Origin of the sequence: Actinospineispora spinosispora DSM 44797 (assembly GCF_000429025.1) — a bacterium.
Lineage (GTDB): Bacteria > Actinomycetota > Actinomycetes > Mycobacteriales > Pseudonocardiaceae > Pseudonocardia > Pseudonocardia spinosispora.
In genome coordinates, this window is the sequence record NZ_AUBB01000026.1 from 109,416 (window position 1) to 167,086 (window position 57,671).

Here is a 57,671-nt window from a genome sequence, read left to right on the forward strand (position 1 = left end):
GCCTCTTTGCCTCTGACATGACGAAGGCCCAGGGCAGTCGCTCTGTTTCTGAGCTTCTGACCTGGGCCTTTAACCCTGTCGGGGTGGCGGGATTCGAACCCACGACCTCTTCGTCCCGAACGAAGCGCGCTACCAAGCTGCGCCACACCCCGATGGCCTTGCGGCCTGTGCATGAGTCTAGCGGACGTCCGCGGCGGCCGATGACACGGCTCTCCCATGTCCGTTGTGGCTGGCAGCGGGCTTGACCGGACGAGGGACGAGAGTCAGCAGGCTCGCCTCCGGCGGACAGGCGAAACGGACCGGCGCGTACGGCGAGGTGCCCAGTCCGGCCGACACGTGCAGCCAGGTGTGCGAGCCCCAGCGCGACGCCCCTCGCGCGCGAGAGCGGTCTAGCCCGCAGTTGGTGACGAGCGCGCCGTAGCCGGGCACCCGGAGCTGGCCACCGTGCGTGTGGCCGGCCATGATCAGGTCGTACTCGTCGTCGGCGAAGGCGTCCAGCACGCGGGGCTCCGGCGAGTGGGTCAGGCCGAGCCGCAGTGCGACCGGTGCCGTGACCGGGCCGGAGATCCGGTCGTAGTGGTCGCGGCGGATGTGCGGGTCGTCGACCCCGGCGACGGCGACCGGCTGGCCCGCCACGTCCATGATCAGGCGCTGATGGGTGGCGTCCTGCCAGCCGCGTTCCAGCATCGCCGCGCGCAGGTCGCGCCAGGGCAGCTTCGCGCCCTTGACCCATGTGCGGTTGCGCTTCTTACGCAGGTACATGGCCGGGTTCTTCGGGGTCGGTCCGTAGTAGTCGTTGCTGCCGAACACGAACAGCCCGGGCAGTCCCAGCAGCGGTTCCAGCGCGCGCAGCACACCGGGCACGGCCTTCGGGTGCGCGAGGTTGTCGCCGGTGTTGACCACGAGGTCCGGCGCCAGGTCGGCCAGCCCGGCGACCCAGCGCTGCTTGCTCTTCTGGTCGGGCATCATGTGCAGGTCGGAGATGTGCAGCACCCGCAGACTCGACCGGCCCTCGGGTAACACCGGTAGCGTCGCGGTGCGCAGCGTCCAGTGGCGGCGTTCGATCAGCGCCGCGTATCCCGTGGTGGCGAGGCCGAGCCCGACCGCGCCGACAGTGCCTCGAACCAGACCGTGCAACAGCGTGCTCACGCCGACCAGCCTACGGACAGCCACACATTCGTTATCAGTAAGCTCGATCGTCATGGGTCTGAAAGCTCAGCTGCGTGACGATTTGACCGCCGCGATCAAGGGTCGCGACGAGTTGACCAAGGGCACCCTCCGGATGACGTTGAGTGCGATCACCTCCGCCGAGGTCGCCGGTGATGTCGCACGCGAGCTCGACGAGGACGAAGTGCTGAAGGTGCTGGCCAAGGAGGCCAAGAAGCGCGCCGAGTCCGCCGAGGCGTTCGACGCCGCCGGCCGTCAGGAACTCGCCGACAAGGAGCGCGCCGAGGCCGAGGTCCTGGCTCGCTACCTTCCGACGCAGCTGTCCGACGCCGAGGTGGACGCGATCGCCGAGCAGGCCGTCGCCACGGTCGCCGAGGAGAGCGGCGCCGCTCCGGGGCCTCGGCAGATGGGCCAGGTCATGAAGGTCGCCTCCGCCGCGGCCGCCGGTCGCGCCGAGGGTTCCCGCGTCGCCGCCGCCGTCAAGTCCCGGCTCGTTTCCTAGGGCCTGTTCCGCGCGGAGTTCTTCTGGGACCACCCCGGCTCGCTATCGCTCGCTGGGGTGCTCCCAGAAAAACAAGCTCCTTCGTCGCCGAGCGCGCGCTTGTGCCCACCTTGGGAGCCGCCCTGGTAGCCGGGGAGGTTGGTTGCGGACATTCACTCCGCCGGCCTTCGCCGGAACTCCTTCGGAGACTCGCGGAGCCGGCTTTGCTGTTGCTCGTTGCGGTGTGACCGCTCCCCGCGAGTCGGGGGTTACAGCACAGTGAGTTGAGGGTTTCGGCATTCTGCGGTGGGTAGGCGGAGTAATCAGCGGGGGGTCGAGTTCACGCCCGGGATGCCGGGCTGCACCGTGGGTGGCGTGGCGCCGGTCGAACTGTCGTCGCCGGGGTTGGGAACGGGCTCCTCGCCCGACTCGTCCTCGCCGGGTGGCGGCGGGGGCGGCGGAACCTTGCCGCTGCTCACCTGCAGGGTGATGACCTCGCCGGGCAGCGCGGCGCCGTGCTGCGACTGGCCGACCACGGTGCCCTCCTCGGCACGGTTGTCGACGTCCTGCAGCTCGGTCTTCCAGCCGGCCTTGGTCAGGATCCCCTCGGCCTCGTCGGAGCTCTTCCCGATCACCTCGGGCACCCGGGACGCCTCGCCGCCCTCCAGGTAGCGGTCGTCGGTCGGTGGGAGCGGCAGGATCGGCTGGCCCGCCAGGTAGCCGTTCATGGCCCGGAAGAACGTCCTCGCGGGTGCCTTACCGCCGTAGATGTTGCCGCTGCCGCAGGCGACCGGGGGGCTCTCGCCACCCGGGTCGCACAGCTGGCGCGGCGAGCGCGAGTTGTCGAAGGTGATCACCGCTCCGGCGACCTGCGGCAGCACCCCGAAGAACCCGGCGGACTTGTACTCCTGCGTGGTGCCGGTCTTGCCGCCCATCGGACGGTTCCAGCCGAGCGACTTGGCCGCGGTGGCCGACGTACCCACGAGGTCGTCGTGGCTCAGGCCGTTGACCAGCGTGTTCGCCAGGCCCTGGTCGAGCACCCGCTCACAGGGCAGCTCGCTGAACGGCACCGGCTTGCCCTTGGCGTCGGTGACCTGCTCGACCGGGCTCGGCGGGCACCACATGCCGCCGCTCTGCAGTGTCGCCCCGACGTTCGCCAGCTCCAGGATGCTGGTCGGCGTCACACCGAGGGTGAACGAGGCCAGGTGCTGCGCCTTGGTGACCTCGGCGATCGACCGGTTGGTGCGCTTTCCGGTCCGGGGGTCGACGAACGCGGTGGTCGCCAGCGAGCGCATGCCCATCCGGACCGCCATGTCGACGACCGGCGGCACTCCGGTGAACTCCTCGAGCTTGACGAACGCCGTGTTGGGCGACAGCGCGAGCGCCTGCCACATCGGCATCCGGCCCGCGTAGCTGCCGTCGTTGCGCACCGGGATCGCCCGCCCGGCGCCGTCACGGTAGATCGGTGAGGCGTAGCCACTGGGCGGGACGGCCATCACGTAGTTGATGCCGAGCCCCTTCTCCAGCGCCGTCGCGGCGGTGAAGATCTTGTAGATCGAGCCCGCGCCCAGGTTGACCGGCTCGTAGGGCAGCCCGTAGCTCGTCTCTTCCTGGTCGGCGTGCAGCCCGAACGTCCGGTTCGCCGCCATCGCCAGCACCCGGTGCTTCTCGGTGCCTGGCTGCACCAGCGAGATCACGTTCGCCACGTGCGGCTGCTTGGGCGGCACCTCGGCGTCGACCGCGAGCTTCGCCTGCTGCAGGGCTTTCGAGTCGAGCGTCGTACGGATCGTGTAGCCGCCGCGGTTGAGCTGCTCGGTGGTGAACCCGGCCTGGGTGAGGTACTCGACGACGTACTTGCAGAAGTACCCGGCGTCGTGGGCGCCGATGCAGCCGTTCTGCCGGGTGTTCAGCGGGTTGACCACACCCAGCGGTGCGGCCTCCTGTTCCTTCGCCTGCTCCGGGGTGATCATGCCCTGCTCGGCCATGGCCCTGATCACGAGGTTTCGCCGGTCGATGGCTGCCTGCGGGTGCGCGACCGGGTCGTAGGCGCTGGTGCTGCGCACCATGCCGGCCAGCAGCGCCGCCTGCGGCACGGTCAGCTTGTCCGGCGTGGTGTTGAAGTAGGTCTGGGCGGCTGCGGACACGCCGTAGGAGTTGTTGCCGAGGAACACGATGTTGAGGTAGCCGGCCAGGATCTGTTCCTTGGTCAGCTGCTTCTCCAGCTGCAGCGCGATGCGGATCTCGCGCAGCTTGCGCGCGGGCGTCTGCTCGGTCGCCTTGAGCCGGTCCGACTCGGTCTTGGCCGCGACGTAGAGCTGGTAGTTCTTGACGTACTGCTGGGTCAGCGTGGACGCACCCTGCCGGACGTCTCCGGACGCCGAGTTGGCGATCATGGCCCGGATGGTGCCCTGCCAGTCCACGCCCTGGTGGTCGTAGAACCGCCGGTCCTCGATGGCCACGATCGCGGCCTTCATCGCGGGCGAGATCTGCTGGGCGTCGACCATGCTGCGGTTCTGGTCGTACAGATAGGCGATCGGAGCGCCCGCCGAGTCGGTGACCGTCGTGGCCGAGGGCAGCGGCTGGTCGGCGAGATCGCTGGAGGCGTTGACGACGGTGTCGGCCGCCTTGTTCGACGCGGAGCCGAAACCGGCGGCCGCCGGGAACAGCATCCCGGCGAGCAGGATGCCGCCGACCAGACACAGCCCGAGCAGCTTGAACACCAGCTGTGTCGTCGACTTTTCCCCCACGTTGCTCACGCCGAGCACCTTACCTCCGGAGGAAGATCACACTGCGTAGCTAAGTCGTGTGGCCTGCCGATCCGCTGCCGATCGGAGGGAACCGAGGGCCTTCGGGCCGCGTCCTAGTGCGGGACGGGGGTTCATCACTTCGAAGCGGGGAGATCATCATGGTTGCGACGGGAGCCTGGTCGGTGTCGGCGAACTGTCGGGGTATCGAGCCGGACCGGCTGTTCGTGGCCGGTTCGCGGCAGCACACGGCCAAGTCGATCTGCCGGGGCTGCCCGGTGCTCACCACGTGCCTGGCGCAGGCTCTCGACGAGCGGCTGGAGTACGGCGTGTGGGGCGGGATGACGGAGCGCGAGCGTCGCGCGCTGCTGAGACGCAGGCCCGACATCACGTGCTGGGCCACCTTTCTCACCACCGGCTCCACGGGGCTCGCCGCCTGACCCAGCTCGTGAGTGGTATGGGCGCCTATAGGCGCCCATACCACTCACGAGCTTTTACATAGGAAACGGGCAACGGGGTTGCAAACTTGTTACTGCATCTATTGTTTGCGTCCGCAAATGCAGTCACGGGTCGGCGAAAATGTCACTCAATGTAACGATCATGAGTGCACTGGCTCGGAGTAATATCCTTCTGAGCTGGTGCGATGCTCGCCAGGTAGGTACTCAGGCTATCTAGGTAGGTCACCCTGAGTTAATGAGTAGTTTCACAGGCTAGTCGCGGATGGCGCTCTCCGGTTGACTCATCCCCAACAGCGGGACAGAAGTTCTACAGCGAGACGCGGGAGTGCGAAATGGTTGCGAACACGAACTGGCGCCTGTCGGCCAACTGTCGGAATGTCGACCCGGACAGCCTTTTCGTGAAGGGTGCCAAGCAGCGCGACGCCCGGTCGATCTGCCGGGGCTGCCCGGTCCTCACCCAGTGCCTCGCCCAGGCACTGGACGAGAAGCTCGAGTACGGCGTGTGGGGTGGCCTGACGGAGCGCGAGCGGCGCGCGATGCTGAAGCAGCGCCCCGACGTCACGTGCTGGTCGACCTTCCTGACGAAGGCCGTCGCCGCCCAGCGGGCAGCGAAGGCGCGACCCACCCAGACCCCGGCCGCCCCCACCCGCCACCTGGAACTCGTCGCTAGGGGCGACCGGCAGGCCGTCATCGTGACTGCGCAGGCGCCCGCGATTGAAGCCGCGTGATCGCCAGTAGGTAGACCTGATCCCTTTGAAGTTTCAGAGTGAGAGAGTTCGATGGGTTCGAAGAGAGCTTCTATTATTGCGCTTATGGTGGTCAGTGTAGCCGCATTGGTGCCGACTAGTGCGTCGGCTGCGGAGCCAGTCGCACGTCCGAATATGGGCAGAGATGTAAAGGTGGAGCTAGTCCTTGGCCAGGGTTTGACCGGACTGACCGACACCTTGGCGTGTGGTCAGGAAACGACTAAGAATGATCACGCGACTGGTGTATTGAACCTTCGATTCCAGTGTCTGGGAAACAGAGGCGTCGTGAATTGGGCGTTCAGTATCTCTTCTCAGGTTAGAGCGCTGATCGGCCCTGAGAACGAGCCAGTATCAGAGACCGGCATGCGATGGTTCAGAAACGGAAAGTATCAAGGTAAGAACGCTGATCATCGCGTGGCCAGCACGTATCAGCTGCATGGCACGCTCAACCCGGTGAGTGTCGGTGAGACCGTCAATTACCAGGACTCTATCAACTTCACTACGACCGATGGGCGTGCTGGTACGCTCGTCATCGCTGGAACATTGATTCTGAAACCGTAAGGGTTCGGTTATGGACGACGACATTGACTTCGCTCGTTTGCTGGCTTCAGGAATAGTCTCGCAACTGGGCGAACAAGGGCCAGACTGGGAAATCGGCAGCGTCGAGCATCAAGAAGACGACTTCAGCGGGACGGGAGATTTCTCCTGGTCTCCGACAGTTCGGGTCGAGTTCAGGTCGATCTCAGGCGAGTATGAGTCCGTCGGTGTCTACTTCGTTTACAACGGTGTCAGTCTGGGGGACTCGGTAATCGCTACCGCTGACGGAATCCAAGACCACGCTGTTGAGATGATTCCGGGTGCGGCACTGCCTCCCTGTCCTGGTCATCATCACCCGGCCGTTGCCCGGGTGGTCGATGACGTGCCGAAATGGGTGTGCATGAAAGACGGCGCAGCACACTTTTCGGAGGATATCGTGCCTGGACTCCAGCCGGGCATGACATTGGCGGAGTACATGCGGCGGCATCGCGTCAGGACGAGCTAGCGCGACGCGGTCAGGCGGTCGCCGATCTCGCGGAGGCCGTCGAGGTCGGTGATGTCGCCCGCGACGGCGGGCACCGGGACCACCGCGACGCTCGGATGCGCGTTGGTGAACCGGGTCAGCAGCCGTCGCTCCCGGTCGGAGCGGTCGACTCGGTCCGCGTGCAGCCGCAGTACCGCTGAGGCCAGCTTGGCGCTGCCGGTCTTGTCGACCTGATCGGCCAGGTCCCGCGCTCGCGCCGCGGGGATGTCGGCGAGCACCGGGTGGGTGCGGTTCAGTACCAGCCCGGCCAGCGGCATCTTCTCGCTCGCCAGCCGGTCGACGAAGTACGCGGCCTCGCGCAGCGCGTCCGGCTCGGGCGCGGCGACCACCACGAACGCCGTGCCGGGGGAGCGCAGCAGCTCGTAGGTCGACGCGGCGCGTTCCCGGAAGCCGCCGAACATCGTGTCGAAGGCCTGGACGAACGCCGACGCGTCGGCCAGCATCTGACCGCCCAGGATCGTGCCGACCGCCTTGGCGAACAGCCCGAAACCCGCGCCGACGATGCGGCGCAACCCGCGGCCGCCCGCGCGGGCTGGGGCCGACAGCAGCCGGATCATGCGGCCGTCCAGGAACGACGACATCCGCTGCGGCGCGTCCAGGAAGTCCAGCGCGGACCGCGACGGCGGGGTGTCGACGACGATCAGGTCCCAGTTGCCGGTCGCGACGAGCTGGCCGAGCTTCTCCATGGCCATGTACTCCTGCGTTCCGGAGAACGACGAGGAGATGGTCTGGTAGAAGGGGTTGGCCAGGATCTTCTCCGCGCGGTCCGGAGTGGAGTGCGTGTAGACCATCTCGTCGAAGGTCCGGCGCATGTCCAGCATCATCGCGTGCAGCTCGCCGTTCTCGACCGCGGAACCGTTGCGCCCGGACGCGGAGACGTCCGAGGTGATGTTCTCGACGCGCTTCGGCTCGTTGCTCAGGTTGCTCAGCCCGAGCGCCTCGGCGAGCCGTCGCGCCGGGTCGATCGTGAGCACCACGGTGTTGCGGCCGCGTTCCGCCGCGCGCAGCGCCAGCGCGGCCGCGGTCGTCGTCTTGCCCACCCCGCCCGAGCCGCAACACACGATGACCTTCGTCTTCGGGTCGTCGACCAGCGCCTCGAGCTCCAGGGTCGGGGCCGTCCTGCTCGGACTCATCGGACCTTCCTCACCGGCTCGCCGAACGGACCACCGAGTGGGCGCGGACACCCTGCTCGGCCAGCTGTTCGGCCAACTCGTAGATCGCGCCGAGCTCGACGCCGTCGACCACCTCGGGCAGGGTCAGCCGGGGCAGGGGCTCGGTCGGGCCGGTCGGCGGACCGGCGTCCAGCCTGGCCAACGCCGCCGCCTCGGCGCGGATGCGCACCGCGTGCTCGACGGTCTCCGCGATCAGGCCGTCCAGCTGCTCGTCGGTCAGCTCCAGGCCCGCCGCGGTCAGGCCGGACCGCACGCGCTCGCGGTCCACCTTGCCGTTCGCCGCGCTGCCCACCGAGCGGCTCGGCAACCGGCGCGGATCGGAACGGTTGACGATCACCGCGCCGGGACGCAGCTGCGCCGCCTGCAGCTCGGCGACCGTCTCCAGGGTCTCGGTCACCGGCAGGTCCTCCAGCAGGGTGACCAGGTGGACGACCGTGTCCGCCGAGTGCAGCAGCCGGACGACGCCCTCGCTCTGCCGGTGGATCGGTCCGGTCTTGGCGAGGTCGGCCATCGCCTTGGTGACGTCGAGGAAGGTCACCACCCGGCCGGTCGGCGGCGCGTCGAGCACCACCGCGTCGTAGTAGTAGCGGCCGTCGTCGCCGGTGCGGGTCACGCACTCCTTGACCTTGCCGGTCAGCAGGACGTCCCGCAGTCCCGGCGCGAGCGTCGTGGCGAACTCGACGGCCCCCATCCTGCGCAGCGCCGTACCGGCCAGGCCCAGGTTGTAGAACATGGCCAGGTAGTCCAGCAGCGCCGCCTCGGCGTCCACCGCCAGCGCGCGGACCTCGCCGCCGCCGGGCGCGACGGCGATCCGGCGCTCCTCGTAGGGCAGCGGGCTGGTGTCGAACAGCTGCGCGATGCCCTGGCGTCCCTCGATCTCCACCAGCAGGGTCCGCCGACCCTCGGTGGCGAGCGCCAACGCGAGTGCGGCGGCGACCGTCGTCTTGCCGGTCCCGCCCTTCCCGGTGACGACGTGCAACCGGGCACGCTCCAGCTCTTCTGGCCACATAGTTGTGCACGATACGAGGACAGTGCACGTGAGGGCAGCACCGGCGGGTCGCGGAGGGTGCCGCGCAACGGCGTGTGGGCAGCGTGAACTGCCCGATCAAGCCCGACGTGAAGCGCGTCGCATCGATCGGGTTAGCATTCCGATATGAGTGCCTCGGTCGCCACCTGGGAGTACGCAACCGTTCCGTTGCTTACCCACGCCACCAAGCAAATCTTGGACCAATGGGGAGCCGATGGGTGGGATCTTGTGACCGTGTTGCCCGGCCCGACCGGTGAACAGCACGTTGCGTACCTCAAGCGGCAGACCTCGAGCGGAGCCGCGAACTGATGTCGGCGAGCGAGCGTCTCCGTGAGCTGGGTATCGAGCTGCCCTCGGTGTCCGCCCCCGCCGGTGCCTACCTGCCGGCCGTGCAGTCCGGTTCGATGGTCTACACGGCGGGGCAGGTCCCGTTCGTGGACGGCAAGCTCGCCGCCGTCGGCAAGGTCGGCGCGGAGATCGACCCGCTCGAGGGAACCAAGCTGGCCCGCATCTGCGCGCTCAACGCTCTCGCTGCCGTGCACGACCTGGTCGGGATCGACTCGATCGTGCGCGTGGTGAAGGTCACCGGCTTCGTGGCGTCCGCGCCCGGCTTCGGTGGCCAGCCCGGTGTGGTCGACGGCGCCTCCGCGCTGTTCGGCGAAGTCTTCGGTGATGCCGGCAAGCACGCGCGATCAGCGGTCGGGGTCGCGGAGCTGCCGATCAACTCACCGGTCGAGGTCGAGATCATCTGTGAAGTCCGGACCCCATGAGGGTGGTGTCGTCATGACGGATGCTGTGCTTGACGCCGAGCGTGCCTGCCACGACCTGCTCGTCAGGTTGGCCGGTCGGGTGCCGGACCGGTTGCTGTGGAGACTGCGCGACTGGCTGGCCGCAGGCGGGCACTCCGCACTGGCCCGCAGCTTGCCCAAGACGCTGCTGCGGCACCGAATCGGTCTGACGGAGGCGGAGCGCAGCCTGCTCGAGGCCTGCCTGCCCGAGTGGGGTGTGCCACAGCGCCAGCTCGACGCGGTGCTGCCGGCCGCCGAGCAGGTCGACACACCCGCCCGGTTCCGCGCCGAGCTCGCCCCCGAGGACCTGTGCACCGACGTGCCCGGGGTCAGCGGCTGGCGCGACGGCGTCGACCTCATGCTGGCCGCCGTGGTCAGGGGGCATCCCGGCGCGAAGGAGCTGCGCCGCAGCTGGCGGGTCGATCGCGGCCGCCCGCAGCGGGTCGTGCTCGCTCACGTGACGGAGAACATGCCAGCCCTCACCGGCACGCTGCAGCGGCTGCTGCGCGCGCACGGTGACCTCACGCCGTGCGTCGAGATCGTGTCGCCGCCGCTGGCTCTGCCGCCGTACCACCGCATGGCGTTGCGCGATTCGGTGTCGCTGTGGCGTGCCGCGGACCGGGAACCGCCAACCAGAGCGCGTCGGGACTCCGGTTCACTCGTTGATGCCTGAGACAGACCTGCACACGCACGCCGCTGTTGCCTGACCAACCGAGCTGAGGAGGCGAGATGTCCGAAGGCCTGGAAGACACCGACGTCGCCGTCGAGATGCACAGCCTGCTGCTGTCCTTGGCCGGTTTCGTCGACGACGAACTGCTCGGCTGGTGCCGCGAGCTCGTCGCGGTCGGCGAGAGCGACTACGCGATGGAGCTGGTCGTCGCGACCGTGCAGGCCGACCGGGTGCGGTTGCCCGGGCCGCTGCACGACGAACTGCACGACTCGGCGGTGCGGCGCAGGGCGCTCAGCCGCTCGGAGGCGCTTCCGCCGCCGGACCACGCCCCCCGCATGCGGCACCGTTTCATCGCGGACCCTGCCGAGCACGGTTTCCCCGAGCGGGACGAGGAGCAGTCGCCCGAGCACGCGCTGCAGTCGGTCCCGCACCGGTTGCTCCGCGACTGCCAGCTCTGGCTGACCTGGCGCATCACTCCCGCCGGTGGCGCGTCCGGCCCGGTTCCGCACCCGGTGGTGCTGATCGAGGTCCTGGACAACGCGGGTGCGGACGTCCTGGCGTACCAGGTGGCCGAGGTGCTGTCCCGCGCCGGCGTGTTCGCCTCCGTCGAGGTGTTCACCGCGGGCGCCGACCTGAACGAGTACCACCGTGCGGCGCTCGCCGATGCGCAGCTGATCGTGAGCCAGGAAGGTCACGACGAACATCCTTTCGGTGAGCCGTCCGGCCCGGGTGGTTCCGGCCCGGGCGGAGCGCCGACCAACGGGCGCAACGGCACGCCGCCGGGTCGCCCCGCGACCGCACCACTGCCGACCAGGGATCCGGGACGCCGTCCCAGCCCTTCCGCGGTGTCGCCGACCTCCGAAACCGGCGGCCTGCCCATCACGCCGCCGTCGCCGGACAGCCCTCGACGCACCCCGCTGCACCCGGTCGACCGGGTGATCACCGCGCGCGGTTCCGCTCCGCGCCGCCCACGTCCGGACAACGCCGAGCGCCAGCCCGGCAGCCTCGACGACGTGGTGGCAGGTCTGAGCTTCGAACGCGGCCGCGACGGTGCCGCACCCGAAGACCCATTCCTGTCAGCGGAAACAGAAACTTCGAACGGGGAGACGCCGGTCGAGTCACCTCCGGTCGAACCGCCTGCCGAAAGGCGGGCACCGTCCCGTGACGCGCTGTGGGGCCCGTCACGGGACGGCGAAAGCCAACCGTCTGCTGAAGGACCGCAGCAGGCACGCGAGGAACGCCCGAGGCCACGCCCGAGGGGCTTCCCGACGGTCGGCGGGCGGGGCAACCAGACCAGCTCAGGTCTGCCCAAGCGCACTCCGCCCGGCAGCGATCCCGCGGAAACAGCCGAATCCGGCCTCTCCGACGTCGAACAACGCCTGCTGCGTCAGCTGCACGAAGAGCTGGCGGCACGGGAGGACGACGAAGAGCCGAAGGAAACCGAGGCACCGCCGCCCCCGCGCATGTTCAGGGGCAACGGCACCAACGGCGGCAGAAAGCGCCGCCCGTCCTGAGCCCACCGGCACGTCGCAGACCGTCGCGTCACGTCGCAGACGCTGCAGTGTCTGCGACACGACACGAAGCTCTGCGAAGTGTGACTGGTGGTTCTGACGGGGCGCAAGGAGCGACCGCACCCCAGCGTGCATGATCACCACCGTCTGAGGGCTGTTTTTCGGCCGCAAAACAGCCACCAGACGGTGGTGATCATGGGAACAGCCCGCTCCCGCCCGGGACGCGGCGCAGCCGTGGCCGCTCTTGGCGCCGCAGAGCTCCCCTTTCGCCGCGATCATGGCCTGCACTTGGCGTGGTCGGGCGGGGTCAACCCGGAACCCTCGACCCTGCTGCGGCCGCACCAGGAGCGACTGTCGAGGCCGGCGTCAGCCGGGGGTTGAGGCCGCCCGACCACGCCAAGACACTTGATGGCCAGCGGGGACAGTGACCCGCACCCCAGGGCAGGAATCGGACCCAGAGTTTAGAGTCCTGAGATGACCTCTGAGATGCCTCCTGTCCCTCGCGCTGCCGCTACTGTCATGTTGCTGCGGAACACCGAGGCGGGCCCTGAGGTCTTCTTACAGCGTCGGGTGAAGGCGATGGCCTTCGCGCCGAACGTCACGGTCTTCCCCGGCGGCGGGGTCGACGAGAGGGACCGCGTCACGGACCCGGCACGGTGGCTCGGTCCGTCTCCTGACTGGTGGGCCAAGCGCCTCGGCTGTGACGTCGAGCTTGCGGCCGCTCTCGTCTGCGCCGCCGTGCGCGAGACGTTCGAGGAGTGCGGTGTCCTGCTGGCCGGTGCCGGCCGGGACGGTGCCCAGCTGGACGGCGCGACCGTGAGCACCGAGCAGCTCACCGCGGCGCGCGCCGAGCTGGTGGACCGGCGCGTCTCACTGCCCGACGTGCTGGCCGCCAACGACTGGGTCCTGCGTACCGACCTGCTGCGCCCTTGGTCGAACTGGATCACCCCGGAAGCTGAGCCGCGCCGCTACGACACCCGCTTCTTCGTCGCGGAGCTGCCCGAGGGGCAGCACGCCGACGACAGCACCACCGAGGTCACCGGGGCCTACTGGCGCCGTCCGGTCGATGCGTTGGACGACTGGCACGCGGACCGCATCGAGCTGCTTCCGCCGACCTGGGTCTCCCTCGAACAGCTGCAGGACCTGCCGGACACCTCCGCGGCGCTGCGCGCGGGAGACGAACGGATCATCACGCCACTGATCCCCAAGGTGCGCCGGGACGGCGACAAGATCCTGCTGACCATGCCGGGTGACCTCGGCTACGACAGCGCCCCGCTGCACCTGCGGCCCCGCTTGCTGCCGACGCTGAAGGGGCCGGCGACGCTGTCCGGTCTGCTACCGGGGCGCACCGAGCACCCCCGGTACGAGACGTTGCGTCAGGTGACCGCCACCGCGTCGGTCGTGCTCGCGGACAACCCCGGGCAGATGACCCTGGACGGCACCAACACGTGGTTGCTGCGCGGTGTGGACTCCGAGTCGGTGATCGTGGTCGACCCCGGCCCGGAGGACGCCAGGCACCTGTCCCGGATCGCGGAGAACGGTCCGGTCGCGCTGATCCTGCTGACCCACCGGCATTCCGACCACACCGAGGGCGCCCGCCGGCTCGCCGAGCTGACCCAGGCGCCGATCCGTGCGCTCGACCCGTCGCTCACCCACGGCGGCGAGGCGCTGAGCGACGGTGAGGTGATCTCGGCCGCCGGGCTGGAGATCCGGGTGATGACGACGCCCGGCCACACGTCCGACTCGCTGTCCTTCGTCATGGAGGACGCCGTACTCACCGGTGACACGATCCTCGGCAGGGGCACCACGGTCATCGACCACCCGGACGGCACCATCGCCGACTACCTCGCGTCGCTGCGCAGGCTCATCGAGCTGCCGGACGGGATGGCGGTGCTCCCGGGCCACGGCCCCGAGCTGGCGGACGTCGTCGTGGTTGCCAAGCAGTACCTGGTGCACCGGGAGCAGCGTCTCGACCAGGTCCGGGGGGCTTTGCGGACCCTCGGGGCGGACGCGTCGGCGCGGCAGGTCGTGGAGCACGTCTACGCCGACGTGGACGAGTCGCTGTGGCCGGTCGCGGAGTGGTCGGTGGAGGCCCAGCTCACCTACCTGCGTCGCCCGTGAGCGCGGGCGTGCGGGGTTCCGCCGCGATGATCAGATGACGGCGCAGCAGCCACAGCAGCGCCGCCAGCAGCAGACCTGAGGCCCCGCCGGCGAAGAAGGCCGTGTCGGGGCCGTAGGCCTGCACCAGCGGCCCGCCGAGCGCATAGCCGGACCCGATGCCCAGGGTCGTCGCCGTGACGACCCAGCCGAACGCCTCGGTGCCGGTGCCCGGCGGGGCGACCAGCTCGACGGTCAGCGACTGCGCGGTCACCTGTGGGGTGATGAGACACCCGGCGAGCAGCATGGCCACGATCAGCCCGGCGAGACCCGGCAGCAGCCCCATCGCGACGACCGTGAGCGAGAAACCGACGAGCAGCACCGGCAGCCGATGGCGCAGCTGCGTCGGCCACGGATGCAGCCCGTACAGCAGGCCGGCCACCACCGAGGCCACCGACCACGCGCTGAGCAGCACGCCGGCCAGCGCCGGATGGCCCTCGGCCGAGGTGACCGCGGGAACACCGACCTCGACGACGCCCACGACACACCCGAAACCGAGCGCGGCCAATGGCATGACCCGCATCCCCGGGCTCGCCAGAGCACCCCAGCCGGAGCGCACGCCCTCGCGGACCGGGCGATACCGGCGGACCGTCGAGGTCAGGGCGAAGCAGATGGCGCCGACGAACATCATCGTGACGGCCACGGCCAGCCCGGTGCCGGGCCACGGCGCGAGCAGCAGCAGACCGGCCGCGCCCGGCCCGAGGATGAAGAACGTCTCCAGGCTGATCGCCTCGTAGGTGAGCGCCGCCTCCCGCTGCGAACCGGGCGGTACGAGCTGGCTCCACAGCGAACGAGAGGCTCCGGGTAGCGCGGGGCTGGTGACGCCGAGCACCAGTGACAACGCAACCAGCACCGGGACCGCGAGATGACGCTCGACGGCAAGGATCAGACCGAGGCCGGCGAGCAGGTAGAGACCGCTGATCACCAACAGCGGTCGCGTCGGACCGAGCCGGTCCATGATGCGACCCTGAAGGATCGAGGCGATCGCTTCACCGGTCAGCGCGGCGGCGGAGACGAAACCGGCCGCCGCGAACGAGTCGTAGGCGCGCTCGACGTACAGCAGTGAGGCAAGACCGAGCATCGCGATCGGGAAACGCCCGACCGCCGACGCGATCAGTGGCGCCAGTGCACCGGGAGCTCGTAGGGCCGCGCGGTAGTCGGACAGTGAAGCGGACACCGTCCGAGCTTCACATCTTTCCGCCCCGCGCGGCCACCGAGTTCCGCGTGATCTCGGCCGGGATCGCACGGAGCAGCCTCGGGCCTACCGGCCGAAGCTGCTCAGCACTCTCCTAGCGCGCGCGACGTGCGAGCCGCTCCGGCTCGAGGATCAGCACGCTCTTGCCTTCGAGGCGCAGCCAGCCGCGCTGGGCGAAGTCCGCGAGGGCCTTGTTCACGGTCTCGCGGGAGGCGCCGACCAGCTGGGCGATCTCCTCCTGCGTGAGGTCGTGAGTGACCCGCAGCAACCCGGACTCCTGCGAACCGAACTGGCGTGCCAGCTGCAGCAGCGCCTTCGCCACCCTGCCGGGCACGTCGGTGAAGATCAGGTCGGCCAGCGAGTTGTTCGTCCGGCGCAACCGCCGGGCGATGACCCGCAGCAGCTGCTCGGCGATGTCCGGCCGCTTGGCGATCCAGTCCTTCAACGCGGTCCGGTCCATCGTGTAGGCGCGCACCTCGGTGATGGTGGTCGCCGACGACGTCCGGGGTCCGGGGTCGAAGATCGAGAGTTCGCCGAACATGTCGGAAGGTCCGAACACGGCGAGCAGGTTCTCCCGCCCGTCCGGCGACTTGCGCCCTATCTTCACCTTGCCGTTGGTGATGATGTAGAGCCGGTCACCCTGCTCGCCCTCGTTGAAGATCACGTGGGAGCGCGGGAAGTCGACCGGCTCCAATTCTCCGGCAAGCACTTCAACCGCGCTCGGCTCCACACCTTGGAAAATGCCCGCGCGGAGCAAGACGTCGTCCACAGTCACTCCTCAACTCGCGGTCCCGGCCCCAACTTGGACCAGGGGCATGCGTGGACCGGAACCGATCAATCCGTCGGGAGTCTAGTGGCCGGTGACACCGCTGTTGACCACGGCGTCCCATAAAGGGGCGCAACTGGTCGCTTATAACACCCGACAGGGGGTGAATCGGTACCGTTGTGATGGATCTATCTCTAGATGATCTAGAGTTTCCAGCGCTTTTAGGACGCGATCCGGTCGCGACGTGGGGGGGCGGGCCGCTCAGTGGAGCGGCGTGGGCTGCTTCGCGGCTGACGATCGTCCCTGTTCCGGATCCTGAAGAGCTCGAGAGCGCTCCGGGTACCGGATCGGAACAACGCCTTCACCTCATCCGGGCGGGCACGCTCGAGGAAATCGTCGAGCTCGTCCTGGCGCAAGGCCGAGTCGCGCATACGAGCCTCGAGGCGTTCCATGCCCAGGGCGAAGAACATCACCAGTAGCGGCACGAGTACTGACAACCAGGCAGTCATGGCAAGGGAAATCTTCTCGCACGCCGTCTGGATCGCTCGCAGGGGGGTCGGCGCGGCGCGCGCGATCGCCTGGATGGCCCAGCGTGTCGGCCGATGTCCTGACGCTGTGCTGGTATCCGTACCCTGGACCGGGTGAGGAACCGCGCGCGTAGGGCCCCGCGCCGGAGCAAGACGGGGGACGCACTGTGACGACCCCTCCGGTGAAGGTGACCCGAACCAAACAGTTGGCGGCTCGCATCGCGGCCGGAGAGAGTGACCTCGGTCGCACGAGGCGGGTGAGACGGATGTTGCGGGTGCTCGCCGACGCCTATCCGGACGTCTACTGCGAGCTCGACTTCACGACTCCGCTGGAGCTCGCGGTCGCCACGATCCTGTCCGCGCAGTGCACGGACAAGCGGGTCAACGAGGTCACCCCCTCGCTGTTCGCCCGGTACCGGACGGCGGCCGACTACGCCGGCGCCGAGCGTCCCGAGCTGGAGGAGCTGATCCGGCCGACCGGCTTCTACCGCAACAAGGCCGGCTCGCTCATGGGGCTGGGCGCCGCGGTGGAGGAGAAGCACGGCGGGGTGCTGCCGAACACGCTCGACGAGCTGGTGAAGCTGCCCGGCATCGGGCGTAAGACCGCGAACGTGATCCTGGGCAACGCCTTCGACATCCCGGGGATCACCGTCGACACGCACTTCGGGCGTCTGGTGCGGCGGTGGGGGTGGACCGAGGAGGAGGACCCGGTCAAGGTCGAGCACGCGATCGGCGCGCTGGTGCCGAAGCGGGACTGGACGGTCCTGTCCCATCGGGTGATCTTCCACGGCCGTCGGGAGTGCCACGCCAGGAAGCCGGCCTGCGGGGTGTGCCCGCTCGCCGCGGACTGCCCGTCCTTCGGTGCCGGCCCGACTGAGCCCGAGCAGGCCGCGAAGCTGGTCAAGGGCCCGGAGACGGCACACCTGCTGGCCATGGCCGGCTTCCCCGCAGGTCAACAGCCGTGAGTGTTTTGGGCTGTCATGGCAACCCAAAACACTCACGGGTTGTTCGGTGACGTCTCGGACCGGGTTGACCAGGGGCGAGCTGCTCGGGACGGTCGTCCTCGTGGGGCTCGTCGTGGTCGCGGTGCTCGCGTTGTGGCCGTACGGCGGGTCCTCCTCGGAGCCCAGCGCCTCGCCTACCGCCGAGCAGTGGGACGACGCCGCACTCGCACAGTCACGGCGCGAGGCCGCGCTGCCGCCCTGTCCGCGTAGCGCCGGGCTCGCCGCGCCGGGGCCGTTGGTCGGGGTGCGGGTGCCATGCCTGGGTGAGCCGGGGACGGTCGAGCCCGCCGCCGCATTCGTCGGGAAGGACGTGCTGATCAACGTCTGGGCGTCCTGGTGCGCGCCGTGCCGAGGCGAGCTCCCGGTACTGGCCGAGTACGCGCAGCGCCCCGGATCGGTCACAGTGTTGGGTGTGGACTCGAACGACAAGCCCGGCGCCGCGCTCGCGTTGCTCACCGCACTGAAGGTCAAGCTTCCCGTGGTCGGCGATCCGGACAACGCGTTCACCGCCGCGCTGCGGGTACCGCCCGGCCTGCCGGTGAGCTACCTGCTGCGGGCCGACGGCTCGGTCGCCATGGTGACCCCGCCGGTCCCGTTCCGCTCCGCCGACGAGGTCGCCTCGGCGGTCGAACGGCTCAGGCCGGTGAGCCGGTGAACCCGTGCTCGTCGGATACCTACCCCCGCCTCCGGCCGGAGGCGGCACCGAGCTGGCTGGTCCCGGTGCTGCGTGCCACTCGGGACGCCGACGCGGCGTCGATGAGCGTGCACGACCTGCCACCCCCGGAGACCGTCGGACGCCGGGCCGCCGTGCTGGTGCTGTTCGGCGAGACCGAGGCCGGACCCGACCTGCTGTTGCAGGAACGCGCCGCGAGCCTGCGGGACCACGCCGGTCAGGTGTCGTTCCCCGGCGGCGCGACCGAGCAGACCGACCGCGACCCGGTGCACACCGCGCTGCGTGAGGCCGCCGAGGAAACCGGGCTGCGGCCCGAGGGTGTCGTCCCTCTCGTGGTGCTGCCCGAGCTGTACATTCCCCCGTCGGGCTTCTGCGTGACACCGGTACTGGCACACTGGCCCGATCCTGTGGCGGTGTCCCCGGTCGATCCCGGTGAGACGGCCAGGGTGGTGCGGGTTCCGGTGGCCGAACTGGCCGACCCGGCGAACCGCTTCCTGATTCGGCATTCATCGGGCTTCGTCAGCCCGGCGTTCGAGGTGGCGGGGATGGTGGTGTGGGGATTCACCGGTGGTCTGGTGGACGCGCTGCTGCGGATGGGCGGCTGGGAACGCCCGTGGACCGGCGCCGAGCTCGATCTGGACAGCGCGCTGGCCTCGGCCCGGCGACGGCACAGCGTTGCGGGACCGGACGCGTGAGTGAGGACGCCCGATGAGCTGGGTTGATGTCTTCGTACTGCTGCTCGCGGTGCTGGCCGGTGTGTCCGGCTGGCGTCACGGTCTCGCGGTCGCGTTGCTGTCGTTCGTCGGTGTGCTCGGCGGCGCGATCATCGGGGTGAAGCTCGCGCCGTTGATCGCGCAGAGCGTCGAGGCGCCCACCGCCAGGGTGATGGTCAGCATCGGCATCGTCGTGCTGCTGGTGGCGCTCGGCGAGACCACCGGTGTGTTCTTCGGCCGGCGGATCCGCGATCGCATCACCGGCGAGCAGAGCCTGCGCATCGACTCCACCCTCGGCTCGATCCTGCAGGCGATCACCGTGGTGCTGGCTGCCTGGCTGGTCGCTGTGCCGCTGGCCTCGGCGAGCTTCCCCGGGCTGTCCGCCGGCATCCGTAGCTCGAAGGTCCTGGCCGGGGTCGACTCGATGGTCAGCACGGTGTTCCCCTCGGCCGGCCAGCTGCCCTCGCAGCTGCGCGCGCTGCTCGACTCCTCCGGCTTCCCCGCCGTGCTCAGCCCGTTCGCCCAGACCCCGATCACCGAGGTCGGACCGCCGAACACCGCGCTGGCCAGCAGCCCCGCCATCCAGGACGCGGCGAGCAGCGTGCTGAAGATTCGCGGGAAGGCGACGCGGTGTTCCCGGGCGCTGGAAGGCACCGGGTTCGTGATCGCTCCCGAGCGGGTCGTGACGAACGCGCACGTCGTCGCGGGGACCGCGGAGGTCGCCGTCGAGGTGCCCGGCCGAGGCGGCAAGTCGCGGCTGAAGAACGCGAAGGTCGTCGAGTACGACCCCGAGGTAGACGTGGCGGTGCTCGACGTGCCGGGCCTCGACATCGATCCGCTGAAGTTCGCCTCGCGCACCGCCGCGGTGGCGGCCGACGCGGTCGTGCTCGGCTACCCGCTGGACGGGCCGTTCAAGGCGACACCGGCGCGGATCCGCGACCAGATCGACCTGCGTGGCCCCGACATCTATACGTCCAAGACCGTGGTCCGCGACGTGTACACGGTCCGCGCGGTGGTGCGTTCGGGCAACTCCGGCGGACCGCTGATGGCCCCGGACGGCACCGTCTACGGCATGGTGTTCGGCGCGGCGACCGACGACCAGGAGACCGGCTACGTCCTGACCGCGCAGCAGGTCCTGCCGATCATCCAGAAGGCGGCGAACCGCAGCACCTCGACGTCGACCGGCGCCTGCGCGGCCTGATCACCAGCGCGGCCTGATCACCAGCGCGGCGCCGGTTCGGAGCGGACCGGGATGACCGCGATGGCGAGCAGTGGCGCGAGCGCGGCGACGGCGAAACCGGTCGCGTAGTTGGAGCCGCCGATGACGGCGCCGAGCGTGACCGGAGCCAGCGCGGACAGCACGTTCTGCCCGGTGTTCTGCACCCCCAGCGCACGACCGGACCAGGCTGGGCCGGCGATCTCGGCGGTCGCGGTGTACCCGAGGCCGTTGTCGGCGACGGTGATGACCGCGCCCAGGGCGAGCGCCGCCGGGGCCAGCCAGGCGAGCCACGGCGCGGTGACGGCGTCGCCGAGCGCGAACATCAGCAGGACCAGCATGGCGAGTACGGCCAGCTGACGCATCGGCCGCAACCGGGACCGGACGCGGTCGGACCACCAGCCGGAGCCGATGCGGCCACCGGCTCCGGCGAGCTGGGCGACGGCGGCGAACGTCCCGGCCGCCGCGATGCTCCAGTGCCGCTCGTGGACCAGATATTCGTAGGTGAACGCGGCGACCGCGAACTGCGGGACCACGAGCAGCGCGCTGGAGGCGTGCACCCGGAACAACAGTGGCTCGTGGTACGGCGAGCGGGGCCGTGCGTCGCCGGCCTTGCGGGGTGCCCGGGGCGGGTCCGGCGCGAACGCGGCGATCAGGATCGCGGACAGCAGGCACAGCGTGCCGGGCAGCACCATCGCGGGGAACGGCCCGAGGTGGTGGGCCAGCGTGGGCAGCGTCAGGCCGGCGATGCCGACGCCGAGGGGCTGCGCGGTCTGCCGGATGCCCATCGCCAGTCCGCGCTCGGTGGTCGGGAACCAGCCCATCACCATCCGGCCGCTCGCCGCGTTGACCGAGGCACCGCCCGCGCCGCCGATGGCCAGCAGCACGAGCAGCAGCCACGTCGGCGGATGCTGCGACTGGTGGGTCAGTCCGACCAGTGCCCCGATGCCGATGCTGGCCACCGCCATGCCGGAGGCCATCACGACCCGCTCGCCCCAGCGGTCGGCGGCGGCACCCCAGGCGATGAGCGTGCACAGCAGGCCCACGGTCGGCGCCGCCACGTACACGCCGACCTGCGCCAGCGACAGCCCGAGCGTGTCACGCAGCGTCGGGACCAGGAACGGCACGCCGTAGATGAACGCGCTCGCCGCCGACTGCGCGAGCACGCCGATGGCGAGGATGACCCAGCGCCTGCGGGACAGGGGCTGGGTGGCGGTCTGGCTCGGCTGCGCCGCTGTGGCCATGCGTGGCGTCCTCCTGGTTCCTCCGGATGTTCTTAGCGTAACGAACAGTTCCAAGGCTTAGGAGTGCAATCCCATTATGTGGACGTGAGCTCCAGCTCGGCGATCGTGGCCTCCAGCCAGGCACGGTCCGCGCGGCTGGTCGCGGCGGCGAGCGTGAGCATGGCCCGGCGGAACCGGTCGGCCATGTCGGCGGCACGCAGCGGGGCGCCGTCCCGGTAGAAGTAGCTCGCCGGCCGGTTCATGAACTCCAGACGGCGACGCAGCACCCGGGCCTGGTCGGCCGGGTCGGGGAGCCGGCCGAGGAAGGCCAGCAGCGTCAGGAACGAGTTGCGGTCGGTGATCTCCACGTCCGCCGGATCGCGGAGCCTGCGTTGGAACTCGGCGCGGCCCGCGTCGGTCAACGAGAGCACCTGTCGAGGGGCGGCGCCACGTCCCGGCTCCTCGTGACGCGTCAGGTAGCCGTCCTTGCGCAGCCGGGTCAGTGCCGGGTACAGGGCGCCGTCGCTCACCGGGCGGATGTGCCCTGACAGGCCGGACAGCCGCACGCGCAGCTCGTAGGCGTGCAGTGGTTCCTCGTCGAGGAAACCCAGAATGCTCAAGGTCAACATTTTCTGCCTCCCCGCGCACCGTAACGAGGCGCCTGGAATACCGCTGACTCGGATCGTGTTACCTCTAATCGAGACACTCGATTAGAGGTAGTTAGAGAGGATCTGCGATGACGACCTTCGTTCTGGTTCCCGGCGGATGGCACGGGGCCTGGGCCATCCAAGCCCTGGTCAGAGAGCTGCGCGGTCGCGGCCACGAGGCGTTCCCGGTGACGCTCACCGGCGTCGGCGAGCGCAGGCACCTCGCGTCGGCCTCGGTCAACCTCGACACCCACATCCAGGACGTCCTGGCCGTGCTGGAGACGGAGGAGATCACCGACGCGGTGCTGGTCGGCCACAGCTACGCCGGGATGGTCATCACCGGCGTCGCGGATCGTGCCCCGTCACGCATCAGCAGGCTCGTCTACAGCGATGCGTACGTGCCGGCCGACGGCCAGTCCTGCTTCGAGCTGACCAACGACGTCTTCCGGCAGGTGTTCCTGCAGGTCGGCGCCGACGGGTACTCGGTTCCCGCACCGGCGGGCACCGCGCCCAGGGCGACACCTCATCCGCTCGCGTCCTTCATGCAGCCGATCCGGCTGACCGAGGCGCCGGACAACATCCCGGCCAGGGACTACCTTTACCTGTCCGACTGGGCGGACACCCCGTTCACGCCGTTCTACGAGCGGTTCCGCGACGACCCGGCCTGGCGGGTGCACGTCGTGGCCGCACAGCACAACATGCCGACGGTCATGCCGGAGCTGATGGCCGACGTCCTGACCGGCGAGGCGCCGGCCAGGTGAGTAGCCGTGAAAACACCGTCGGCAGACGCCGGGACTCGGTACCGTGGTGATCTGCGGGATCGGGGGGAACGGTGTCCACAGAGGACGGGACGGGCAGCACGGTCGTCGGCATCGCCGAGTCACGGTGGGGCGTGCGGCTCGAGCCTGAGCTGCAGCGGTTCCGTGAACCCGGTTGGTCCTACGAACGATGCGTCGAGCGTCGATGTCCCACCTGCTCCGGTGAGCTGCACACCATGCGCAGGCCGTACGAGAGCGCCGGCAAGCAGTACCGGTACGTCGCGATCGTGTGCCCGGCGTGCCCCGCCGCCTTCGACCTGGCCGGACTCGGGCTCAAGAAATACGACCACCTGCTCAAGCCGGCCACCACCGGCGGAACCCGGACCCGGCCGAAACCGGGTGTGACCGGCGACGGCGCCGGGCGCCCGTTGCTGCACTGGGTCAAGACGACCGATCCGGCCATGCGGGTTCCGCGCCAGCCTCCGGGTACCGACGCGAGGGTGATCCTGCCGTCGGGAAGCGAGTTCGACGCGCTGCGGACGTCCCTGGCCGACGCTGGTGTCGCGTACCGGCAGGTGCGGCACTGGCTGGAGGACGAGACGATCACGACCGTCGGTGCCCGGGGTCGTCCCGTCCCGTTGCGGGCATCGGCCGGCCGTGACATCGCGACCGGGACCGCGGCCACCTCGGCACGGGACGCGTTCGAGATGATCTGGGACGCGCACGGCGATGCGCTCGCCACCGACTGGACGCCGGTCGAGGCGGCCACGCTCGTGCCGGCCGAGTGGGTGCCGTACCTGCCCTATCCGGGGCTGAACCCGCTGCAGGTCCAGGCCGCGTCCGAGATCGTCGAGCAGGACGGTCACGTGATCGTCACCGCGCCGACCGGTTCGGGCAAGACCGTGATCGGCATGCTCGCCGCGATCAAGGCGCTGCTCGGTCAGGGCCGCAAGGTCGCGTGGCTGGTCCCCCAGCGTTCGCTCACCGATGAGCTCGACCGTGAGCTGGCGTCCTGGCGGGAGCAGGGGGTGCGGGTGGAGCGTCTCTCCGGGGAGCATGCCACCGACATGCGGAAGATCCGTGAGGCGAACGTGTGGGTCGCCACGACGGAGAAGTTCGAGGCGCTCTGCCGGACCGCGTCCCTGACCACGGCGCTGGCCGAGGTGGCGTGTCTCGTGGTCGACGAGATCCATCTCCTCGGCGACCCGGCCCGAGGGCCGTTGCTGGAGGCGCTGCTCGCCAGGGTGGCGGGCAGCGACTCGCGGGTCCGGATCGTCGGGCTGTCCGCCACCGTGTCGAACGCGGCCGAGATCGCCGGCTGGCTTGGCGCGAGGCTGGTGACCAGCGGGTGGCGGCCGAGCAGGCTGACCTGGCAGCTCCTGACGATCCCGGACGGTGCCGATCATCGCGCCCAGCAGCTCGCCAGAACCGAGACCGCGGTCGCCGTCGCCGATCGGATCGTCGACGACGGCGGCAGCGTGCTGGTGTTCTGCGGGAGCAAACGTGCGGTCCGCGCCACCGCGCTGGCGGTCGCCGCCGCACGGGGCGCGAACACCCGGGGGGTGAGTCCCGATGATCTCGCGCGCCTGGAGAAGGTCTGCTCCGGCGCACGGGTCGGCATCCACTACAAGGACTGGGACCACAAGGCCGCCGCCGAACGCGGCTTCCGCACCCGCGACCTCGACGTCCTGGTCGCAACGACCACCGTCGCCGCCGGGGTGAACCTGCCGGCCCGCGCGGTGGTCGTGCAGGACACCCAGCTGGGCATCACGACCATGGGGGTGGCGACCGTCCAGCAGATGTTCGGCCGCGCCGGTCGGATCGGCGCGGGGGAGACCGAAGGCTGGGGTTACCTGATCACCACGCGAGGTGACCGGAGCGGCTGGCAGCAGGACCTCGTCGACGGCTACGTCGTGCGCTCCCGCCTCGACGAGACGCTGCCCGACCATCTTCTCGCGGAGACGGCTCAGGGCCGGATGAACACCGTCACCGAGGCCGAGAACTGGTGGGTGCGCACCCTGGCCAACCATAAGGGCACCCGCGACCTGGAGCCCGTGCACGCGGCGGTCCAGACCCTCCTCGACGGTGGTTTCCTCGCCGCGACGACGCACGAGGACGGTTCGAGCCGGTTCGCGGTCACCGAGCTGGGACGGTTGACGACCCGCCTGATGGTCGGTGTGCAGACCGGGATCCGGCTGCGCACCCACCTCGCCGCACAGCCGGCGCCGAGCACGGCCGAGGACGCCGAGTCGCTGCTCATCCGCGCTGTCGCCACGCAGGTGCCGCAGTTCAGCGAGCTGGTGATCGGGGAGGAACACCGGCAGCAGGTGACGCGGCTGCTCCGCGCGCAGGGCCACGTCGACCGTCTGAGCTCCGAGCTGTCGACGGCCGGCTCGGTACTCGCACCCGGTGATCTTGCCCAGGTGACGTTCCTGCTCGTCGCCAACACACCTCGGGCCTGTGCCGGGCGACCACGGACGATCGCCGGACTGCCGTACTCGGTGCTGTTCTCGATTCTGAGCGAGGCGCCGCACTACTTCGCCTGGCTGGCGGAGCAGGGCGGGCTCGCCACGGTGCAGCCGTGGGTCGCGGTCGTCGCCGCCGACCTGGGCCGTCGGATCCGATGGCGGGTGACGGCCCCGCCGCGTGGTGCCGGGCGGCTGCTCTGGATATGTGAGCAGATGGCCACCCGCGAGCACGCCGATCGGCTCGTGCCTCAGCTGTTCGGCGCCGCACGCAGGGCGGAGATCACGAGTCCCGACTGGCCGGTGGGTGCGCCGCCGCGCGCCTGTCAGCTGACCGAGCCGCTGTACCGGGCGTTGCTGGCCGACCGGGCCGCCGCGGTCGACGACGCCGGTGAACCGGTGGTGTTCGGACGGCGAGGTGACTACCGCTCGCGTGGCTGGCTGGCGAGCTACAACGAGATCGCCCGGTGAGGTCAGCCGCGTAGGAAGTCGCTGATCACCCGGCTGGTCGCGTGTGAGGCCTCCTGGTGCGGGAAGTGCCCGACCTCGGGGAGTACGTGCCAGCGGTGCTCGTCGGCCACCCACCGGGCCGACTCCCGCGCGGTGTGTTCCAGCAGGGTCGGATCGTCCGCGCCGTGAATCTGCAGGACCGGGAGGTCCAGTGGGCGGGACATGGCGTGGGCGAACCGACGCCCGTCCGGACGTCCCTGCGACCGCACCGCCCACCGGTAGTACTCCAGCGCGCTGTGCGGGACGCCGGTGATCAGCATGGCCGCGCGGTTGCGGCGCACCACCTCGTCGAACTCCGGCGTGCTCCGCCAGCCCGCGCCCGACCAGGACCGCAGCAGCCGCTCCACGCGGGCCGCGTCGTGACGCCGCAACGAACGTTCCGGGAGCAGCGGCACCTGGAAACCCAGTGCGTAACGGGCGGTGGCACGGCCCTGTCCGGCGGGGTCGCGCCATACCGCGCGGCGCAGGGCCAACGGGTGCGCGGCGTTCAGCACCACGAGCGAGCGCACCAGCCGGGGATGCAGCGCGGCCAACGCCCAGGCGATCAGCCCGCCCCAGCCGTGCCCGACGACCGTCGCGTCCCGGGCCCCGAGCGCCCTGATCAGCCCGGCGAGGTCACCGGACAGGGTCCACAGGTCGTAGCCGCGCGGCGGTTTGTCCGAGTCGCCGTAGCCGCGCAGATCGACCGCGACCACCCGGAACCCGGCGTCGGCCAGCGCGACCAGCTGATGTCGCCAGGACCACCAGAACTCAGGGAACCCGTGCGCGAGAACGACGAGCGGGCCCTCGCCGCACTCGGCGACGTGCAGCTGGATGCCGTTCGCGGACACCGCGCGGTGCCGCCACGGACCGGGAATCCGTACCGAGGACGGATCCGGCGCCGCGCTCACCTGCGCAGCGCGGCCGCGGTGCCCTTCACACTGGCGATGGTCCGCTCCGGCGCGCGAATCTTCTTCACCTTGAGGTATCCGAGGAACCCGAGCAGACCGGCGACGAGTGCCATCACGCCGAACACGATCAGGAACGACGCCCACCGCTCGAGCCACAGGCTCAGCAGCTCGGCGACGAAGAAAAAGAAGAAGAACGTGCTGAACAGAATGATCGTCAGCGCGGCGATGAAGAAGACGCTGCCGGTGAGGCCCTTCTTGACCTCGGAGGTGAGCTCGGCCTTGGCCAGCTCCATCTCGCCCTTGATGAGCGTCGAGATGTGCCGGGAGGCCTCACCGACCAGGCCGCCGATCGACGCGTCATCCGGGTTGGCCACCTCGGGGGACAGCGGGATGGACGGCAATACCGGCGGAACCTCGGTTCCGCCGCTGCTTCGGGTCGGGCTGGCCACCTCGGTGTCCTTCCTGCCGGTGTCGCGCACTAACTCATCAGCGAAGATCGCCGCGAAGATCGTGGGGCCATCGTGCCACGGCGGCGCCCGCAACGTGCGGTCAGCACCCTCCTCGGGCGTTTCAGGCCCGCTGGGCGGCCCGGTGCGCCCGGCCGCGCAGCACCAGTAATGCGGCTCCGAGCAGCGACGCGACGGCCGAGCTGAGCAGCACGGCGGCTTTCACCCGTTCGACGGCCTCCGCGTGCTGTCCCATCGACAGCTCGGCGAGCAACAGGCTGATCGTGAAGCCGACACCACCGAGCATCGACACGGCGAGCATGTCCCACCACCCCAGCCCGGCGGGGCGGACGGCGGGCGTCAACGTCACGGCGAGCACGCAGGCCCCGAAGATTCCGACGAGCTTGCCGACGAGTAGCCCCAGGATCACTCCCCAGGACACGGCGTCGCCGAAGACGCCGTGCAGCGCCGCGCCGCCGAGCGGCACGCCCGCGGCGAACAGGGCGAACAGCGGCACGCACAGACCGGCCGACCATGGCTGGAGGCGGTGTTCGAGTCGCAGCAGTGGCGCGGCGGTCTCACCGGGGTCGGCCCGCACCCTGGTGAGCAGCCCCAGCGCCACACCGGCGACCGTGGCGTGGATCCCGGCCTGGTGCACCGCGGCCCAGGTGAGCAGCGCGATCGGCACGTACAGCAGCGGCGTGGTGACCCGGCGGCGCTGCAGCCACCAGTACAGGAGACACAGCACGACGGCGGCCAGTACGGCGAGCAGGTGCACGCGGTCGGTGAACAGCCCCGCGATCAGCGCGATCGCGCCGAGGTCGTCCACCACCGCCAGACCGAGCAGGAACACTCTGGCCGTCGCGGGCAGTGAGGTCCCGGCCAACGCCAGGACACCGAGCGCGAAGGCGATGTCGGTGGCCACCGGGATCGCCCAGGCGCGCTCGGCGCCCGGCGTCCCGTGCGAGACGACCAGCGCGATCGCCGCCGGTACCACCATGCCGCCCAGCGCGGCGGCCACCGGGAGCACCGCGCGCCGTACACCGGCAAGCTCACCGATGACCAGCTCGCGCTTGAGCTCCAGGCCCGCGACGAAGAAGAACACCGCGAGCAGCCCGTCGGTCGCCCACTGCGCGACCGTCAGGTTCAGGTGCAGCGCCTGGGGGCCGAGCGTGAAGTCACGCAGCGCCCGGTAGCTGCCGCCGACCGGCGAGTTCGCCCAGATCAGCGCGATGGCGGTGGCGACGAGCAGCACCATGCCGCCGACGGTCTCGGTGCGCAGATAGCGCGCGAACTCACCGGCGGGATGCGCCACCGCGCGGCGGGCGATACGGAACAGACGTGGCACGGGCAGCTCCAGGGGTCGGCGACAAAGCCGCCGACCAGCCTTCCCGGCACACCAAGGTCCATCTTACCCGCTCACCACCCGCAACACCCGTGAGTGGCGAGTGGTCCTATAGGACCACTCGCCACTCACGGCCTCTGACCTGCGGGTTCAGCTCTGTACGTGGGCGGGGTCAGACCGTTTTCAGCAGGCCGGCGTCGACGATGTAGTCGGCGCCCGTCGTGCTGGCCGCGCGGGGGGAGGCGAGCAGCGCCACCACGTCGGCGATCTCCTGAGGCTCGCCGAGACGGCCGGTCGTCAGGTTCATCATCTGCGCGCCCGTCCCGTCCAGCACCGCGTCGCGCTCCATGCCGACCTTCGCGGCGAACACCTCCGCCGCGCCACCCGCGTCGGTCCACCACGGCGTGCGGACCGGTCCCGGGGTCACCGTGTTCACCCGGATACCGCGCGGCCCGAACTCGTCGGACAGTGCCTTGCCGAGGTTGGTCATCGCGGCCTTCGCCGCGCCGTAGTCGACGTTGACCGCCGACGGTTGGCGTGCGTGGGTCGACGAGATGTTGATGATCGAACCGCCGCCCCTGGCCAGCATCGCCGGGATCGCCGCCCGCACCGCGCGGACGGTCGAGAACAGGTTGAACTCGAACACCGACCGCCAGTTCTCGTCATCGAGATCGAAGAAGGAGAACGTGGGCATGGTGATCCCGGGCGGCGGCCCGCCCGCGTTGTTGACCAGGATGTCGAGGCCGCCGAACGTGTCCACCGCGGCCCGCACCACAGAGCCGGGAGCGTCCGGGTCCATCAGGTCGACCGGCACGTGGATCAGGTCGTCCCCGACCAGCTCGGCCAGCTCGGGGCTGAGCTTCCGGGACGCCGCGACCACCCGGGCGCCCTCGGCGCGCAACGTGGCGGCGATGGCCAGCCCGATCCCCTTCGAGGCGCCCGTGACCACCGCGACGCGGCCGGACAGTTGTAGATCCATGCTGGTCTCCCTGGCTGTGTCCCGCCGCCGGGCAGTTTCCGGGCGGCACCGGGAGAACACCGGTGGCCGTGGACCGGTTGCGTGGCACCAGTTGATCCCGCACCGCGCACCGCGCAGTCACGCCGCGCACCGTGTGGTCACACCGCGCTATGTGCACATAGCGCGGTGTGGACTTACGGTGCGCGGTGTCGGCTGCCCACCAGCGCGGACCACGGAACAAATGATCTAGTCATCGGGACGGCCGCGCAGACGTTTGATCTCGCTGCGCCTGCCCTTGGCGTCGAGACGGCGCTGTCGTGCACGTTTCGACGGTTTCGTGGGTCGCCGCTTCGGCGGGTCCGGCGTCATGGCCGTGGTCAGCAGCGCGGCCAGCCGGTCGCGCGCCGCCTCCCGGTTACGCAGCTGTGAACGATGCTCGGCGGCGACGACGGTCAGCACACCGTCGACCAGCCGGGACCGCAACCGGCGGGCCAGCCGCTCGCGCGCCGTGTCCGGCACCGACGGCGAGCGGGCGAGGTCCACCGACAGCTCGACCCGGGAGTCCGTGGTGTTGACACCCTGCCCGCCAGGACCGGACGACCGGGAGAAGCGCCAGCGCAGCTCCCGGTCCGGCAGCAGGAACGGCTCGGGGCCGGACACCGCGATGCCCCTGTCGGCATCGCCGTGTCCGGCCCCGGAACTGTCGGCGGTGGTACTCAGTCCTCGCCCTTGCCTTCCTTCAGACCGCTCGAGATCAGGTCCATCACGGTCGAGTCGGCCAGCGTGGTCACGTCACCGACCTCGCGGTTCTCCGCCACGTCCCGCAGCAACCGACGCATGATCTTGCCGGAGCGGGTCTTGGGCAGCTCGTCCACCACCATGATCTGGCGCGGCTTTGCGATCGGACCGATCTGCTTGGACACGTGGTCGCGCAGCGACTTGATCGCGTCCTCGCCCTTCGCCTCGTCCTTGGCCGCGTTGCCGCGCAGAATCACGAACGCGACGATGCCCTGCCCGGTGGTCGGGTCCGAAGCACCGACGACCGCGGCCTCGGCGACCGTCGGGTGCGACACCAGCGCGGACTCCACCTCGGTCGTCGAGATGTTGTGCCCGGAGACCAACATGATGTCGTCCACCCGGCCCAGCATCCAGATCGCGCCGTCGTCGTCGTACTTCGCGCCATCGCCCGCGAAGTAGTAACCCTGCTTGGCGAAGCGCGACCAGTAGGTCTCCTTGAACCGCTCCTCGTCGCCCCACACGGTGCGCAGCATCGACGGCCACGGCTGGTCCAGCACCAGGAAACCGCCCTGGCCGTTGCCGACCGGGGTGCCCTCGTCGTTCACGATCTTCGCCGAGATACCGGGCAGCGGACGCATCGCCGAACCGGGCTTCGCCTCCGTCACACCGGGCAGCGGCGCGATCATGATGGACCCGGTCTCGGTCTGCCACCAGGTGTCCACGATCGGGCAACGGTCGCCGCCCACGTGCTCCCGGTACCACATCCAGGCCTCGGGGTTGATCGGCTCGCCGACGCTGCCGAGGACCCGCAGGCTGGACAGGTCGAACTTCTCCGGGATCTCCTGGCCCCACTTCATGAAGGTCCGGATCAGCGTCGGGGCGGTGTAGTAGATCGACACCCCGTACTTCTGGACGATCTCCCAGTGCCTGCCCTCGTGCGGGGTGTTCGGCGTGCCCTCGTACATGACCGAGGTAGCGCGGTTGGCCAGCGGTCCGTAGACGATGTACGAGTGCCCGGTGACCCAGCCGATGTCGGCGGTGCACCAGTAGACGTCGGTCTCCGGCTTGAGGTCGAAGACGTTGCGGTGCGTGTACGCGGTCTGGGTCAGGTAGCCGCCGGAGGTGTGCACGACACCCTTGGGCTTACCGGTGGTCCCGGACGTGTACAGGATGAACAGCGGGTGCTCCGAGTCGAACGCCTCGGGCGTGTGCTCGTCGGACTGACGCTCGACCAGGTCGTGCCACCAGAGGTCGCGGCCCTCGGTCATCGGCACGTCTTCCTCGGTGCGCCGCACCACGATGACGTGCTCGACGCTGGGCGTGTCGGTCAGCGCCTCGTCGATGTTCACCTTCATCGGCGCGGGCTTGCCCCTGCGGAACTGCCCGTCGGAGGTGATCACCAGCTTCGCCTCGGCGTCCTGCACCCGGGACCGCAGCGCGCCGGGGGAGAACCCGCCGAACACCACGCTGTGCAGCGCGCCGAGCCGCGCGCAGGCCAGCATCGAGATGGCGGCTTCCGGGATCATCGGCAGCTGGATCGCGACCCGGTCACCGGCCGCGACGCCCAGCTCGGTCAGCGCGTTCGCCGCCTTGCACACCTCGGCCTTGAGATCGGCGTAGGTGATCGTGCGGGTGTCGCCCGGCTCACCCTCCCAGTGGAAGGCGACCTGGTCGCCGTGGCCGTCCTCGACATGCCGGTCGACGCAGTTGTAGGCGACGTTCAGCTTGCCGCCGATGAACCACTTCGCGAAGGGGGCGTTGTCCCAGTCCAGGACCTGGTCCCAGCGCTGTTCCCAGTGCAGTTCATCGGCTTGCTCGGCCCAGAACGCTTCACGGTCGGCGTCCGCGTGGCCGTACATGTCCTCGGTCGCGTTCGCCTGCGCGGCAAACTCTGCGCTCGGCGGGAAGCTGCGGCTCTCGGTGGAGAGATTGCTCAGGGTTTCGCTGGCGTCGGTCACGCCGTGACCTCCTGTTTCCGGTGCTGGTGTCGGTGCGGTGAGAGAAGCGCAAGTCAAGGACGACAGACTGTCGACCGTAGTCCAGTTGGCACGTCAAGACAGAGTGGGCTGAAAACGCGCACCGGGCCGGGGTCCGTCCGGAACCGCCGGTCGGAGCGGATGGCAGTATCACGACGTGGTTGCAGCCGTCGATCCCCTCGCCCCGCTCATCGATCTTCCCGGAGTGGCCGACGCGGTGGCCCGGGCCAGGGAAGCGGTGGCCAAGGCTCACGCCCATCCCACCAACCGGCGCGGCTGGCCGGCGACGGCGGCCGAGGCGAGCGTGCGTGCCGCGCGCGCCTCGGCGGCACTGGACGGCGGCTCGGCGTCGCTGCCCGACGACGGCGTCGTGTCCGACCCGATCCTGGCCGGGGCGGTGCGGGTCTCGGAGCAGCTCGGACGGTTGCTGCCGGTCTGGCGGCAGGCCCCGTTGCAGGCGATCGCGCGGCTGCACATGCTCGCCGCGACCGACCTGGTGCCCAAGGCGGAACGCGATGACGTGCTCGGCAGGCCGCGCACGTCGCCGGGGGTGTCGCGGCGGCTCGACCTGCTCGCGCACGTGATCGGGGAGAGCAAGGTGCCGGCCCCGGTGCTCGTCGCGGTGGTGCACGGCGAGCTGCTGGCGGTCGGGCCGTTCTCCGAGGGCAACGGCGTGGTGGCGCGGGCCGCCGCCCGGCTGGCCGCGGTCAGCAGCGGTCTCGATCCGAAGGGGCTCGCCGTACCCGAGGTCGGGCACCTGCGTAAGACCACCGAGTACCGGGAGACGGCCGCCGCGTTCGCCGGCGGTGGCGAAGAGGGGCTCGGCCGCTGGCTGTTGCACTGCTGCGCGGCGTGGGAGCTGGGCGGACGTGAGGCGGAGTCGATCGCGGAGTCCGCTTCCTGAAGCCACGCCCTTGCCTTGCCTGGAGTCATTGCACATGAGTCGGGCGGCGCCTCCGCTGGGGAAGCGCCGCCCGAACCGCATGAGCTGCCGGGGTCCAGGCGTGCACTACGTGTCGTGCTCTTGGCCTCGGCGTCCGGCGTCCCAGTACGCAGGCCCACGACGACATGCCTCCCGCGGCGTGCTGTGCGTGGAGTGCCCGGTGCTCATACCCGGAGCCCTGGTCGGGGGAGACGGTGCTTCTCTTCCGCATCGCCCCTGGCCTTCCAGGAGTCCGTGGGTTCATTCCTAGTCGGTGGTGGCGGTCACAGCAAGAGTCATCCGCTTGTGCACCGTTACAGACACTCTGCGTGCTTGAAATCGGGGATCCGACTGGCGAGTAGCCGTCCATTCGGAGTCTTGATACTCGGACGTTACCCAGTTACTGCAGTGAGTGATGGGGTCGATGGGGTGGTGGGTTCGCGTGTGCCGGTACGGAGACGTGCCGGGCGGCCCGCCAGCCGGGTAGCGAGCAGTACCGCCGCGAACCCGGCGACACTCAGTGCAACCGCCACCGGCGCCTGTCCGGGCAACAACGAGCGCACCCGGGAGCTCATGCGGGTGCGCAACGGGATCGGTGCCACGAAGTTGAGTACCGGCCAGCCGCGGCTCACCGCGATCCTGCGCAGCGCGCGATCCGGATTGACCGCGTACGGGTGTCCGACGACCTCGAGCAGCGGGAGATCGGTGATCGAGTCGGAGTAGGCGTAGCTGTGCTCGAGCCGGTAACCGTGCTCGGCGGCCATCCGCCGTGCGGCGTCGGCCTTGCCCTCTCCGTAGCAGTAGAAATCGATCTCCCCGGTGTACCGGCCGTCGGCGACGGCCATGCGCGTCGCCGCGGCGCGCACCGCACCCAGCGCTTCGGCTATCGGCGCGACCATCTCCTCACCGGACGCGGACACCACGACCACCTCATGGCCCCGCTCGCGGTGGCTATCGATGAGTGCGGACGCTTCCGCATAGATCATCGGTGACAAGATCTCGGGAAGGCTTTGTTCAATGACGGCCCGGACTTCGGCGACGTCCCAACCGGCACACAGAGCGCTGATGCGACTACGCATTCGTTCCATGAAATCGGCATCCGCGCCGGCAACCATGAGGAGTAACTGCGCGTAGCCACTTCGCAACAGTGCGCGTCGCCCGATCAGCCCACGGTCGCGCAGTGGGCCACTGAATGCGAGAGTGCTCGAGCCGGCGATGATCGTTTTGTCGAGGTCGAAGAACGCCGCGACGGGAAACGCCTCCCGACCAGCGCAATTGACCTCACCGCTCGGCAGGTTGGTCCTACCAGCGGGGGAGGTGGCATGCAGTGGGTCCTGGCGGTCGGGCACAGCTCGAGCATAGAGCGCCGACACGCATTCGCGGCCCGTGACGCGAGGGCTCGCCGCCGCTGAGGGTGTCCGATATTCGGTGGCAAGATTTCGGGCACGTTTCCGGAAAGGGCGCTAGAGTACAGAGGTCCGGTGTTGCCGGATAGGTTCAGCTCGACCCCCCGGGGCTGAACCGCCCGACGGCCCCCGCCTTCCCCCCTGGCGGGGGTCGTCTCTATTTCCGGCCTTTGCCGAGCATGCCCTAACAAAAGGGCAATCCGGGTTTGTATCGTGCTCCTACCTAATCGGCTTGATTGTATGCCGTATGCCGGTAGTGCGTCGGTTATATATCGCTCGCCGCACGGGCCGCCGCGTCTTCGAAGCCCCGCCGGTGCCGCGCGGGCGCTGTTCAGCCCACGCCCGGCAACCCACGCCCGCGAGAAGGGTCCACCGGTGCCCGCGCGCTCGCCCGCGAGGGGGCCCCCTTGAATCCAGAGTCGCACAACGCACCGACAGTTCCGCCGGCCCCGCCGCCGCGGGGGCCGAGTTATCCACAATCGGCCGATTCGACGGGTTCCAGACCCGGGTTGTCCACAAGTTGATCAATACCGATTTCTTCTCGCTCGCCTCGAGGTCATCGTGAGTCACCGGGCGCACCTGCCAACCGGTGCCCGAGCCCACATCGACCGAGAGGACACCGCGATGACACCGCCGAGAGCTCTGGTGCTGATCACCGACGACGAGCTACTGGACGACGTCCTGCGGCTCGCGGCGGCCGCTGGCTGCGAGCTGCACCGTGTCCCCGACGCCTCGGCGGCCCGGCTGCACTGGACATCCGCGCCGTTGGTGCTGCTCGACGAGAAGGCCGCGAGTGACTGCGCGCGGGCGGGTCTGCCGCGCAGACCACGAGTGGTCGCGGTCAATCGAGGTGAACCTCCCGGTGGGCTCTGGCAACACGCGGTCGCGATTGGTGCCGAGCAGGTGGTCGCTCTCCCGGACGGGGAGGAGTGGTTGGTCTCCGCGCTCGCCGATGCCGCCGAAGGCATCGCCAACCGGGGCCGGGTGCTCGCGGTGGTCGGGGGCCAGGGCGGCGCCGGCGCGTCGGTGCTGGCCACCGCGGTCGCCGTCGCCGGTGTCGCGGACGGTGAGCGGGTCATGCTCGTCGACTGTGATCACCTGGGCGGCGGCGTGGACCTGTTGCTCGGTGCCGAGGACGTGCAGGGCCTGCGCTGGCCGGATCTCACCCTGTCCGAGGGGCGGGTACCCGCGTCCTCGTTGCGCGCGGCCCTGCCTTCTCCCGCGATCGGCTCCGGTGCGGGCGAGCTGAGCGTCCTGTCGTGTGACCGGCAGGGGAGCGGGCCGCGGCCCGGTGCGGTTGCCTCGGTCCTGGACGCGGGTCGGCGGGCCGGTGAGACGGTCATCTGCGACCTTCCTCGGTATCCGACGCCGGCGGCGCTGGCCGCGTTGGACGGCGCCGATCTCGCGGTCCTGGTGGTCCCCGCGACGGTGCGTTCCACCGCTGCGGCCGCGCGGGTCGCCGCGGTGCTGCGGCCGCGCGGAGCACCGCTGCGGCTGGTCGTGCGTGGCCCGTCGCCCGGTGGCATCGATGCGCGAGACGTCGCGGCGGCCCTCGGCCTGCCGTTGCTGCACGCGATGCGGCCGCAGCCGGGGCTTGCTCGCTCGCTCGATCGTGGACTCCCGCCCGGACGCGGCCGGGGGCCACTGGCGATGGCGGCCAGGGCGGTGCTCGAGGAGCTGTACAGCCAGGTCGGTGTCCCGACGCCCGCCGAGGTACCGGCATGACCGCGGTGCTGAACACTCTGTCGCTGGTCGACCGGGTGCGGGTGCGGCTGGCGAGCACCGGTGGTGAGATCACCCCGCCGGTCGTGGCCGCCGCGGTCAGGGCCGAGGCAGGCGGGGTCGTGTCCCACGTGGAGGTACTGGCCGCATTGCGGTTGCTCCACCAGGAGTTCAGTGGCGCGGGCCTGCTCGACCCGTTGCTGCGTGACCCGGCCACCACGGACGTCTTGGTCACCGCTCCGGACGCGGTGTGGGTGGACCGGGGCCACGGCCTGGTCCGCACAGCCGTGCGGTTCTCGGACGAGGCGGCCGTCCGCAGGCTGGCGCAACGCCTCGCGCTGGCGGCCGGCCGTCGCCTCGACGACGCGAGCCCGTACGTCGACGCGCTACTACCCGACAGTCGCGTTCGGCTGCACGCGGTGCTCGCGCCGATCGCGGCCGACGGCACCTGCCTGTCACTGCGCACGCTGCGGCCCGCCATGCACGACCTCGCGGCCCTGCGTGAGCTCGGTGCCGTCGACGAGGACGGCTGGCATCTGCTGCGTGCCGTCGTCGAGGCACGGCTGGCCTTCCTGATCGCGGGCGGTACCTCGTCCGGCAAGACGACACTCCTGTCCGCGCTCATCGGCTGTGTCCCGTCGAGTGAGCGTGTCGTCTGTGTCGAGGACGCCGAGGAGCTGCGGCCCGCGCATCCACACGTCGTCCGGTTGGTGGCGCGGCCGCCCAACATCGAGGGAGCCGGTGAGGTCGTGCTGCGCGACCTGGTGCGCCAGGCGCTGCGGATGCGCCCGGACCGGCTGATCGTCGGCGAGGTACGCGGTGCCGAAGTGTGCGATCTCCTGGCCGCGCTGAACACCGGTCACGAGGGTGGAGCGGGCACGGTCCACGCGAACTCCACGAGGGAGGTGCCCGCCCGGCTGGAGGCGCTCGCATCCCTCGGCGGCATGTCGCGGATGGCGCTGCACAGCCAGCTGGCGGCGGCGGTTCAGGTCGTGCTGCACGTGGCCAAGGGGTCCGACGGGGTGCGCAGGCTGGAAGCGGTCGCGTCGTTGAGCCGTACCGGCGGCGAGGTGGAAGCGGTGCCGGTCTGGGAACGGCGAGGCGGCTGGACCACCGATCGTGGGTTGCTCGACGACCTGCTGTGTGACCGAGGGGTGCGGCCCCGATGGTGACGTCGTTCGCCGCGCAGCTGGCGGCCCCAGGATGGGCTCCGTCGACAGGGCGGCGCCCCTGGAACGAGATCCACCTGGTGGCTTTCGCCGCCGCCGCGCTCTGGTCGTGGCCGGACATCGGCGCCACACGATTGGCGAGATTGTTCCCGCGACCGACGGGCGGCGCGGTCCTTGCCGCCCCGCGACGGATTCTGGCGAGGGTGCTGCGCGGTCCCCGGAGGGCCGTCGCCCTCGTCGTGCTCGCCGGGCTTGTCGGCGCATCGGTTGCCGGCGTCGGGGGTGCGGTTGCGTTGGCGATGGTCACCGGCTTGGGAGCGCACCGGTGGCAGAACGCCGCAACGGCCAGGCGTCACGGTGCGCAGCGCGCCGCGTTGTTGGACGCAATCGGTCTGATGGCCACCGAGCTCAGGGCCGGTGCCCACCCGGCGGCGGCCGCCGTCACCGCTGCCGAAGCGATCACCACGGCCGGACCCGGTGCCGCATCGGGAATGCTCGGCTCCTTGCGGGCGGATGCCGCCCGTGGCGGTGGTGGTGCGGCGCACCGGGTGCTTGTGTCGGTGGCCGCCGGTGCTCGGCTTGGCGCCGAGGTGCCCGCCCTGTTCGAGAGGCATGCGCAGGCAGAGCCCGCGATCGCCGACGAGCTGCGACGGGTGGCGGCCGCCTGGGCGTTGGCGGAACGGCACGGAGTCGCGTTGGCGGAGCTGATGGATGCCGTGCGCTCCGATCTCGATTCTTCGGCGCGGTTGTCCGGCCAGATCAAGGCGCAGCTCGCGGGCCCACGCTCCACAGCGGGTGTACTCGCCGGCCTGCCGCTGGTGGGAGTGCTGCTGGGCCAGGCCATGGGAGCCGATCCCTGGGCCGTTCTGACCGGTACGCCGGTCGGGCAGGTGCTACTCGTGGTCGGTGTCGGGCTCGGTTGCGCGGGAGTGGCATGGAGTAGCCGGATCACCGCGCGGGCGGTGATCCGGTGATGTCCCTGTTGCTCGCCTCGTTCGCGCTGCTGGTCGTGCCGTCACATCCACCGGCGCGTGCGCGGTTGCATCGCCTGTTCCGACTCGGCGAGACCGCCACACCCGCGCCTCGTTCGGTGTGGTTCCTGTCCGCTGTCGCGGGCGGCGCGGTCGCGCTGCTGACCGCCTCGGTCATCGGTGGCACCCAGGGGCTGGTTCCCGCGGTGCTGGCCGGTGCCGGAGCCACGCTCGGCTTCCGGCGGTTGCTCCGCGCCACGTCCGAGCCGGAGCTCGACCCGCTGCGGCTCGCCGGTGGCTGGGACCTGCTCGCGGCCTGTCTGCGCTCGGGCCTCCCGGTGCCGGTCGCGGTCCGGGCGATCGCCGACCACCTGCCGCGCGAGGTCGCTGCCGAACTGCGGGTCATCGCCGATCGCCTCGCGCTCGGTGCTGATCCCCGGACGGCGTGGGAGGTCCGCGAGACCTCGCCGGTGCACAAGCTTGCCCGCGCCGCCCGACGCTCGGCACACAGCGGGGCGGGCCTCGCCGGGGTGGCGGTCTCGATCGCCGCCGAGGTACGTGCGAGCGCCCAGGACCTCGCCTCGGCGCGTGGCCAGCGCGCCGGAGTGCTGATCACAGGCCCCCTCGGCCTGTGCTTCCTTCCGGCCTTCCTCGCCCTCGGAGTGGTCCCGGTGGTGATCGGTCTGGCGAGTGGATTGGCAGTGACGTGGTGAGAAGTGAGCAACACACGACAAGGAGGAACAGTCATGAATCAACTGATCGCGGGTATCGGCTCCCGGCTCCGGGGCGCGCTGAACGGCGACGACGGAATGTCCACGGCGGAATACGCCATCGGTACGGTCGCCGCGGCCGCTTTCGCCGCGGTTCTCTACGGGGTGGTCAGCGGAGATTCCATCGTCTCGGCACTGACCGCGTTGGTGCAGCGTGCGCTCACCGCGAGTTTCTGATGCCGAGGCGACCGTCGGTGGCCCGAACGGCGTTCTGCGTGGCGACCGGGGGATGGTCACCGTGGAGGCCGCGCTCGCACTGTGCTCGCTGATGGTGGTGCTGGCACTGGCGGTCGGCGCCGTGGCCGCGGCAGCGGCGCAGGTGCGTTGCCTCGACGCCGCCAGGGAAGCGGCGCGCCTGGTGGCCAGGGGTGAGCCGGATCGTGCGCGGCAGGTGGCCGCGTCGATCGCACCGGGTGGCGCCCGGGTCGAGGTGCGGGTGGTCGGCGACGAGATCGCGGTGGACGTCTCAGCCGAGCTCGTCGGCCGGCTCCGCGGCCTGACGGTCACCGGCCGGGCGGCCGGTGTGCTCGAGCCGGGCCTGCTGGGCGGTGCCGGATGAATCTCGGTGAGCGCCAGGTCTGTGGCCCGCCGGAGCCAGACGACAGCGAAGGAGGTGTGGCGACGGTGTGGGCGGCCGCCGCGATCGGGGTGCTCATGTTGATCATGATGTTCGGGGTGGGGCTCGGTCTGGCCATCGGTGGCAGACACCGCGCCGAGGCGGCGGCCGACCTCGCCGCCCTGGCCGCCGCGGCGCATGCGCTCGACGGAGAGGAGGCCGCCTGCGCCTATGCCGATCGGGTGGTGGCGGCGATGGACGGGCGGCTGCGGTCCTGTCACCTCGACGGCTGGCAGGTGTCGGTCGAGGTCGAGACGAGAACCTGGCTCCCGCTCATCCCCGGCGGCAACTCGTACGGAAGGGCCCGAGCCGGCCCGGTCGACGGTTAGCGGGTCTACAGGCAGTGTGCGCCCGGCAACAGCACAGCATCCCTTACGCCGGTAGCCCACCGACCACTTTTGCACCGCTGCGCAGAGCTTCATGTCGTATCGCAGACGCTGCAGCGTCTGCGACACGACAGCAGGGTCTGCGAGGTCGCCGGAGAACAGCGCCTGACGGCGGCGAGCGGCATGATCGTCCGGCTGAGTGGGCGATCGACAGCCGCGGGACATTTGGGGTATCCGCTCACCCGCCGGCAGTTCGATCAGTCACGTTCATCGTGGCCACGGCACCGATCGGCGACGTGGACTGGTAATCGGCGACCCACACCGGCTTAGTTACTCCTGTCACAGGGGGTGACACGTGGCTCGGGGGATTGGTGATCAGCGAAGAATGAGGATCGGCTTATGGCGTTGTGGGACAGCTCTCGGGCGGTGTACCGCACCGAGCTGAAGGCCAACGCCCTGGGCCTCGCTGATCACGGCTGGCCGTTGTTGCCGGGTACGTACTGGCAGGCGGGCCGATGGACGGGCACGGTGGACGCACCGCAGTCGGGTCCGGTCGCGGTACCCGAGGACGGTGTCGCCGCGGCGAGCTGTGACCGCGCCACGATCGACGCCTGGTGGTCGCAGCGGCCCTACTCGATCTTGATGGCGACCGGGGTCGTCGGTGACGCCATCGAGGTATCGGCGCTGGTCGGGCGCAGGGTGTGTGCGTTGCTGCGCACCTGGGGTGTGGTCACCCCGGTCGCGGCGACACCGACCGGGCGGTGGTGGTTCCTCGTGCGCGCGGGCGAGGCATTGCGCCCGGAGCTCGCATCTCGCACCGACGTGGTGCAGCACGGGCGCGGCTCGTGGGTTGCGGCGCCGCCGTCCGAGCTGCCCCAGGGCATCGTGCACTGGCGGGTGCCGCCCTCGACCTGCGACTGGCGGCTACCCGATCCGGCCGATCTGCAGCTCGCGCTGCTCGAGGTGCTCAGCGCCCGCCCCGGCCTCGCCGGAGCGGGAATCGGGCACGGGTTCAGCCCTCGGTCGGCTCGGCGGTCCGACGGTCGGTGATGTCGCCGCGTGCGCGGCCCAACGCACCCAGCACGATGTCCAGTACGAGCACCGCACCGTCCTTGTCCAGCGGGTTGTTGCCGTTGCCGCACTTCGGTGACTGCACACAGGAGGGGCAACCGAACCTGCACTCGCAGTCGGCGATGGCGTCACGGGTCGCGCTGAGCCAGGGCAGCAGGTCGTGGTGGCCGCGTTCGGCGAAACCGGCCCCACCGGGGTGTCCGTCGTGCACGAACACCGTCGGCGCACCGGTGTCCGGATGCAGCGCGGTCGACATGCCGCCGATGTCCCACCGGTCGCACACCGCGAACAGCGGCAGCAGGCCGATCGCCGCGTGCTCTGCGGCATGCAGCGAGCCCGGTACGCGCTCGGCGTCGAGGCCGGCGTCGGCCAGCAACGACTCGTCGATCGTGTACCAGACCGCTCGGGTGCGCAGCGACTGCTCGGGCATGTCCAGCGGCACCGTCTCGATGACCTCACCGCTCGGCCGCTTGCGCAGGTAGGACACCACCTGCGAGGTCACCGTGACATCACCGAGCTGAACCGTCACACCGCCCGTCGGACGCGCTATAACGTCCGGTGCCCCGCTCGGCGACCTCGTCGCGCCGCCGGTCGCCGTACCCGCTCCGGGCGGCGTGTCGAGGCCAGAGTCTGGATCCTGGCTGAGGATCGCGACCTCGACGACGCTGCGTGCCCAGGTGCTCCAGTCCGGTTCTTCGGGGTGCACCAGCGCGAGCCCGTCGTCCAGGTTCAGCTCGTCGACCACGAAACTGACGCCTCGATGCAGATACACCGCGCCGGGGTGCACGGTCGCCGGTGCCCGTGACCAGTCCACGGTGCCCAGCATGCGGCCGGTGTCCGACTCGACCACCGCGACCTGACCGCCACCACCGCCTCTGATGTCCACGAATCCTGCCGGGCGCTCGGCGGGCAGCGGCCAGTACCAGCCGGTGGGGCGCTTACGCAGCGTGCCGTCCGCGACGAGGGAGTCGAGCACGTCCCGGGTGTTGGCCTCGCCGAACAGCGCCGCCGACGAGGACACCTCGGCCTCGGTGATCGGGGACTCGGCCGCCGCGCAGGCCAGTTGTGGCCCGAGGACGTACGGGTTCGTCGGGTCGAGGACACAGCCCTCGACCGGTTTGCCGAGCAGCGCTGACGGGTGATGGACGAGGTAGGTGTCCAGCGGGTCGTCCCTGGCGACGAGCACGACCAGGGCGTCGCGTCCCGCGCGGCCGGCCCGACCGGCCTGCTGCCAGAACGATGCGCGAGTGCCGGGAAAGCCCGCGACCAGCACCGCATCGAGGCCCGCGATGTCCACGCCCAGCTCGAGCGCATTGGTCGACGCGACGCCGAGCAGCGATCCGGACACCAGCGCCCGTTCCAATGCACGGCGTTCCTCCGGCAGGAAGCCCGCCCGGTACGCGGCGACCCGGGAGGCCAGATCGGGGTCGACCTCGGCGAGAGCGCGGGCGGCTCGCAGCGCGACCACCTCCGCGCCCGCCCTGGAACGCACGAACGCCAGGGTTCGTGCGCCCTCGATGACCAGATCGGTGAGCATCGAGGCGGCTTCGCTGCCCGCGGAACGGCGGACCGGGGCGCCGTTCTCCCCGGTCAGCTCCTCCAACAACGGCGGCTCCCACAGTGCGACGGTGCGCGCGCCCCGGGGCGAGCCGTCCTGGGTCACCGCCGACATCGGCAGGCCGGTCAACCGGGAGGCGGAGGACGCCGGCTCGGACACCGTCGCGGACGCGAGCACGAACGTGGGCGAGGAGCCGTACAGGGCGCACAACCGGCGCAGCCGCCGCAGCAGCAACGCGACGTGCGAGCCGAACAGCCCCCGGTAGGAATGGCACTCGTCGAGGACGACGTAGCGCAGGCGGCGCAGGTAGGAGGCCCACCAGGTGTGCCGGGGGAGCAGCGAGCGGTGCAGCATGTCCGGGTTGGAGAACAGCCAGCGACCGTGTGCCCTCGCCCAGTCCCGCTCGGTCTGCGAGGTGTCGCCGTCGAACGGCGCCGCCCGCACGTCGTCGAGCCCCAGCGAGCTCACCGCGCGCAGCTGATCGGCACCGAGCGCCTTGGTGGGCGAGAGGTACAGCGCCGTGGCCTTGCTGTCCGTCGCCAGGGTCGACAGGACCGGCAGCTGGTAGCCGAGTGACTTGCCGGACGCGGTACCGGTGGCCAGTACGACATGCTGCCCGGCCCAGGCCGTCGAGGCCGCTGCCGCCTGATGCGACCACGGCCGCCGCACGCCCTGGTCGACGAACGCGTCCCTGACCTCCGGCGCCACCCAGCCGGGCCAGTCCACGCTGACGGCCGACCGCGCCGGCAGTGAGGCGACGTGGGTCAGCGGTGACTCGCCGGGGGCGACCCCGGCCAGGACCCGGGCGAGCAGGGATCCCGCTTCCACGTCGGCCAGGGGCATGCAACCAGACTCCGAAACGGGGCTCACAGCCCCATTCTGAACCGGACCACTGACAGTTCCCGGCTGGCCTGCGGTTCGGGTCGACTTTCGCGTTGTGGTCGGGTCCACGGCATCTCGGCTTAGCCCGTACCCGGCTTCAAGGCATCTCGGCTTCGCCGTCGACTCGTGGGTGCCGTGCCCGGTTTTGCCCGTGCCCGGCTCCACGGCATCTCGGCTTCGCCGTCGACTCGTGAGTGGCAAGGGCGCCTATAGGCGCCCGGATCACTCACGACGGAAAAGCGTGTCGTGAGTGCTCCGAGCGCCTACGCCTTCGGCGCCCCTCCGGGGTAGACGCCCTTGCCACTCACGAAAGGAGGGCAGCAACCAACCTCACACTTTTTCACTCATTCGGCCCCTCGTTCGCAACAAGCTGTGAGGCCACCCATACACTGCGCGAACATTGGGGGTCGCTGACCAGCACGGCCCGGCTCGAGCTAGATCAAGGCCCGGGACGCCCTGCTGACCAAGGCCGCCTTCGTGAAACACGCGCGAGGATCGGTCCAGTGCCAGTACTGATCCAGTACTGGGCCGTCTCCTCGCTGACGAGTGCGATTTCAATCAGGAGGACGGATGTCCCGGCTCATTCTCGCGGAGGGCCTGCAGCTCTCCGGGAGTGACCGCACCGTTGTCGGTGTGGTCGCCGTGGTAGCCCTCATTGCACTGGCGATCGGTTTCGTGCTGCGCAAGGAGGTCCTGGCCGCCGGCCAGGGCACCGAGCGCATGCAGGAGATCGGCCGCGCCGTGCAAGAGGGTGCCGCTGCTTACCTCAACCGCCAGTTCAAGACGCTCGGCATTTTCGTAGTCATCGTGTTCCTGCTGCTGTTTGCGCTGCCGGCGGACACGACGAGCGAGCGCATCGGGCGTTCGATCTTCTTCGTGGTCGGCGCCGGCTTCTCGGCGACCATCGGCTACCTCGGCATGTGGCTGGCCACCCGGGCGAACATCCGGGTCGCGGCGGCTTCGCGGGAGGAAGGCGGCCGGGAGAAGGCCATGCGGGTCGCGTTCCGCACCGGTGGCGCTGTCGGCATGTTCACCGTCGGCCTCGGCCTGTTCGGTGCCGCGCTGGTCGTGATGGTCTACGCGGGTGGCGCGCCGAAGGTCCTCGAGGGCTTCGGTTTCGGTGCCGCTCTGCTCGCCATGTTCATGCGTGTCGGTGGCGGCATCTTCACCAAGGCCGCCGACGTCGGTGGTGACCTCGTGGGCAAGGTCGAGGCCGGTATCCCGGAGGACGACCCCCGCAACGCCGCGACGATCGCCGACAACGTCGGTGACAACGTGGGTGACTGTGCCGGCATGGCCGCCGACCTGTTCGAGTCCTACGCCGTCATGCTGGTCGCCGCGCTGATCCTCGGATCGGCCGCGTTCGGCCTGCAGGGTCTGCTGTTCCCGCTGATCGTGCCGGCCATCGGCGTGGTCACCGCTGTCCTGGGTGTGTACATCACCAAGGCCAAGGCGGGCGAGGGCGGCCTCAAGGCGATCAACCGCAGCTTCTACATCTCCGCTGTCTTCTCCGCCGTGCTGTGCATCGTCGCCGCCTACGTCTACCTGCCGGGTAGCTTCGCGGAGCTGACCAACCCGACCGACACCTCGGTCGTGCAGCAGGCCGGTTCGCTCGATCCTCGGCTGTTCGCCTCCGTCGCGGTGCTCATCGGCATCGTGCTCGCCGGCGTCATCCTGTGGCTGACCGGTTACTTCACCGGCACCGAGCACAAGCCGGTCAAGGAGGTCGGTGACTCGGCCCGCACCGGTGCCGCCACCGTCGTGCTGGCCGGTATCTCGATCGGTTTCGAGTCGGCCGTCTACACCGCACTGGTGATCTCGGCCGCCGTGTACGGCGCGTTCGTGCTCGGCGGTGTCTCGGTGACCGTGGCGCTGTTCGCGGTCGCACTGGCCGGTACCGGCCTGCTGACCACGGTCGGCGTGATCGTGGCGATGGACACCTTCGGCCCGGTCAGCGACAACGCGCAGGGCATCGCGGAGATGTCCGGTGACGTGTCGGGTGACGGTGTGGACATCCTCACCGAGCTGGACGCGGTCGGTAACACGACCAAGGCCATCACCAAGGGCATCGCGATCGCCACGGCCGTGCTGGCCGCGACCGCGCTGTTCGGCTCCTACCGGGACGCCTTCACCACCGCGCTGAAGGCCACCGGTACGGCGCTCGCGGACGCCGGTCAGGGTTTCCTGACCGAGGTGTTCAGCCCGAACACGCTGGTCGGTGTCATCATCGGCGCCTCGGTCGTGTTCATGTTCTCCGGGCTGGCCATCAACGCGGTGTCCCGTGCCGCTGGTGCCATCGTGTTCGAGGTGCGCAAGCAGTTCCGTGACGACCCGGGCATCATGGCCGGAACCGTCAAGCCGGACTACGCGCGCGTCGTCGACATCTGCACCCGCGACTCGCTGCGTGAGCTGGCCACCCCCGGCCTGCTGGCGATCTTCGCGCCGATCGCGGTCGGTTTCGGTCTCGGTGTCGGCCCGCTGGCCGGTTACCTGGCCGGTGCCATCGCCTGCGGCACGCTGATGGCGGTCTTCCTCGCCAACTCCGGTGGCGCGTGGGACAACGGCAAGAAGCTGATCGAGGACGGCGTGCACGGCGGCAAGGGTTCGCCCGCGCACGAGGCCACGATCATCGGTGACACCGTCGGTGACCCGTTCAAGGACACCGCCGGTCCGGCGATCAACCCGCTGATCAAGGTGATGAACCTGGTCTCGGTGCTGATCGCGCCCGCCGTGGTCGCCATGTCGGTCGGGGCCGGTGCCTCGCCGCTGCGCTACGTCGTCGCACTGGTCGCGGTGATCATCATCGTGGCGGCCGTCGTGGTGTCGAAGCGTCGGTCCACCTCGATCACCGACGAGCCCGCTGAGGCACCTGTCAGCTGACAACTCAGCAGCTCAGCAGCACCCCCGCGCCGCCTGGCCCCGAGCAGGGTCAGGCGGCGCGGTACGTTCCGGCCCGGAGCCGCGGGAGGTACCGATGAATCGTCGAGTGAGAGCGACTGTGCTCAACACCGTGTTGGCCACGGTGCTGACCGTGCTGCTCGGGGTCCTCGCGGGGTGCCTCGTCGGATGTTCGGGCGGCAACGACCGGCTGCCGAACGCCGACGACCCGGTCGCCTGGGCGGACCGGGTGTGCGCGGCGCTGGGGCCGTTGGCCTCGATGAAGGGGCATGCACCGGAGTTCAACCGCAACGATCCCGCCGCCAGCCGGGACGCGATGAGCAGGTACTTCGCCGACACGGCCGATCGGGCCGGACAGTCGATCGAGGGTCTCGACCTGGCCGGGCCGTCCCCGATCGTCGGCGGCGACGACGCGGCGAGCAAGCTGCGCGGCGCTCTGCAACGCACCCAGGCGGCCTACTCGGCGGCACGCGACAAGGTGGACCGGGTCGACCCGAGCGACCCGGTCGGGATGGGCACCCAGCTGCCCGGGATCCTCGTCGAGCTTGCGAAGTCCGCGAACGACCCGGACCTGCACAGCCTCGGCGCCAACAGCGAGCTGAACGACGCGGTCAAGCAGGCGAAGAGCTGTTCACTGGTCGGCAGTGCCGGCGCGCCCTCCGACCCGAACTGAGCGCCCCGGTCGGGTGAACTAGGGGCCGCCCCGCCAAAAATTTTGTGACCTGCGGCTCAGCCGGAGCGGCGAGTCGGCGTGACGCTGATCGAACGGGTGTTCTAATCTGACTCCCGTGGCGCAGATGTCTTTTTACTCCGCTGAGGCCCAGGACGTCCGGCTCGCCGACCTCGCCGGGCTGCTGTGCGGCCCCGGGCAGGTCGTGCGGTTCGGGGCGAGCGGCACCGCCCGGCTGAGCATCGTGCTCGCCGACGGCGACCGGGCGCCCGCGTTACGCGCGGCGATGGCCGAGCGCGGGGTGAGTACCGAGGAGACGGTCTCCGAGTGCGGTTCGCCCGCGCTGCGCACCGCCTTCCGCAGGGATCTCGTCGAATTGGCTGGTCAGTGGTGCTCCGGTGCGGTCAAGGCGGTGCCGGAGGGGTTCGTGCTGGACGGCGCGTTGTTGCGGATGTGGGTGCTCGCCACCGGTGTGGAGGACCGCCGCTCCGGCTATCTGCTGGGCCTCGATCCGCACGCGCCGCAGACGCACGTACCGTTGGCGCAGGCGGTGACCCGGCTCGGATTGCCGGTTCTGCGGCTGGGTCCGCGTGGCGCCGGCCCGGGTTTGCGCATCGCCGGAGTACGGTCCCGACGAAGGCTGGCGGAGCTCGTCGGTCCGGTGCCGGAATACGCGTCGAGCAGCTATTGGCCGTGTTAGAACGGGCCGGTGGTGCTCATTAGGCTGCCGGTCGGCCACCGTGGTGAGTTGACGGTGAGACGTAGGACTCAAGTGCATCGCCCGGCGCGGATGTGCGAGTCTGGCGGTTGACTCACCGAGCGGGGTGCGGTGGATGGCGCGAGTACGAGCGCCAGAGGAAGGGAATGGTCGAAGCAGTGGCAGCGGGACGGACCAGCGCAAGCTCGGGTCGCAAGAAGAGCTCTGCTACGGGCGGAGCAACCGGCGCCGGCAGCGCGAAGAACGGCAACGGCACCAATGGTTCGGCCACGCGCCGGCTGGTGATCGTGGAGTCGCCCGCCAAGGCGCGCAAGATCGCTTCCTACCTCGGTTCGAACTACGTGGTCGAGTCCTCCCGTGGACACATCCGGGACCTCCCGCGTGGTGCCGCCGACGTGCCCGCCAAGTACAAGGGTGAGGCCTGGGCGCGGCTCGGGGTGAACGTCGACAACGAGTTCGAGCCCCTGTACATCGTCACGCCGGACAAGCGTTCGACGGTCACCGAGCTCAAGGACGCGTTGAAGAACGTCGACGAGCTCCTCCTCGCGACGGACGGTGACCGGGAGGGCGAGGCGATCGCCTGGCACCTCCTGGAGACCCTGAAGCCGAAGGTCCCGGTCAGCCGGATGGTCTTCCACGAGATCACCGAGCCGGCGATCCTGGCGGCCGCCGCGAACCCGCGCGAGCTCGACCACGACCTCGTCGACGCGCAGGAGACCCGCCGCATCCTCGACCGGCTGTACGGCTACGAAGTCTCGCCGGTGCTGTGGAAGAAGGTCATGCCGAAGCTGTCGGCGGGCCGTGTGCAGTCGGTCGCGACGCGCATCATCGTGCAGCGCGAGCGTGAGCGGATGTCGTTCGTCTCGGCGAGCTACTGGGACATCGCCGCCGTGCTCGCCACGAAGGAGAAGCAGGAGGACGGGCCGCGTAGCTTCGGCGCGAAGCTCGTCTCGGTGGATGGCACCCGGGTCGCCACCGGGCGCGACTTCGGTCCTGACGGCCAGCTGAAGGGGACCGCCGCCGCATTGGACGAGGCGAGCGCCCGGCGTCTGGCCGAGGCGCTCGACGGTCGTGACTTCACCGTCGAGAGTGTTGAGTCCAAGCCGTTCACCCGCAGGCCGTATGCGCCGTTCATGACCTCGACGCTGCAGCAGGAGGCCGGCCGCAAGCTGCGCTTCACCGCGGAACGCACCATGCGCTCCGCGCAGCGGCTGTACGAGAACGGCTACATCACCTATATGCGTACCGACTCGACGACACTGTCCGAGTCGGCGATCAACGCGGCGCGCACCCAGGCCCGTGAGCTGTACGGCGACGCCTACGTGGCGGACAAACCGCGCCAGTACACCCGCAAGGTGAAGAACGCGCAGGAGGCACACGAGGCGATCCGGCCCGCCGGCGACTCGTTCCGCACGCCCGGTCAGATCGCCCGCGAGGTCGACGGTGACGACTTCCGGCTCTACGAGCTGATCTGGCAGCGCACGGTCGCCTCCCAGATGGCCGACGCACGCGGCACGACGATGACCGTGCGGGTCGCCGCGACGGCCGGTACCGGTGAGCAGTGCGTCTTCTCCACGTCCGGCCGCACGATCACCTTCGCCGGCTTCCTGAAGGCTTACGTCGAGACGCTCGACGACCAGGCCGGTGGCGAGGCCGACGACGCCGAGTCACGGCTGCCCCAGCTGGAGCAGGGCCAGCCGCTGACCGCCGAGGAGCTCAACCCGGAGGGCCACTCCACCAACCCGCCGGCCCGCTACACCGAAGCCAGCCTGGTCAAGGCCCTCGAAGAGCTGGGCATCGGCCGCCCTTCGACGTACAGCTCGATCATCAAGACCGTCCAGGACCGCGGCTACGTGTGGAAGAAGGGCAGCGCGCTCGTGCCCTCCTGGGTGGCGTTCGCGGTGATCGGTCTGCTGGAACGGCACTTTGGGCGGCTCGTCGACTACAACTTCACGGCCGCCATGGAGGACGAGCTCGACTCGATCGCCGCCGGCGCGCAGACCCGCATCGACTGGCTGGCCGGTTTCTACTTCGGTTCCGAAGCGCCGAAGGCGGGCTCCGACGGGGCGTCCACCGACGAGTCGGTGGCGCACGCGGGTGGGCTGAAGAAGCTCGTCGGCATCAACCTGGAGGAGATCGACGCCCGGGAGATCAACGCGATCCCCATGTTCAGCGACTCCGAGGGCCGCGAGGTCGTGGTCCGGGTCGGCCGCTACGGGCCGTACCTGGAACGCATCGTGGACGGCAGCTCGCAGCGGGCGAACCTGTCCGACGAGCTGCCGCCGGACGAGCTGACCCCGGAGATCGCCGAGCAGCTGTTCTCGGTCCCGCAGGAGGGTCGTTCGCTGGGTGTCGACCCGGTGACCGGGCACGAGATCGTCGCCAAGGAGGGCCGGTACGGGCCCTACGTGACGGAGCTGCTGCCCGACCCGCCGGAGGACACGCCGAAGTCGAAGCTGCCCAAGCCGAGGACCGGGTCGCTGTTCAAGTCGATGGCGCTGGACAGCGTGACCTTGGAGGACGCGCTGAAGCTGCTGTCGCTGCCGCGCGTCGTGGGTACCGACCCGGAGTCCGGTGACGAGATCACCGCGCAGAACGGTCGCTACGGCCCGTACCTGAAGAAGGGCACTGACTCGCGGTCGCTGGCCACCGAGGACCAGCTGTTCACGGTCGACCTCGACGAGGCGCTGAAGCTGTACGCGCAGCCGAAGCAGCGGGGCAGGGGACGCGGCGCATCGACGCCGCCGCTGCGCGAGCTGGGTACCGATCCGGCGTCCGGCAAGCCGATGGTGATCAAGGACGGTCGCTTCGGCCCGTACGTCACCGAGGGTGAGACGAACGCGTCGCTGCGCAAGGGCGACGAGGTCGAGACCCTCACCGACGAGCGCGCCGCCGAGCTGCTCGCCGAGCGCCGCGCCAAGGCCGGGACCACGCCCAAGCGCAAGCCGGCCGCGCGCAAGCCCAGAGCCAAGAAGGCCGCCTCGTCCGCCTGACTACCCGTGAGTGGCGAGTGGTCTTCTGGGACCACTCGCCACTCACGGCTTTGCTCGGCATTCTGAGTGTCGGTTCGGCGAATGTCCCACGTGGCGGCTGGGGGCAGAGTTACAGTCCCGAGCTGTGGGAAGTGATCTGGGTAGGCGTTCGGACAGCAGGGATGTGTCCGACGCACACACCGATCCGCTGATCCCCAGGATCACCGACGAGATGCTCGCGGCGGGCGGGCCCGAGCCTGCTTCGGCGCTCGACGACCGCACGCTCGCGGAGCTGCTCGCCGAGCTCGAAGAAGACGACCAGTACGCCCTGGACGAGATGCTCACAAACGACGAGCCGTCGCCAAAAGTGAGGCACATCCCGGCTGAGCCCGCTGAGTCCGAAGCACCCGTGAGTGATTTGGGCTGTCAGGGCAGCCCAAATCACTCACGGGTGGAGCCGCCCGGGCCGCCGGGGCAGCGGACCGCGCGGGAAGCCCCTGCGCCTGCGCCTGCGCCTGCGCCGATCCCGGGCGCCAAGGACGACTTCCTCGACGAGGACGACAGCCACCCGGTCATCCGGGACTCGCCGCTCGGCCCGGTGGTGCGCTCGCGCTACGGCGACTTCCGGCCGCCGATCGAGCGTGAGCCGGAGGCGCAGACCCTGACCGGGTTCGGCCTCACCCGGCGCTCCCGCAGCAAGGTCGGGTCGATCCTGTTCACCGTCGTGTTCGTGGCGATCTTCCTGCTGATCCTGCTCCAGGCGATCGTTAGTCTGGTCAGCGCACCAGGCCACTAATATCTGATACAAATCAGAGTCGCCGGGAGGATTCATGCCGCGAACAGCAGTGCCGTCCTCGGTGCGCTGGCTGATCGGCATGGAGCTGGCCAGGCACCGGAACACAGCCGGGGTGACTCTCGCCGAAGCAGCCCGATTATCCGGGATTCCGAAGCCGAGCATCGGCCACCTCGAGTCCGGCCGGATGCGCCAGGACGCCGACCAGATCTTCACGCTGCTGTCCGGCTACCAGACCGACTGGGCCGAGATCGACCGGCTGACCGCGCTGGCCGCGCGCGCCGACGAGGCGGCCTGGTGGGCACCGTGGGCGCGGGTCGTGCCGGACTGGTTCGCCACGTTCGTCGGGCTGGAGGGACTGGCGATCGACGAGTTCGTCTACGAGCCGACGCTCGTCCCCGAGCTGCTGCAGACCGCCGACTACGCACGAGGCCTGACCGAGGCGAGCCCGCTGGTGCCACCCGCACACCGCGAACGTCACGTCGGTCTGCGGATGGCGAGGGCGGCCCGGCTCGATGACGCCGCCGCGCCGCTCGGCCTGCACGCGGTGATCACCGAGGCCGCGTTGCGGCTGGTGGTGGGCGACCCGGAACAGCACCGGGATCAGCTGCGGCACCTGATGGACATGTCCGAGCGGGACAACGTGGTGATCCAGATCTTGCGCCCGGAGGACGGGCAGCACGCCGCCGCGCACGGGCGCGTCACGATCCTGGGCCTCGGCGACGCGCCGTCGCTGGTGTACCTGGAGGTGCCGCACGGCGCGGTCTACCTGTCCGATCCGCAGGACGTGGAGACCTACATGGTGGTCGCCGAGTCGCTGCAGCGGGTCGCGCTCGACGTGGACGATTCGGCGGCGCTGCTGACCTCGATGATCAGCGGCTGAGAGGTCCTCGATCCGCCGCGACACGGGGCGCCGAGATGCTTGACTCGGCGGGAGATTACTCTGGTGCGGTGGCCACAAACGTTCACCGGCCCTCGACGGCCCAGCTTCCCGCTGGACGCACCGGCGAACGACCCGAGTACGCCCGGTACGAGGGCCGCTCGCCAGCGCGCCCAGCGGAAACCTGGATCCGCCGATGAGCCGGCGAACGTTCATGGCCACCGCACCGGGTGTCTCTGACGGTCCTATGGTGCGGCCCGCCGCCGCGAGGAGGTGAGGCGCGATCGGTCCCGATCACGCCCCCGTCGGCGAGCCCGGCCAGGCGGCATACCAGACACCTGATCAGGGGTTCGCTGAGACAGGCGGGTCCTCCTCCACCGCGCACCGGATTCGCGGTGTGCTGGCCATCCCGTCGTTCCGCAGGCTCTGGTTGGTCACTGCGCTGGCCTCCAGCGGTGACTGGCTGTCACTTCTGGCGCTGTCCGCGCTGGCGACCGGGCTGACCGACGGCACCCAGGCGCAGAGTTTCGCGCTCGGTGGCGTCGTGGCGACCCGGCTGCTGCCCCCGTTGCTGTTCGGCCCGATCGCCGGTGTGCTCGCCGACCGGTTCGACCGCCGCAAGGTGATGGTCACCTGCGACGTCGTGCGCTTCGGTCTGTTCTTCTCGATTCCGCTGGTCGGCAGCCTGTGGTGGCTGTTCGCCGCGACTTTTATGATCGAGATCTGCTCGATGTTCTGGATCCCCGCGAAGGATGCGTCGGTCCCGAACCTGCTCAAACGTCCCGACCAGGTCGAGACCGCGAACCAGCTGAGCCTGGCGATGACCTACGGCGTCTCGGTCGTGCTGGCCGCCGGGTTGTTCAGCACGGTGTCCACGGTCGGCCGGTTGCTCGGGGACGAACCCAGCAACATGACCACCGTCTACATCGCCCTGATGATCAACGGCGCCGGCTATCTGATCACCGCCGCGACCGTCTGGTACCGGATCCCGGAGATCTCCGGACGCTCGCCGATCCGATCGAACGAGTCGAGCCCCAGCATGCTGGCGCTGCTGCACGACGGCGCGCGGTTCGTCAGCTCGACGCCACTCATCCGCGGCCTGGTGACCGGCATCATCGGCGCGTTCGTCGCCGGTGGCGCGGTGATCGCGCTGGCCAAGCTGTACGCGACGAACCTCGGTGGCGGCGACGCGGCGTACGGCATGTTGTTCGTGTCGGTGTTCATCGGCATGGCCGCCGGCATGAGCGCGATGCCCGGGCTGGCCCGAAAGCTGCCGCACAACCGCCTGTTCGGTGCCGCGATCGTCGGCGCCGGGCTGTGTCTAGTGCTGGTTGCGTTCGCACCGCATCTGTTCATCGCGCTGGCGACGGTGGCGATGGTCGGCTGCTGCGCGGGCGTCGCGTTCCTGACCGGGCTGACGATCATCGGCGCCCAGGTGGCGAACGAGGTGCGCGGCCGGGTCGTCGCGTTCGTGCAGACCATCGTGCGGCTGGACCTGCTGGCCTCGATGTCGGTCGCGCCGGTCGCGGTGGGTCTGGTGCAGACCAGGGCGATCACCGTGTTCGACCACACGCTGCACGTCGACGGCTCCCGCACCGTGCTCGGTGTGGCCGGGCTGATCGCCTCGCTGGTCGGCGTCTTCGCCTACCGGCAGATGGACGACCGCAGCGCCGCGCCGCTGCTGCCCGACCTGCTCGGCGCGCTGCGTCGCGGCGTGCGCCGCCCGGTCGGCGGTGTACTGATCGCGGTCGAGGGCGCGACGGCCGCCGAGTCCGCGCGACAGAGCCGCCTGCTGGCCGACTGGCTGCGCGAGCAGGGCTACCCGGTGAGCGAGCCGATCGACTACGACGTCCGGCTGACCAGCGCGCTGCTCGGCAAGGAGCTGACCGGCGAACGAGCCCGCGCTCTCGCGGCCGCCGCGGTCCACGCCGACGTGGTGGAACGCGAGGTCCGGCCCGCGCTGTCGGCCGGGAACATCGTTGTGGTCGACCGTTTCCTGGCGAGCCCGCTGGTACACCAGCAGCTGCACGCGGACGAGCTGGAGAGCCTCGCGGTGTGGGCGAATGGCGGTCTGCACCCGGATGTGACGGTGCTGCTGGACCGCGCGCCCGCGCCGTCGCCCGTCGGCGAGCCGCACCTGTGGATCAACCGGCTGCTCACCCGGCGTGCCGCGGCCGAACCGAACAAGTACCTGGTCGTCGACGCCGACGAGCTGCCCGAGGTCGTGCAGGAACGCGTCCGCGAGGGCATCCAGGAGCTGCTGCGGAAGGTCCGTAGGAGCACTCCGTTGCGGCAGGTCTGAGTTGTCCGTCTGGACTGAGGTGGTCGGCCAGGACCGTGCGGTCGCCGAGCTGAGCGCGGCCGCGACCGACCCGACCGCGATGACCCACGCGTGGCTGTTCACCGGCCCGCCCGGCTCCGGCCGCTCGGTGGCCGCGCGCGCGTTCGCCGCCGCGCTGCAGTGCCCGTACAACGGCTGCGGCCAGTGCCAGGCATGTCGCACCGTCATGGCAGGCACCCACTCCGACGTGCGCGAGGTGGTACCGGAGGGCTTGTCCATCTCGGTGTCGGAGATGCGCGCACTCGTCCAGATCGCGGCGCGGCGACCGAGCAGCGGCCGCTGGCAGATCGTGGTGATCGCCGATGCGGACCGTCTCACCGAGGGCGCGTCGAACGCGTTGCTGAAGGCGGTCGAGGAGCCCTCGGAACGCACCGTGTTCCTGCTGTGCGCCCCCTCCGACCACCCCGACGACGTTCCGGTGACGATCCGCTCGCGCTGCCGCCTGGTCCCGCTGCGTACGCCGCCGCCGGACGCGATCGCCGACGTGCTCGCCTCCCGTGACGGCATCGACCCGGAGACCGCCGCGTGGGCCGCCTCGGTCTGCGGTGGTCACGTCGGCAGGGCACGTCGCCTGGCCCGCGACGACGACGCGCGCCGCCGCCGCGAACAGGTCCTGCGCATCCCGCTGTCGCTGCGCGGCTTCGGTGAGGTGTTCGCCGCCGCCGACGACCTGATCGGCTCGGCCGAGGCCGAGGCGGTCGACATGACCGGCTCCCGCAACCAAGCCGAACGTGAAGCCCTCGCCACCGCGATGGGCGCGGGCGGAACCGGCAAGGGCGTCGCGGCAGCGCAACGCGGCGCGAAGGCCGCTGAACGGGAGCTGGAGCGCAAGCAGAAGTCCCGGGCGACCCGGACCCAGCGCGACGCCCTGGACCGCGCGCTGGTCGACCTGGCCGGCTTCTACCGCGACGTGCTCGCGGTCCGGGTGGGTGCCTCGGTCGCGGCGACGCACCCCGACCGGGCCGCCGACGCCCAGCGCGCGGCGTCCTCCTGGACCCCCGAGTCGACGCTGATCCGCCTGGAGGCGGTCCTGGGCTGCCGCGAGGCCCTGGAGTCGAACGTGAAGCCCCGAATAGCGGTCGAAGCGATGCTGACGGTCCTCTACCGAGGCGCCTGACCTCGCACACCCTGGTGCTGCGTCGCACACGTCCGGACATGTGCGACGCGACACGTGGGTGTGCGAAGTCCCGTTGAAGCGGGTCGCTAGACTAGGCGCGCACCACGCCGCCTTAGCTCAGTCGGTTAGAGCGACGCACTCGTAATGCGTAGGTCTGGGGTTCGACTCCCCAAGGCGGCTCCGTTTCTCTCTTCCGTGGCACGGCGGCTCGAGAGCCTCGGCGAGCGCGCGGCGCGATCACAGGACGAGCAGGAGTTTGCCGCCGGGGCGGCGGGATCGGCTGAGTTCGGCCGCTTCCTGGAGCTGGTCGAGTGTGTAGGTGCCTGCGACAGGTACGACCAGGATGCCTTCGCCGGCGAGCCGGGCGAACTCGTTCATCTGGTCGTAGCGGATCTCGGTGGTGATCCGGACGCCCAGTTCGGCCGCGGCGGCGAAGTCCGAGACGGTGAGGACCCGGTCGGGATCCCCGGTCAGCTCGATCAGGGTCGGCAGTGAGCCGCCGGCCGGGCTGGGCTGGTCGGCGCGGTCGATCCGGCCCCCGGTCGGCGCGGTGTCCAGGGCGCGGTCCACGGGGCCTGGGGCCAGTGCGCCGACGCGTTCGGCCATGCCCTCGCCGTAGGTGGTCACCTGGGCGCCGATCTGTTCCAGAGCGGCGGCCCGAGTCGGCCCGGCGGTGGCGATCACTCGAGTACCCCGGTGCAGCGCGAAGCGCACCGCCGCCTCACCCACGGTGGTGCCCGCGCCGTGGACGAGCAGCAGCTCACCCGGCTGGACGCCGAGGTCGTCGAGCGCGCGCCACGCCGTCTCGGCCGCCATCGGCAGCGCGGCGGCCTGCTCGGCGGTGACGCCCTCGGGAATGCGTGCCCAGGCCGGCATCAGCGCGTACTCCGCGGCGCCGGCCGTCGGGCCGTCGAAGGTGGCCGGGCCGAACACCCGGTCGCCGATCCGGACGTCGGTGACGCCCTCGCCGAGCGCGTCGACGGTGCCCGCGACCTCGAGGCCGAGTCCGCGCGGCAGTGACGGCAGGTGGTCGGCGAGGAGTCCGTCGACAACGTGCCAGTCGGCCGGTGTCAGGCCGCACGCCCGCACGGCGATCCGGATCTGGCCGGGTCCCGGTTCCGGTTGTGGGACGTCGCGGAGCACGATCACGTCCGGGGAACCGAACCGGTCGAATTGCAGAGCCTTCATGATGATCTCCTAGTTGATGACAGCATCTGTTGTCATCGACCGTATCAGCTGATGACAGCTCCTGTTGTCGTAACCTGGTGGGTATGCCGCGATGGGAATCCGACGCACAGGGCCGGCTCGAACGCGCGGCGCTCGAGCTGTTCGAGACGCAGGGGTTCGAGCGCACCTCGGTCGCGCAGATCGCGGATGCCGCCGGCCTGAAGGAGCGCTCCTTCTACCGCTACTTCCCCGACAAGCGGGAAGTTCTCTTCGCCGGCAACGAACTCGAGGCCCACCTCGTCGCCCAGGTCGAGGCAGCCGACCCGGACCTCACCCCGATCGAGGCGCTGCTGACCGCGCTGGGAACCGCCGAGGGGATCTTCCGCCCACGCGAGTTCCTGCTGCGCCGGGGAAGCGTGATCGCCGCCAATCCGGCGCTTGCCGAGCGCGATCTGATCAAGCTCGCCGACATCGCCGAGGCGCTGGCACCGGCGCTAGAGCGCCGCGGCGTCGAGCCCGGCACAGCACGCTTCATCGTCGACGTGGTCCTGGCGATCCACCGGCGCGCCATGCCCCGCTGGCTAGCCGAGCCGGACACCACCCTCGCTCAGCTGATGGCCGAGGCCGCCGCCGAGCTGCGCGAGGTGGTC

51 protein-coding genes and 2 tRNA genes (1 of these 53 only partly in view) are annotated in these 57,671 nt (G+C 70.1%); 35 read left to right on the forward strand and 18 right to left on the reverse strand.

All coding sequences use genetic code 11. The features are described 5' to 3' along the window. Positions 1-78: 78 nt before the first annotated feature. Both G406_RS0112735 and G406_RS0112740 read right to left on the reverse strand, forming a co-directional pair. Positions 79-152, reverse strand: a tRNA-Pro gene (locus tag G406_RS0112735). A 25-nt stretch (positions 153-177) separates the two neighbouring features. After that, positions 178-1,137 carry a metallophosphoesterase gene (locus G406_RS0112740; protein WP_425414589.1) on the reverse strand — a complete coding sequence of 320 codons (960 nt, stop codon included), beginning with the start codon at positions 1,135-1,137 and terminating at the stop codon, positions 178-180. A 64-nt stretch (positions 1,138-1,201) separates the two neighbouring features. Between G406_RS0112740 and G406_RS0112745 the strand changes: the two genes are divergently transcribed. Continuing rightward, positions 1,202-1,669, forward strand: coding sequence for a GatB/YqeY domain-containing protein (locus G406_RS0112745; RefSeq protein ID WP_037076302.1), 468 nt, complete (start codon positions 1,202-1,204; stop codon positions 1,667-1,669). A gap of 302 nt (positions 1,670-1,971) precedes the next feature. Here G406_RS0112745 and G406_RS46515 read toward each other — a convergent pair whose 3' ends face one another. Next, a complete protein-coding gene (locus G406_RS46515) occupies positions 1,972-4,404 on the reverse strand; it encodes a transglycosylase domain-containing protein (RefSeq protein ID WP_245607097.1) in 2,433 nt (810 codons plus the stop codon). Between the two features lie 149 nt (positions 4,405-4,553). Here G406_RS46515 and G406_RS46520 point away from each other — a divergent pair, with 149 nt between their 5' ends. The 4 genes from G406_RS46520 (at position 4,554) to G406_RS0112765 (ending at position 6,638) form a co-directional block, all read left to right on the forward strand. After that, positions 4,554-4,832 (forward strand): WhiB family transcriptional regulator, encoded by a 279-nt coding sequence (locus tag G406_RS46520; RefSeq protein WP_037076307.1) that lies wholly within the window; start codon positions 4,554-4,556, stop codon positions 4,830-4,832. A gap of 350 nt (positions 4,833-5,182) precedes the next feature. Beyond that, positions 5,183-5,578, forward strand: a complete 396-nt coding sequence (locus G406_RS46525) for a WhiB family transcriptional regulator (RefSeq protein ID WP_064742911.1) — start codon at positions 5,183-5,185, stop codon at positions 5,576-5,578. A gap of 84 nt (positions 5,579-5,662) precedes the next feature. After that, the gene (locus G406_RS56770; RefSeq protein WP_156934825.1) at positions 5,663-6,157 is read left to right on the forward strand and encodes a hypothetical protein; all 495 of its coding nucleotides are present in this window, start codon (positions 5,663-5,665) and stop codon (positions 6,155-6,157) included. Between the two features lie 10 nt (positions 6,158-6,167). Beyond that, entirely contained in the window at positions 6,168-6,638 is a 471-nt protein-coding gene (locus tag G406_RS0112765) for a hypothetical protein (protein WP_028934137.1), read from the forward strand. On the opposite strand, the gene bagB is transcribed toward G406_RS0112765, so the two are convergent. After that, the gene (gene bagB, locus G406_RS0112770) at positions 6,635-7,810 is read right to left on the reverse strand and encodes an ATPase BagB (RefSeq protein ID WP_028934138.1); all 1,176 of its coding nucleotides are present in this window, start codon (positions 7,808-7,810) and stop codon (positions 6,635-6,637) included. The two genes, G406_RS0112765 and bagB, sit on opposite strands and share 4 nt — an antisense overlap. Positions 7,811-7,820: 10 nt before the next feature. Then, entirely contained in the window at positions 7,821-8,858 is a 1,038-nt protein-coding gene (bagA, locus tag G406_RS0112775) for an ATPase BagA (RefSeq protein ID WP_028934139.1), read from the reverse strand. A 144-nt stretch (positions 8,859-9,002) separates the two neighbouring features. Between bagA and sp36 the strand changes: the two genes are divergently transcribed. The 5 genes from sp36 to G406_RS0112800 all read left to right on the forward strand — a co-directional run bounded on the left by sp36 (position 9,003) and on the right by G406_RS0112800 (position 13,966). Continuing rightward, positions 9,003-9,185, forward strand: a complete 183-nt coding sequence (gene sp36, locus G406_RS58820; protein WP_028934140.1) for a Sp36 family protein — start codon at positions 9,003-9,005, stop codon at positions 9,183-9,185. Further along, positions 9,185-9,646, forward strand: coding sequence for a RidA family protein (locus G406_RS0112785; protein ID WP_028934141.1), 462 nt, complete (start codon positions 9,185-9,187; stop codon positions 9,644-9,646). The genes sp36 and G406_RS0112785 overlap by 1 nt, the downstream gene beginning before the upstream one ends. 13 nt (positions 9,647-9,659) lie before the next feature. After that, the gene (locus G406_RS46530) at positions 9,660-10,337 is read left to right on the forward strand and encodes a hypothetical protein (RefSeq protein ID WP_051342007.1); all 678 of its coding nucleotides are present in this window, start codon (positions 9,660-9,662) and stop codon (positions 10,335-10,337) included. Positions 10,338-10,393: 56 nt separating this feature from the next. Next, a complete protein-coding gene (locus G406_RS0112795; RefSeq protein WP_028934142.1) occupies positions 10,394-11,848 on the forward strand; it encodes a hypothetical protein in 1,455 nt (484 codons plus the stop codon). A 1,329-nt stretch (positions 11,849-13,177) separates the two neighbouring features. After that, positions 13,178-13,966: an MBL fold metallo-hydrolase gene (locus G406_RS0112800; RefSeq protein WP_037076397.1), complete on the forward strand. Its 789-nt coding sequence runs from the start codon at positions 13,178-13,180 to the stop codon at positions 13,964-13,966. Here the strand turns inward: G406_RS0112800 and G406_RS46535 are convergent. Together G406_RS46535 and G406_RS0112810 are read right to left on the reverse strand one after the other, a co-directional pair. After that, positions 13,944-15,179 carry an MFS transporter gene (locus G406_RS46535; RefSeq protein ID WP_037076309.1) on the reverse strand — a complete coding sequence of 412 codons (1,236 nt, stop codon included), beginning with the start codon at positions 15,177-15,179 and terminating at the stop codon, positions 13,944-13,946. The two genes, G406_RS0112800 and G406_RS46535, sit on opposite strands and share 23 nt — an antisense overlap. A 112-nt stretch (positions 15,180-15,291) precedes the next feature. After that, positions 15,292-15,966, reverse strand: a complete 675-nt coding sequence (locus G406_RS0112810; RefSeq protein ID WP_028934144.1) for a Crp/Fnr family transcriptional regulator — start codon at positions 15,964-15,966, stop codon at positions 15,292-15,294. 790 nt (positions 15,967-16,756) lie between these two features. On the opposite strand from G406_RS0112810, the gene nth reads away from it, so the two are divergent. From nth to G406_RS0112835, 4 genes are read left to right on the forward strand one after another with little or no spacing between them, the layout of a single operon-like run. After that, positions 16,757-17,455, forward strand: coding sequence for an endonuclease III (gene nth, locus G406_RS0112820; RefSeq protein WP_084216028.1), 699 nt, complete (start codon positions 16,757-16,759; stop codon positions 17,453-17,455). A gap of 46 nt (positions 17,456-17,501) precedes the next feature. Further along, a complete protein-coding gene (locus G406_RS0112825) occupies positions 17,502-18,149 on the forward strand; it encodes a TlpA family protein disulfide reductase (protein WP_211241127.1) in 648 nt (215 codons plus the stop codon). Beyond that, positions 18,146-18,862: an NUDIX hydrolase gene (locus tag G406_RS0112830; protein WP_028934148.1), complete on the forward strand. Its 717-nt coding sequence runs from the start codon at positions 18,146-18,148 to the stop codon at positions 18,860-18,862. The genes G406_RS0112825 and G406_RS0112830 overlap by 4 nt, the downstream gene beginning before the upstream one ends. A gap of 13 nt (positions 18,863-18,875) precedes the next feature. Further along, positions 18,876-20,081 carry a MarP family serine protease gene (locus G406_RS0112835; protein ID WP_028934149.1) on the forward strand — a complete coding sequence of 402 codons (1,206 nt, stop codon included), beginning with the start codon at positions 18,876-18,878 and terminating at the stop codon, positions 20,079-20,081. Between the two features lie 17 nt (positions 20,082-20,098). Here G406_RS0112835 and G406_RS0112840 read toward each other — a convergent pair whose 3' ends face one another. Further along, positions 20,099-21,340: an MFS transporter gene (locus G406_RS0112840; protein WP_037076315.1), complete on the reverse strand. Its 1,242-nt coding sequence runs from the start codon at positions 21,338-21,340 to the stop codon at positions 20,099-20,101. 74 nt (positions 21,341-21,414) lie between these two features. After that, positions 21,415-21,948, reverse strand: coding sequence for a PadR family transcriptional regulator (locus tag G406_RS0112845; RefSeq protein ID WP_028934151.1), 534 nt, complete (start codon positions 21,946-21,948; stop codon positions 21,415-21,417). A gap of 107 nt (positions 21,949-22,055) precedes the next feature. On the opposite strand from G406_RS0112845, the gene G406_RS0112850 reads away from it, so the two are divergent. Next, on the forward strand, positions 22,056-22,727 hold the full coding sequence (locus G406_RS0112850) for an alpha/beta hydrolase (protein ID WP_028934152.1): 672 nt from the start codon (positions 22,056-22,058) through the stop codon (positions 22,725-22,727). 71 nt (positions 22,728-22,798) lie between these two features. Beyond that, positions 22,799-25,660: a DEAD/DEAH box helicase gene (locus tag G406_RS0112855; protein ID WP_028934153.1), complete on the forward strand. Its 2,862-nt coding sequence runs from the start codon at positions 22,799-22,801 to the stop codon at positions 25,658-25,660. 2 nt (positions 25,661-25,662) lie between these two features. Here G406_RS0112855 and G406_RS0112860 read toward each other — a convergent pair whose 3' ends face one another. The 6 genes from G406_RS0112860 to acs form a co-directional block, all read right to left on the reverse strand. Continuing rightward, positions 25,663-26,589 carry an alpha/beta fold hydrolase gene (locus G406_RS0112860; RefSeq protein WP_028934154.1) on the reverse strand — a complete coding sequence of 309 codons (927 nt, stop codon included), beginning with the start codon at positions 26,587-26,589 and terminating at the stop codon, positions 25,663-25,665. Beyond that, a complete protein-coding gene (locus tag G406_RS46540; protein ID WP_037076402.1) occupies positions 26,586-27,038 on the reverse strand; it encodes a phage holin family protein in 453 nt (150 codons plus the stop codon). Before G406_RS46540 ends, G406_RS0112860 begins: the two co-directional genes overlap by 4 nt. Before the next feature lie 121 nt (positions 27,039-27,159). Then, complete coding sequence (nhaA, locus tag G406_RS0112870) at positions 27,160-28,383, reverse strand: Na+/H+ antiporter NhaA (protein WP_425414587.1); 1,224 nt, start codon at positions 28,381-28,383, stop codon at positions 27,160-27,162. Between the two features lie 169 nt (positions 28,384-28,552). Next, positions 28,553-29,359 (reverse strand): SDR family NAD(P)-dependent oxidoreductase, encoded by an 807-nt coding sequence (locus G406_RS0112875; RefSeq protein WP_028934156.1) that lies wholly within the window; start codon positions 29,357-29,359, stop codon positions 28,553-28,555. Between the two features lie 225 nt (positions 29,360-29,584). Beyond that, the gene (arfB, locus tag G406_RS0112880) at positions 29,585-29,998 is read right to left on the reverse strand and encodes an alternative ribosome rescue aminoacyl-tRNA hydrolase ArfB (protein WP_037076318.1); all 414 of its coding nucleotides are present in this window, start codon (positions 29,996-29,998) and stop codon (positions 29,585-29,587) included. A 56-nt stretch (positions 29,999-30,054) separates the two neighbouring features. Then, complete coding sequence (gene acs, locus G406_RS0112885; RefSeq protein ID WP_028934158.1) at positions 30,055-32,034, reverse strand: acetate--CoA ligase; 1,980 nt, start codon at positions 32,032-32,034, stop codon at positions 30,055-30,057. A 175-nt stretch (positions 32,035-32,209) separates the two neighbouring features. On the opposite strand from acs, the gene G406_RS0112890 reads away from it, so the two are divergent. Further along, positions 32,210-32,956, forward strand: a complete 747-nt coding sequence (locus G406_RS0112890; RefSeq protein ID WP_028934159.1) for a hypothetical protein — start codon at positions 32,210-32,212, stop codon at positions 32,954-32,956. A 410-nt stretch (positions 32,957-33,366) separates the two neighbouring features. Here the strand turns inward: G406_RS0112890 and G406_RS46545 are convergent, their stop codons facing one another. Continuing rightward, positions 33,367-34,269: an HAD family hydrolase gene (locus G406_RS46545; protein ID WP_051342029.1), complete on the reverse strand. Its 903-nt coding sequence runs from the start codon at positions 34,267-34,269 to the stop codon at positions 33,367-33,369. A 735-nt stretch (positions 34,270-35,004) separates the two neighbouring features. On the opposite strand from G406_RS46545, the gene ssd reads away from it, so the two are divergent. The 8 genes from ssd to G406_RS46555 all read left to right on the forward strand — a co-directional run bounded on the left by ssd (position 35,005) and on the right by G406_RS46555 (position 41,004). Further along, positions 35,005-36,105 carry a septum site-determining protein Ssd gene (gene ssd / locus G406_RS46550; protein WP_037076405.1) on the forward strand — a complete coding sequence of 367 codons (1,101 nt, stop codon included), beginning with the start codon at positions 35,005-35,007 and terminating at the stop codon, positions 36,103-36,105. Continuing rightward, positions 36,102-37,274: a TadA family conjugal transfer-associated ATPase gene (locus G406_RS0112905; protein WP_037076320.1), complete on the forward strand. Its 1,173-nt coding sequence runs from the start codon at positions 36,102-36,104 to the stop codon at positions 37,272-37,274. The genes ssd and G406_RS0112905 overlap by 4 nt, the downstream gene beginning before the upstream one ends. Next, the gene (locus G406_RS0112910; protein ID WP_051342008.1) at positions 37,268-38,245 is read left to right on the forward strand and encodes a type II secretion system F family protein; all 978 of its coding nucleotides are present in this window, start codon (positions 37,268-37,270) and stop codon (positions 38,243-38,245) included. Before G406_RS0112905 ends, G406_RS0112910 begins: the two co-directional genes overlap by 7 nt. After that, positions 38,245-38,955, forward strand: coding sequence for a type II secretion system F family protein (locus G406_RS0112915; RefSeq protein WP_084216015.1), 711 nt, complete (start codon positions 38,245-38,247; stop codon positions 38,953-38,955). The genes G406_RS0112910 and G406_RS0112915 overlap by 1 nt, the downstream gene beginning before the upstream one ends. Positions 38,956-38,988: 33 nt before the next feature. Next, complete coding sequence (locus G406_RS0112920) at positions 38,989-39,189, forward strand: DUF4244 domain-containing protein (protein WP_028934163.1); 201 nt, start codon at positions 38,989-38,991, stop codon at positions 39,187-39,189. Continuing rightward, positions 39,167-39,571, forward strand: coding sequence for a TadE family type IV pilus minor pilin (locus G406_RS0112925; RefSeq protein ID WP_245607098.1), 405 nt, complete (start codon positions 39,167-39,169; stop codon positions 39,569-39,571). The genes G406_RS0112920 and G406_RS0112925 overlap by 23 nt, the downstream gene beginning before the upstream one ends. Beyond that, positions 39,568-39,957, forward strand: a complete 390-nt coding sequence (locus tag G406_RS0112930) for an Rv3654c family TadE-like protein (RefSeq protein WP_064742912.1) — start codon at positions 39,568-39,570, stop codon at positions 39,955-39,957. Before G406_RS0112925 ends, G406_RS0112930 begins: the two co-directional genes overlap by 4 nt. Before the next feature lie 396 nt (positions 39,958-40,353). After that, positions 40,354-41,004, forward strand: coding sequence for a bifunctional DNA primase/polymerase (locus G406_RS46555; protein WP_051342010.1), 651 nt, complete (start codon positions 40,354-40,356; stop codon positions 41,002-41,004). Here G406_RS46555 and G406_RS0112940 read toward each other — a convergent pair. Then, positions 40,967-43,426 (reverse strand): DEAD/DEAH box helicase, encoded by a 2,460-nt coding sequence (locus tag G406_RS0112940; protein ID WP_028934166.1) that lies wholly within the window; start codon positions 43,424-43,426, stop codon positions 40,967-40,969. The genes G406_RS46555 and G406_RS0112940 overlap by 38 nt on opposite strands. A 609-nt stretch (positions 43,427-44,035) precedes the next feature. Here G406_RS0112940 and G406_RS0112945 point away from each other — a divergent pair. From G406_RS0112945 to G406_RS0112985, 9 genes are all read left to right on the forward strand, one after another. Next, positions 44,036-46,345, forward strand: coding sequence for a sodium-translocating pyrophosphatase (locus G406_RS0112945; protein WP_028934167.1), 2,310 nt, complete (start codon positions 44,036-44,038; stop codon positions 46,343-46,345). A gap of 94 nt (positions 46,346-46,439) precedes the next feature. Continuing rightward, complete coding sequence (locus tag G406_RS0112950) at positions 46,440-47,036, forward strand: hypothetical protein (RefSeq protein WP_156934826.1); 597 nt, start codon at positions 46,440-46,442, stop codon at positions 47,034-47,036. Between the two features lie 124 nt (positions 47,037-47,160). Then, entirely contained in the window at positions 47,161-47,733 is a 573-nt protein-coding gene (locus G406_RS0112955) for a hypothetical protein (protein ID WP_245607099.1), read from the forward strand. Between the two features lie 164 nt (positions 47,734-47,897). Continuing rightward, the gene (gene topA, locus G406_RS0112960) at positions 47,898-50,744 is read left to right on the forward strand and encodes a type I DNA topoisomerase (protein ID WP_084216016.1); all 2,847 of its coding nucleotides are present in this window, start codon (positions 47,898-47,900) and stop codon (positions 50,742-50,744) included. 124 nt (positions 50,745-50,868) lie between these two features. Next, positions 50,869-51,519: a hypothetical protein gene (locus G406_RS0112965; protein ID WP_156934827.1), complete on the forward strand. Its 651-nt coding sequence runs from the start codon at positions 50,869-50,871 to the stop codon at positions 51,517-51,519. Between the two features lie 34 nt (positions 51,520-51,553). Beyond that, positions 51,554-52,399, forward strand: coding sequence for a helix-turn-helix domain-containing protein (locus G406_RS0112970; RefSeq protein WP_028934172.1), 846 nt, complete (start codon positions 51,554-51,556; stop codon positions 52,397-52,399). 394 nt (positions 52,400-52,793) lie between these two features. Next, positions 52,794-54,698 carry a bifunctional MFS transporter/dTMP kinase gene (locus G406_RS46560; RefSeq protein ID WP_051342012.1) on the forward strand — a complete coding sequence of 635 codons (1,905 nt, stop codon included), beginning with the start codon at positions 52,794-52,796 and terminating at the stop codon, positions 54,696-54,698. A gap of 1 nt (position 54,699) precedes the next feature. Next, positions 54,700-55,854: a DNA polymerase III subunit delta' gene (locus G406_RS0112980; protein WP_028934173.1), complete on the forward strand. Its 1,155-nt coding sequence runs from the start codon at positions 54,700-54,702 to the stop codon at positions 55,852-55,854. A gap of 106 nt (positions 55,855-55,960) precedes the next feature. Next, positions 55,961-56,034 (forward strand) — tRNA-Thr (locus tag G406_RS0112985). A 57-nt stretch (positions 56,035-56,091) separates the two neighbouring features. Here G406_RS0112985 and G406_RS0112990 read toward each other — a convergent pair. Further along, the gene (locus G406_RS0112990; protein ID WP_028934174.1) at positions 56,092-57,042 is read right to left on the reverse strand and encodes an NADP-dependent oxidoreductase; all 951 of its coding nucleotides are present in this window, start codon (positions 57,040-57,042) and stop codon (positions 56,092-56,094) included. Positions 57,043-57,125: 83 nt separating this feature from the next. On the opposite strand from G406_RS0112990, the gene G406_RS0112995 reads away from it, so the two are divergent. Next, positions 57,126-57,671, forward strand: partial view of a TetR/AcrR family transcriptional regulator gene (locus G406_RS0112995; protein WP_028934175.1) — the 5' portion only. Its footprint extends 39 nt past the window's final position; 546 of the gene's 585 nt are visible here — the first part of the coding sequence; its start codon is at positions 57,126-57,128; its stop codon lies beyond the right edge, outside the window.

Bases quoted from the DNA above. Each gene is read 5' to 3' on its own strand.
- G406_RS0112745 (WP_037076302.1), top strand. From the start codon at position 1,202: ATGGGTCTGAAAGCTCAGCTGCGTGACGATTTGACCGCCGCGATCAAG.
- G406_RS46520 (WP_037076307.1), top strand. From the start codon at position 4,554: ATGGTTGCGACGGGAGCCTGGTCGGTGTCGGCGAACTGTCGGGGTATC.
- G406_RS46525 (WP_064742911.1), top strand. From the start codon at position 5,183: ATGGTTGCGAACACGAACTGGCGCCTGTCGGCCAACTGTCGGAATGTC.
- G406_RS56770 (WP_156934825.1), top strand. From the start codon at position 5,663: ATGGTGGTCAGTGTAGCCGCATTGGTGCCGACTAGTGCGTCGGCTGCG.
- G406_RS0112765 (WP_028934137.1), top strand. From the start codon at position 6,168: ATGGACGACGACATTGACTTCGCTCGTTTGCTGGCTTCAGGAATAGTC.
- bagB (WP_028934138.1), bottom strand. From the start codon at position 7,810: ATGAGTCCGAGCAGGACGGCCCCGACCCTGGAGCTCGAGGCGCTGGTC.
- bagA (WP_028934139.1), bottom strand. From the start codon at position 8,858: ATGTGGCCAGAAGAGCTGGAGCGTGCCCGGTTGCACGTCGTCACCGGG.
- sp36 (WP_028934140.1), top strand. From the start codon at position 9,003: ATGAGTGCCTCGGTCGCCACCTGGGAGTACGCAACCGTTCCGTTGCTT.
- G406_RS0112785 (WP_028934141.1), top strand. From the start codon at position 9,185: ATGTCGGCGAGCGAGCGTCTCCGTGAGCTGGGTATCGAGCTGCCCTCG.
- G406_RS46530 (WP_051342007.1), top strand. From the start codon at position 9,660: ATGACGGATGCTGTGCTTGACGCCGAGCGTGCCTGCCACGACCTGCTC.
- G406_RS0112795 (WP_028934142.1), top strand. From the start codon at position 10,394: ATGTCCGAAGGCCTGGAAGACACCGACGTCGCCGTCGAGATGCACAGC.
- nth (WP_084216028.1), top strand. From the start codon at position 16,757: ATGTTGCGGGTGCTCGCCGACGCCTATCCGGACGTCTACTGCGAGCTC.
- G406_RS0112835 (WP_028934149.1), top strand. From the start codon at position 18,876: ATGAGCTGGGTTGATGTCTTCGTACTGCTGCTCGCGGTGCTGGCCGGT.
- G406_RS0112840 (WP_037076315.1), bottom strand. From the start codon at position 21,340: ATGGCCACAGCGGCGCAGCCGAGCCAGACCGCCACCCAGCCCCTGTCC.
- G406_RS0112845 (WP_028934151.1), bottom strand. From the start codon at position 21,948: ATGTTGACCTTGAGCATTCTGGGTTTCCTCGACGAGGAACCACTGCAC.
- G406_RS0112850 (WP_028934152.1), top strand. From the start codon at position 22,056: ATGACGACCTTCGTTCTGGTTCCCGGCGGATGGCACGGGGCCTGGGCC.
- G406_RS0112875 (WP_028934156.1), bottom strand. From the start codon at position 29,359: ATGGATCTACAACTGTCCGGCCGCGTCGCGGTGGTCACGGGCGCCTCG.
- ssd (WP_037076405.1), top strand. From the start codon at position 35,005: ATGACACCGCCGAGAGCTCTGGTGCTGATCACCGACGACGAGCTACTG.
- G406_RS0112905 (WP_037076320.1), top strand. From the start codon at position 36,102: ATGACCGCGGTGCTGAACACTCTGTCGCTGGTCGACCGGGTGCGGGTG.
- G406_RS0112910 (WP_051342008.1), top strand. From the start codon at position 37,268: ATGGTGACGTCGTTCGCCGCGCAGCTGGCGGCCCCAGGATGGGCTCCG.
- G406_RS0112915 (WP_084216015.1), top strand. From the start codon at position 38,245: ATGTCCCTGTTGCTCGCCTCGTTCGCGCTGCTGGTCGTGCCGTCACAT.
- G406_RS0112920 (WP_028934163.1), top strand. From the start codon at position 38,989: ATGAATCAACTGATCGCGGGTATCGGCTCCCGGCTCCGGGGCGCGCTG.
- G406_RS0112930 (WP_064742912.1), top strand. From the start codon at position 39,568: ATGAATCTCGGTGAGCGCCAGGTCTGTGGCCCGCCGGAGCCAGACGAC.
- G406_RS46555 (WP_051342010.1), top strand. From the start codon at position 40,354: ATGGCGTTGTGGGACAGCTCTCGGGCGGTGTACCGCACCGAGCTGAAG.
- G406_RS0112940 (WP_028934166.1), bottom strand. From the start codon at position 43,426: ATGCCCCTGGCCGACGTGGAAGCGGGATCCCTGCTCGCCCGGGTCCTG.
- G406_RS0112945 (WP_028934167.1), top strand. From the start codon at position 44,036: ATGTCCCGGCTCATTCTCGCGGAGGGCCTGCAGCTCTCCGGGAGTGAC.
- G406_RS0112950 (WP_156934826.1), top strand. From the start codon at position 46,440: ATGAATCGTCGAGTGAGAGCGACTGTGCTCAACACCGTGTTGGCCACG.
- G406_RS0112955 (WP_245607099.1), top strand. From the start codon at position 47,161: ATGTCTTTTTACTCCGCTGAGGCCCAGGACGTCCGGCTCGCCGACCTC.
- topA (WP_084216016.1), top strand. From the start codon at position 47,898: ATGGTCGAAGCAGTGGCAGCGGGACGGACCAGCGCAAGCTCGGGTCGC.
- G406_RS0112970 (WP_028934172.1), top strand. From the start codon at position 51,554: ATGCCGCGAACAGCAGTGCCGTCCTCGGTGCGCTGGCTGATCGGCATG.
- G406_RS0112990 (WP_028934174.1), bottom strand. From the start codon at position 57,042: ATGAAGGCTCTGCAATTCGACCGGTTCGGTTCCCCGGACGTGATCGTG.